Genomic DNA, 55454 nt, shown 5'->3' on the forward strand with positions numbered 1-55454 from the left:
AGCCCGGAGGGGCCTTCCGGAGGGAACGCGTCAGACCCCGGTGGGCACGGACCAGGACGGCGGCGGTCGTGAGGAGGACCACGTCGAGCAGGACGACGGAGGCGAGCGGGGGCAGCCGGACGGCGGCCACCCCCACGACGACGAGCACGGCGGCCCCGGCGAGCCGCTCGGTCCAGGCTCCGCCCGCCGTGGTGCGGAAGTACCAGGCCGTGGTGACGAGGTAGAGCGCGGGGCCGCCGAAGAGGAGCAGGGCGATCGTGGTGGAACCGTGGCCGGTGGGGTGGGCGATGGCGAGTTCGCTGCCGACGGCGAGGGCGACCAGCGCGGCCATCACGAGATAGACGCTGTTCACCCCGAGGCGGAGCGCCCGCACCGGGTCGGGGGTGGTGGCGAGGACCGTACGGACGACGTCCTCGCCGCCGCCGAAGTAGGCGGCCCACAGACAGACCAGGGCCACGAACACGCCCGCGGTCGCGAGCACGCTGGGCGCGTCGACCGGGGCGTCGGACATCGCCCGGCCCGCGGTGAGGACGGTCTCGCCGAGCAGGATGATGAAGAACAGCCGGAGGCGTTCGAGCATGTGGCCGCCGTCGAAGACGAACTCCCGGCTCCTGAGCGTGCGGCCCGGCAGCGGGTGGGCGAGCCAGGTCCCGGTGACGTCCACGAGGGCGGCGGCGGCCCACCAACGGAGCCGGGGCTCCGGGCCGACCGCCGCGCCCACGATCCACAGCGGGGCGGAGCAGGAGATCCAGACCAGGGCGCGGCGGAAGTGCTCGCGCTGGATCCCGGTGCGGGCGGCGGCGGACGTCACGGTGACGGCGAGGAACTGGATCACCAGCAGGGGGACGACGAAGGCCGGGGCGTGGTCGCCGAAGGCGTTCGGGATCTCGGCGTTCATGAAGAGGCCGAGGCCCATCACGACGACGATCATCCACCGGGTGACGATCCGCTCGACGTCGAGGAGGGTGGCCTCGTAGCTGGTGAAGGCCCAGGTGCCGAAAACGGCGGCCAGGAGGACCGCGGTCTCCGCCGCGCCCCGCGCGGTGAGGTTCTCCAGGAGGTGGTGGGAGAGCTGGGAGACCGCGAAGACGAATGCCAGGTCGAAGAAGAGTTCCAGCGGCGACACCTCCCGCCGTGGCGCGGGCGATGCGGGTGCGCTGCTCATGACCGGCTCCTCCTGGGGCGGCGGCGCGGTCCGTCCCGGCTCGCGGCGGGAGGGGTCCACGGCCACACGGGCGGCGGCGGGACCTATGTGTGCCCGGCCCCCGGCCCCTCGTAACCGATCGATCCGCGACCGGAAGGACGGCGGGATCCTCGGCCCGGCGGCCTCGGACCCGGTCCGGTCGGTCCTGGGGCGGCCCGGCGAGCAGCGGGGGAACGCGGTGCGCGGTGAACGCAGGAGAGGAAAAGCACTGGCCTCCGCCCCGGGGGCCGGTCGATCATGACTCCATGGAACCGTTGAAGATCGTCGCGGGCGACGCGACCAACCCCCGGGCGAAGGGGCCGAAGATCATCGCCCATGTCTGCAACGACCTCGGCGGATGGGGCAAGGGATTCGTCCTGGCGATCTCGCGTCACTGGCCCGAACCGGAGCGCGAGTACCGCCGCTGGCACCGCGAGCGCGCGGGTAACGACTTCGCCCTCGGAGCGGTACAGATGGTCCGCGTCCGATCCGACATCTGGGTCGCGAACATGGTCGCGCAGCGCGGGATGAGGACGGGAAGCAGCGGTCCGCCCATCCGTTACGACGCCGTCGAACGCTGCCTCCGAGCCGTCGCCGAACACGCCCTCGCCAACGAGGCCTCAGTCCACATGCCCCGCATCGGCTGCGGCCTCGCGGGCGGAAAGTGGGAACGCGTCGAGCCGATCATCAGCGACACCCTGAGTGCCCGCGACATCGCCGCCACCGTCTACGACTACGCCTGAGACCGCCGCCCCGTCCGGACTCTGTCCTGTCCGGTGAGCTTGTCTTTGGATCTTGTGCTCAGCCGTGGGGTTGCCGAATCGGCTGGGAACACTCGGCGCACGATTCGCTGAGAACGCTCGGCGCACGATTCTCAGTGAATCCGGCTTCGGCGGAACACGCCGTGGGCTGAGAGCCGATCCCGGAGATCCGTCGTGAGGCGCACGGCCCCGATCCGCTGTGCGGCCTCCGCGTACAGAGGGATGCCCGGCGCGGTCAGCACGGCTCCGGCCAGGTGCCCCGCTCAGACAGGTGGAGGACGAGGGCGGCGATGTTCCAGGCGTCGTCCTCGCCACTGTGGTGACGGCCTTCGAGCCGCTGCCCGGCGATCTCCAGGGCCTGCGCCATGCCAGGGCGTTTGCGCAGGCCGTACGCCTCGGCGAAGACCGCCTTGGCGTTGGTGTGGTGCCGACCGAAGGGATAGGGCGTCGGGGTGTGCCGGCACTGCCGGGTGAACTGGTTGCGGTCGTAGTCGCCCCAACTGGCCCACGGACGGGACCCGGCGTGGTGTTCGGCCGCCAGCAGCCGACATGCCTCGGCGAAGCTGACCCCTCCGTCCACCTCGTGTTGCGTGAGACCGGTCAACTCCGTGCAGAACTCGCTGACCGTGGACCGGACAGGACGCACCAGGATCCGATGCCGGGCGAGGCGCTCCGCGGTGGCCAGGTCGACGACGGTCAGCCCGATCTCGATGATCTCGCTGACCGCGCCCGGCGGTTGACCGCGGGCCCAGCAGGTGGCTTCGACATCCACGACGTTCAGGAGCCGCCCGGCTCCGGTGCTGTCCATGACGGGAAGCGTAGGGACGAGTGGCGGCCGGGGCACCTCGATTTTCCTGCCGCGGTGCGGAGGCGGCGGTGCCGCCACCCCCGGGCAGGCGACGGATGCGGGGCGGCGTCGCGATCGGGCGGGTGCCCTGTCGCGGTTCATCTGCCGGACAGCGAGCCGTCGACCTGCTGGGGTGCCGACCGCGACGCGTCCACCGACGCGAACGGCGGCAGGACTCGCTCCGGGACCGCCTCCGGCCCCGGCTCCGCTCCTGACCTCGGTGCGCCCATCCGTACGGCCCCGGTCCCAGTCCCCGGGAACATTTCCCGCCCCTCGTTCGTCATACCCCCCAAGGGTATGCAGTCATACCTCCCGAGGGTATGCAGAGGAGAGTTCATGACCACGAGAAGACTGGCCGCGCTCACCCCCGAGCAGGCGCCGGGCCGGGCCGGGGAGCTGTTGGCCGACATCGTCGGGCGGCACGGCTCCGCCGGGGAGATGGTGTCGACGATGGCCCACTCGCCCGCGCTGCTCGACGGCTATCTGAGCCTGTCGCGGGCGATGAAGCGGGTGAAGATCCCCCGCGCGCTGAGCGAGAAGCTGTCGCTCGCGGTCCAGGAGTGGATCGGTTGCGGCACCTGCCGGGAGGCGCACCGGGCCGCCGGTCTCGCGGCGGGGCTCACCGAGACCGATGTCGAGCTCGCCCGTCAGGGCACGTCGAAGGACCCCCGGGAAGCGGCGCTGATCGCGCTCGCCCTCCGCGTCCTCGCCGAGCCGGGCTCCCTCACCGACGAGGACGTCGCCGAGGTGCGGGCGCACGGCTGGAGCGACCGGGTGATCGCGGAAGTGGTCGGAGTGGTGACGCTGAACCTCCTGACCGGGGCGTTCAACCTGCTGGCGGGCATTCAGCCGGACCGGCGGGCCGAGGACAGCGGGAACGGCGAGGACGGCTGACGCCCCTGACCCGTCGACCCGACCCCGGCGGCCCGACCCCGTCGACCCGACCCCGGCGGGCCGGGCGCGCCGGTCCGTACGGACACCACCGGCAGCCCCGTCCACGACAGCCCCCTCCGTGACGGCCCGGCCCTCGGCAGCCCGGCGCGCGGCCGCTCAGTCCACGGCGGGCGGTCCGAAGGTGACGGCGGCGGCGGCGACGGTGACCTCCGCGTCGCTTCCCAGCGCGTACGCCGCCACCCGTGAGGCGACGGCCGCCGGAACGGCTTCGCAGACCCCCGGTACCGCCGGGACGTCCTGGGTGGCGTGGGCGTCGAACGGCACGACGACCCGGTAGTCCCGCTCCAGCGCCGTGCGGGCCGTCGCCTGGACGCACATCTCGGACATCACTCCGCAGACGGCGACCGACCGGACCCCGGCACCGGAGAGCACCGCGCCGAGCGGGGTCTCCCGGAAGCCGTCGTCGAAGGGCTTGCGGACGACCACCTCCGTGGGGCCCGGCTCGACGGGGTGGTGCAGTTCCCAGCCGGGCGTGTGCGGTTCGTCCTCCGCGCCGGGCGGCCCGTCGTTCTGCAGGTGCACGACGAACGCCCCCTCCTTCCGGGCCCGTGCCAGCAGGTCGGCCGTACGGTCGACGAGCCGGGCGGCGTCCGGTACGGCTCCGGGGCCGGTCACGAAGGCGGACTGGACGTCCACGACGAGCAGGGCGTCCACCGGGGACGGGCGGGCGGCGGGCGGCGGGGACGAAGACGCGGTCATCCCGTCATCATCGGGGCGGCCCTCCCCCGTCGCCACGGGTTTTCGTCCCGCGCCCACCGAGGACCGCCGACCCCTCCCCTACGGGACGGGGCTCGTCACGCCGGGGGCGGCGGTCAGGGCGTCCGGGAGTTCGTCCGGCAGCTCCGTCTGCGGGGCCAGCAGGTCACCCAGAGCGGCCAGGCGGATCAGCCGCAGGATCGACGGCTGGTCGCACACGAGCCGCCAGTGCGCCCCGCTCCGGCGCACGCACCCGGCGCAGTGGGCCAGGAGGCCGAGCCCGGTGGCATCGCAGAAGGTGAGGCCGCGAATGTCGAGCGTCAGGGCGTCGGACTCCCTGACGAGGGCGTCCAGCTCGGGACGCAGGTGCCGGACCAGGACGAGGTCCAGCTCGCCCCGGAGGGCGGCGACGGTGGCGCCGTCGGCCGAACGGACGACGAGGTAAGGGTCATGACGGGGGATCAGGTGCATCGGGCGCTCCACAGGGTGGCTCCATGTGTCGCTCCGAGCGTGGCCGCCCTCCTTGCGGAAGGGACGTTTCGCCTCCCTCGCTATCACCTGAATCGGTGAATGCCCGGACCGTTCTCCCTCGCACGGGTACCCGATGGGCGTATAGGTGCGCGAGGCGCGCGGTTCACACGTCCGCACCCCGTCCGTCAGGGAGTACGCGTGCGTCGCGTACGCGGAGGCCGGGCCGGAAGGACGGAACCGGGCCTCCCGCGCGTGATGGAGCTGCCCCGACGACCCGGAGGCGACACGGGCCGCGCTCGCCGGAACGGCGGGCGGACTCGGATCCGACGCCCGCGCCCTCCAGGGCGTCCAGGAGCGGGCTGCCCCTCGAATCACGGAAGGCCGCCCCCGGGCGGGGAGGGTGGCCCCGGCGCAGTGGAGGTCGCGTCGGCGGTGAGGGCCGTGCCACCACCCGTGCCGATGACGCCTGCGTCGGCGCCGGAGTCGGCACCGCTCACTGCGCAGGACCGGCACTCGCACTGGTGGCCGCGCCCGTACCCGTACCATCGGCCTTGGCCGTACCCGTGGCCGGGGACGGGTCCGCAGCCGTCCCCGGCCCGGTGACCGTGACCGCCTCCGCCCCGACCGTCGTCACCCCACCCGTCTCCGTCCCACCCGTCTCCGCCGCAGCCGCTTCCGCGCCGATGCGGTCGAACTGCGCGCCCATCGCGGCGGCGAGCGCCCGGGCGGCGGAGAGCGGCCGGACCATGACCATGAAGTCGTCGATCCGGCCGTCCTCGTCGAAGTGGAGGAAGTCGCAGCCGTGGATCTCCTTGCCGTCGACCTCGGCGGTGAAGACGAGCGCGTGGTCCCGGCCGTCCGCGCCCGCGATCTCGCGGACGTACCGGAAGTCGGTGAGGACGCGGATCACTCCGCGCAGGATCGCGGCGGTGAGGGCCCTGCCCCGGTACGGGCGGAACGCCACCGGGCTGGTGAAGACGACGTCCTCGGCGAGCATCGCCTCGACGGCGGCGTGGTCGCGCTTCTCGACAGCCTGACGGAACGGGTGCATGACAGAGACTCCATACTCAATTTATTGAATAGGTGCACGCGCAGCTAACCTCATGGCGACGGGCCCCGTCCAGGGCGCGGACACCCCGGCCCGCGACCCGTCCGCCCGGGAACAGCCCTTCCGGACCCGGCCCCGCCGGCCCAGACCCAGACCCAGCCCGCCCCGGTCCCGGCTCCGGTCAGGCCTCCGGCTCCGCCCGGCGTCGCAGCGGCGGCCGGGACAGCGTGGTCCACGCCCGCAGCAGCCATTCGAGCGGGCCGTACCGGTGACCCCGCAGCCACCACCGGGCGGCGACGGCCTGGACGGCGAAGAGCACGAGGGCGACCGCGAGGACCTCGGACGGCGACAGCCGGCCCGTCAGCCCGGCCCCGTACCCTGTGAACAGCAGGGCGCAGACCAGGGACTGGGTGAGGTAACCGGTCAGGGTCATGCCGCCGACCGGCCCGAGGGCGGCCACCACGCCGCGCCCGAACCGCCCCCGGGCGAGCCGGAGCACGGTGACGGCGTACGCGGCGGCGAGCAGCGGCGCGGTCACGACGTCGACGCCGAGCGCGAGGATCTGGTACGCGCCCCCCGGGCGCACCAGGCTCGCGTGGGCGTACACGACGGCGCCGAGGAGCCCGACCGTGAACCCCGCCCACTGGAGCCGGACCAGGGTCCGCCGGTGCCGGTCGAGGTCCGCCAGCACCCGGCCGCGTCCGGCGGCGAGACCGAGGAGGAAGGCGGCGAGGGCGGCCGGGGCCTGGAAGAAGACCAGCAGGTAGAGGACGTCGGGGAGTTGCGACAGATGTTCCCGGACCACCTCGCCGGGGCTGCCGCGCAGCGCCTCCGTCGTCCGCGCGGCCTCGGCGGCGGCGCCGGGGTCGACTCCGCCGGTGTCCGTGAGGTGGACGCCGAGCGCGAGCAGGGCGTAGAGGGCGGCGGTGGTCACCAGGAGGACCACGGCGGTGCGGATCGCGGTGCGGGGCGCGATCCCCCGCAGCGCGAACAGGACCAGGCCGAGGACGGCGTACGTGGTGAGGATGTCGCCCGGGAACAGCAGGACCGCGTGGAGGGCGCCGAGGACGAACAGTCCGGCCAGGCGCCGCAGGAAGCGCGGCCCGAAGCGGGCTCCGCTCCGTGCGGCGGAGTCCAGCTGGAGCGTGAAGGCGTAGCCGAACAGGAACGAGAACAGCAGGAAGAACTTGGCCTCGAAGAACACCGCCACCAGCCATCCGGCCGCGTCGTCGAGGAGCGTGCCGAAGGCGGGGTCCTCGGCTCCCGAGCCGTGGTGGGCGGATGCCAGATAGCCGATGTTGACGACGAGGATGCCGAGCAGGGCGAAGCCGCGCAGGGCGTCGACGTGCGCGAGTCGCCCGCCGGTGGTGGCACCGGCATCGGTGGCCGGGCCGGATTCCGTACCGGTGGCCGCCTTCCGGGCGGTGGCGTCCGGAGGCGCCGCTCCCGGACCTTCGGCCTTCGTGGTCTCCATGACCCTCCCCCTCAAAGCTATCGAATAAAAAACGCTCGTATCGAGAATGAACGTATTACTATCGATAGTGCAAGTCGACGACGAGGAGGAGGGCCATGGACCCGGAGCCGGTGGTGTGCCGAGAAGTCCCCGAGGGGAGCGAGGCGCGGGTCGCCGCGCTGTACTGGGAGGCGTTCGGGCGGAAGCTCGGCGCCGCCCTCGGCCCGCCCGACAAGGCCCGCGCCTTCCTCGCGGAGCATCTCCACCGCGACCGGGGCGTCACCGTGCTCGTGGACGGCGAGGTCGCCGGAGTGGCGGGCTACCGGCTCGGCGGGCGCGGCCTCATGGGCGGCGGCGCCTCGGACGTCCTCGCCGCCTACGGAGTCCTCAGCGGACTGCGCAGGCTGGCCCTCCTGGCGCTCATGGGGCGCCACCCCGCCGCGCGGGAACTGGTGATGGACGGGATCGCCGTCGCCGCCGGGCACCGGGGCGAGGGCCTCGGCGGCCGTCTGCTGCGGGAGGTCGCGGCGGTGGCCGCCGAGGCCGGGTTCCGTCGGATCCGGCTCGACGTCATCGACGTCAACCCCCGGGCGCGCGCCCTGTACGAGCGGCACGGCTTCACCGCCGTCCGCACCGAGCACACCCCGTACCTGCGGGATCTGATGGGCTTCGGCGCGGTCACGACCATGCACCGGCCCGTCGTACCGTCCGACGCCCGCCCGGACGGCCCGAACCACGACTCGCGGGAGCCCCGATGAAGACCACGACCGGGGCAGACGGCTCAGGGGAGCCGGTGAGGACCACCACCACCGCTGACGACTCCGGGAAGCCGACCAGGACGACGGCGGTCGCGGACGACTCCGGGGATCCGGTGAGGAGCACGGCCGCGACGGACGGCCACGGACGGACGGTGCCGCCCCCACCCGCCGCGCCGGAAGACGTCGGCTCCTCAGACGCCATCCCGACCCGCACCCTCGTGCACGCCCTCGTCCGGACGGACGGCACCGTCGACGCCGGGGAGCTGTACGAGGTCGCGGGGCTGCTCTCGATGACCGACCAGCAGGTCAGGCTCTGCGTCAAGCGCCTGGTCACGGAGGGGCTGTTCACCCAGGAGGGGCGCGGTCGGGGGGCCGTCCTGCGGATGGTCGCCGAACCCTCGGGGCCGCTCGCCCCCGACGTCTCCCATGTGCGCCTCGCCTACCGCCAGGACCGGGGGCTCGCCCCGTGGGACGGCGTCTGGCACCTCTTCGCGTTCGCCGTGCCCGAGTCCGCGCGGGCGGCCAGGGACGCGCTCCGCGACACCCTGCTCGGTCTCGGCGCCGCGCCCCTCCAGGGCGGGCTGTACGTCACCGCCCACCCGGTCGAAGCGCTCGTCGAGCACCGGGCGGGACAGCTCGGAGTGCCCTCCCAGGTCGCCTACCTGACCAGCACCGACCTGCGGATCGGCGCCCCCTCGGAACCCCGGGAGCTGGCGGCGGCGCTGTGGCCGCTGGACGGGATCGCCGCCCGGTACGGGGAACTGGCCGCCGCCGCCCGGGGCTGCCTGGACCGGCTCGAAGGACCCGAACCGCCGACGGGGCCGGAACGGCTGACGCTGGCCGTCCGGCTCGCCGCCGTCTTCACCCGCGCCATGCGCCCCGATCCGCTGCTGCCCCCGGAGCTGCTGCCCCGGCCCTGGCCCGGCGCACGAGCGCGGGAACTCTTCGCCACCGCCTGGGCCGCCCTCACGACGGCGGCGGAGCGGGACCCCGGTCCCTCCTCGCCCCGCCTGTTCGCGCTGTACGAGGACCTCACCGGGCGGGCGGCACCGGAAGCCTGACCCGGCGGGCGCCGTACCCGGCAGGGGCCGCCGGGGTCACGGCGACGGGCGACGGGCGACGGCCCACGGATCCGGGAAAGGGACCGGCCCCGCGCACGGGACCGGACTCGGGGGGCGAGTCCGTGCGTCCGTGGGCGGGGCCGGAGACAGAAGCCGGAGACAGAGGCCGGGAGGTCCGGGGCCGTGGCGCCCCGGACGTGGATCAGCCGGCGTGCCGGGCCATCCACTCCTCGACCTCGGCCGAGGAGCGCGGCAGACCCGCCGACAGGTTCTCGTTGCCGTCCTCGGTGACCAGCAGGTCGTCCTCGATGCGGACGCCGATGCCGCGCCACTCCTGCGGCACGGTGAGGTCGTCGGGCTGGAAGTAGAGACCCGGCTCGACGGTGAGGAGCATTCCCGGTTCGAGGACGCCGTCCACGTACTCCTCGTTGCGGGCGTGCGCGCAGTCGTGGACGTCGAGACCGAGCATGTGTCCGGTGCCCGCCATGGTGAAGCGGCGCTGGAGACCCAGCTCGTACGCGCGCTCGGCGGGACCCTCGATGAAGCCCCACTCGACCAGCCGGGCCGCGAGGTGACGCTGCGAGGCCTCGTGGAAGTCGCGGTAGGCGGCGCCGGGCTTGACGGCGGCGATGCCCGCCTCCTGGGCCTCGTACACCGCGTCGTACACCGCGCGCTGCACCTCGGTGAAGGTGCCGCTGATGGGGAGGGTGCGGGTGACGTCGGCGGTGTAGAGCGAGTGGGTCTCCACGCCCGCGTCGAGGAGGAGGAGTTCGCCGGGCCGGACCGGGCCGTCGTTGGAGGTCCAGTGCATGATCGTGGCGTGGTCGCCCGCCGCGCAGATCGAGCCGTAGCCGAGGGCGTTGCCCTCCAGACGGGCGCGGCGGAAGAAGGTGCCCTCGATCCACCGCTCGGAGGTGGCGACGGCGGTGGAGAGGTCGGCGACGCAGTCGGTGAAGCCCCGGACGGTGGAGTCCACCGCCTTGCGCATCTCGCCTATCTCCCAGGCGTCCTTGACGAGCCGCAGGTCGGAGAGCGCCTCCTCCAGGGCGTCGTCGCGGTCCTCGTCGGTGGTGACGGCCGCTTCGAGCCTCGGGTCGTGGCCGCGCACGATGCGGGTGGGGACGCCGGGGGCGGCGGCCAGGTCCTCGGCGGCGGTGCGGACGTCCCGGCAGGGCAGGCCCAGGACGACCTCGGCCTCGCGGAGGGTGCGGCGGCGGCCCATCCACAGTTCGGCGGTGGCGCCGAGCCAGAACTCGTCGTTGTCGCGGCTGTCACGGGGCAGCTGGTAGCAGTAGGCGTCGTGGCCGCCGTCGGCTCGGGGTTCGAGGACGAGGGCGCCGTCGCGGGCCTGGTCGCCGGTGAGGTGGACGTAGCCGGTGTACGGACGGAACGGGTACGTGTCGTCGTTGGAGCGGGTCTTCAGATTGCCGGAGGGGATCACCAGGCGCTCGCCGGGGAAGCGCGCGGAGAGCGCGGCGCGGCGCGCGGCCGCGTACGGGGACTGCTCGGCGGGCTCCAGATCGTGCTGCTCGGTGTCCGCCCACCCCGTCCTCATGAGGCTGGAGAGTTCCTCGGAGACGCCTTCGTAGAGGCCGTTCTTGCGACCCTTCGCCACGTCCTGCACCTTCTTCCGGATGAGTTCCTGGGCCGCCGGACATCGGCGGCATCCCGGAAGGTACTCCGCTCCGGGGCCGCCGGGTGCCCAGGACCGCCAGTGGCACGGATCGGACACGGCGGGTCCGCCCGGGGGCTCCGGCGGGCCGCATAATCGGTCCATGGCGAACGAGAAGCTGAGCGAGGCCCTCCGTCTCCTGGGGATCGGTCCCGGGGCGGTACGGGTCTACCGCAGCCTCCTGGCGGAGGGGCCTGCGCCGCTGAGCGCGGTCGGCGACGCCGCGGGTGTGACGGGCCCGGAGCTGGCGGAGGCCTACCGCGAGCTCGTCGACTCCGGTCTGGCGAGCACCGCCGACGAGGAGCGGGAGGTGGTCGCCCCGGTGCCGCCCGCCGCCGGTCTGGAGATCCTCGGTCGGCGGCGGGCGGCCGAGCTGGACTCCTCCCGGATCACGGTCGGGAGCGCCTTCGACTCGTTCCGGCGGCACCGGCTCGCCGGGTACCACGATCCGCTGGTGGAGGTCGTCACCGGCGAGGCGATCGGGCTGCGGATGCGGCAGGCGTGGGCCAGTGCCCGGGAGCAGATCCGGCAGTTCGACTCGCCGCCGTACTTCCCGCTGGAGGGGGCCACCGACGACGCGCTCGCCACGCTCGCGCGGGGGGTGACGCAGCGGGTGGTGTACTCCCGCGCGTCACTGGAGCACCCGGGACAGCTGGAGAACGCGATCGAGCCGTGCGTCGAGGCGGGCGAGCAGGCCAGGGTGCTGCCGTCGGTGCCGGTCAAGCTGGTCGTCATCGACGACGCGTACGCGCTGGTCGCCCTGTCGATCAAGGAGACGGACGTCTACAACACCATGCTGGTCGTACAGCCGTGCGGGCTGCTGTCGGCGCTCGTGGCGCTGTTCGAGCAGGCGTGGCAGAGCGCGCTGCCCCTGCACGGGCGGACGGCGCGCCCGGCCGCCCTGCTCCCGGCGGACCGGCGGCTGCTGCGGCTGCTCGCGGCCGGGGCGGACGACGAGGTCATCGCCCGGGAGCTGGGGGTCAGCCGCCGCACGCTGTTCCGCCGGGTGCAGGTCCTGATGGCCAGGCTCGGTGCTACGAGCCGTTTCCAGATGGCGCTGCAGGCACAGCGTTCGGGCTGGCTGTGACGCCGGTCCCGGTGAGCCGCTGCCACAGGTAGGTGTGGACGAGCGCGCTGTTGTGCGCGGCCTGTTCGTTGTCGCCCGCCCCGGCGTGGCCACCGCCGGTGTTCTCGTGGAACAGGACGGGGTGGCCGAGTTCACGCAGCCGGGCCGCCGTCTTGCGGGCGTGGCCGGGGTGGACCCGGTCGTCCCTGGTGGAGGTCATCAGGAGGACCGGCGGGTACGGGCGGTCCGCCGCGAGCCCGTGGTACGGCGAGAGGTCCAGGAGGTGCGGGCGGTCGGCCTCGTCGTCCGGGTCCCCGTACTCGGCGATCCAGGACGCGCCCGCGAGGAGCTTGTGGAAGCGGGTCATGTCCAGGAGCGGGACCTCGGCGACGATCGCCCCGAAGAGTTCGGGGTGCCGGGTGAGCATGGCGCCCATGAGGAGGCCGCCGTTGCTGCCGCCCTTGGCGCCCAGCATCGCCGGGGTGGTGATCCCGCGCGCCACGAGGTCCTCGGCGACGGCCGCGAAGTCCTCGAAGGCCCGGGGGCGTTCGGCGCGCAGGGCCGCCTGGTGCCAGCCGGGGCCGTACTCCCCGCCGCCCCGGATGTTGGCGATGACATGGGTGCCGCCGCGCTCCAGCCAGGCGCGGCCGGTCACCGCCCCGTAGTACGGGGTGAGAGAGACCTCGAAGCCGCCGTAGCCGTAGAGCAGGGTGGGGCCGGGTCCCGTGCCGGTGCGGTCGGCGCCGATCACGAAGTACGGGACGCGGGTGCCGTCCCGGGAGGTGGCGAAGTGCTGGGCGACGGTGAGCCCCGAGGTGTCGAAGCGTTCCGGGGCCCGCTTGAGGACCTCGGAACCGGCGCCGATCCGCCCGAGGTGCAGGGTGGACGGCTGGAGGAAGCCGGACACGTCGAGGAAGTACTCGTCGGAGACGTCCGGGTCGGTGCCGAAGACGCTGACGGCGGACAGCTCGGGCACTCCGGCGAGCGGGCGGCGCTCCCAGGGGCCTTCGGCGGTGGGGGTGAGCACGTCGAGGCGGGTGCTGACGTCCCGCATCGTCTCCAGGACGAGGTGGTCGCGGGTCCACAGGTGCCCGGCGAGGGCGGTGCGCGGGTCCGGGACGAACAGGACCTGGTGGGTGCGGTCCCCGGCGAGGAAGTCATCGAAGTCGAAGGCGAGGAGCGAGCCGGTGGGCCGGTCGAGCCACGGGGACTTCAGGGTGACGAGGAGGTGCCGGCGGTGGACGTCGATGTCGGCGTCCTCCGGCACGTCGATCCGGACGAGGGTGCCGTCGGGGCGCAGCAGATGGACCTCGCCGCGGAAGAAGTCCAGGGAGCGTCCGACGAACTCCCGCTCGTAGCCGGGGGTGGTGTCGCGGCTGCCCCAGGCCGACACGTCGCCCTGCTCGGCCTCGAAGACCGTCTCGGCGTCCGCCAGGGGCGTTCCGCGCCGCCAGCGCCGGACGGTGCGGGGGTAGCCGGAGTCGGTCAGGGAGCCGGGGCCGTGGTCGGTGCCGACGAGGACGGCGTCGGCACCGGCCCAGCCGATCCGGTTCTTCGCCTCGGGAAGCTGGAAGCCGTCTTCGACGAACTCCCTCGTACCGAGGTCGAATTCGCGGACCACGGCGGCGTCACCGCCGTCCCGGGAGAGGTGCAGGAGGGCCCGCCCGTAATCGGGGTGCCGGACCTCGGCCCCGTCCCACACCCACTTCTCGCCCTCCGCCTCGGCGAGCGCGTCGAGATCGAGGAGGAGCTCCCACTCGGGCTCGTCCGCGCGGTACCGCTCCAGGGTGGTGCGCCGCCACACGCCCCGCACGTGCTCGGCGTCCTGCCAGAAGTTGTACAGGTGGTCGCCCCACCGTACGGGGTAGGGAATCCGGTCCGAGGCGTCGAGCACCTCGCGCACGCGCTTCTTCAGCGCCTCGAAGCCGGTGTCCCCGGCGACGGCGTCGGCCGTCTCGGCGTTCCGTTCGGCCACCCACGCGAGCGCGGCGTCCCCCGAGATGTCTTCGAGCCACAGATACGGGTCGTCATCGGTCATCCCCGTATTGTGCAGGCCGGACGCGGTCCGGCGGAGGGCAGGTCAGGGGGCGTCCACGCGCCGCAGCCGGGCCGCGAGGTGGTGCCCGAGGGGTTCACCGACGGCTGCCAGGTCGTGGGTGAAGTCCAGGGTGGTGTCGTCGAGGACGTAGCGGCGGCGGGTGGCGTCGACGCGCTTGGCGGTGGGGGTGAGGGCGACACCGTCGGTGACCAGGTCCACCGTGCCGTCCCGCGCCTCGCCGACCATGATCTCCGCGATGCCGGTGGGCTGGGTGATGAGCGCCTCGACGGCTCCTCCGGGGCGCAGCCGCCACCAGCCGCTGTCCCGGGCCGCCGGGCGCAGCGGGGTGCCGTCCGGGTCGATCAGCCAGGCACGGGCCTCGTAGTGGAGGAAGGGCCGCCCGTCGTGGCTGAAGGTCACTTCCTGCGCGTACGCGAAATCGGCGTCGAGGGTGGGGTATCCGCCCTTCCCCTGCCCGGTCCAGGTGCCGAGGAGCCCGAGCACGGGGCCGAGCAGCTCGTGCGGCGCGGGCACCCCGTCGGCCCGGAAGGCGTCGGGGTAGGGGAACTGCCGGTCCTGCGGGGACATGGGTGCGCTCCTGGGGTCGGGATCCGGTTGCCGCAGGGCAGCTTAGGGGCCCCGCCCCCGTACGACCGCCGTACGACTCCCGTGCGACCGCCGCACGACTCCCGTACGACTCCCGCAACGCTCTCGACATGGTGCCGTACGGGTCCCGCCACATGGCGGTGCCGGGGCGGGCGCCCGCCCCGGCATCCGGACCGTGGACCGCTCGTCCGGGCTCCGAGACGGGCGTTGACCCGGTCCGTGCCCGCCGCATACCTTCGCGCCATGCCGCGTACAGCCCTGCTCACCACGCGTGGTCACATCGACCTGCTGCGGGTGGCCTCCGCCGCGTGTCGCCCCGGCCGCTGACGCCCCGCCGCCTCCCGCCCTCCCCCACGCACCGGTCCGCCGTGCGCGCGTGTTCCCGCCGCGCCCCGGCCGCCGGAGCGCACCCGTCTCCCGTTCCCAGGACCCGCCGCCCCGGTCGGCCCGGCGCGCGGCCACGGAAAGGCTCCCGATGAGCGTTCATCTGCACTGGTTCCTGCCCACCGGCGGCGACGGCCGGACCCTGGTCGACCGGCACGCCTACGCGGACGGCGGGATCACCCGCGACCGGGCCGTTCCCGGGGTGCGGGCGCCGGACGTCGGGTACCTGGCCCAGATCGCCAAGGCCGCCGAGCAGTTGGGGTTCGAGGGCGTGCTGACGCCCACCGGAACCTGGTGCGAGGACGCGTGGCTGACGACGGTCGCGCTCGCCCAGCACACCGAACGGCTCAAGTTCCTCGTGGCGTTCCGGCCGGGCGTGCTCTCGCCGGTGCTCGCGGCCCAGATGGCGGCCACGTACCAGCGGATCACCCGGGGCAGGCTGCTGCTCAACGTGGTGACCGGCGGCGACTCGGTGGAGCAGCGCCGGTACGGGGACCGCCTGGACCACGACCGGCGGTACGCGCGGACGGCGGAGTTCCTGTCGGTGGTGCGGGGTGTGTGGGGCGGGCGGCCGTTCGACTTCGCGGGCGAGCACTTCCAGGTCGAGGGCGGGCTGACCGCGCTGCCGCCGGACCCGCTGCCCGAGATCTTCTTCGGGGGTTCCTCGGCGGCCGCCGGTCCGGTCGCGGCGGAACACGCGGACGTCTATCTGACCTGGGGCGAGCCGCCGTGGCAGGTCAAGGAGAAGCTCGACTGGATCAGGGGGCTCGCGGCGCGGCGCGGCCGGACGGTCCGCTTCGGCATCCGGGTGCACACGATCTCCCGCGACTCGGCGCGCGAGGCGTGGACGACGGCCGACCGGCTGCTGTCCGCGCTCGACGAGGAGACGGTCGCCTCGGCGCAGCGGGTGCTGGGCCGCAGCGAGTCGGTCGGCCAGCAGCGGATGGTGGCGCTGCACCGGGGCGGTTCGCTGGAGCGCGACCGGCTGGAGATCTCGCCGAACCTGTGGGCGGGGGTGGGTCTGGTACGGGGCGGGGCGGGCACCGCGCTGGTCGGCAGCCACGCGGAGGTGGCGGACCGCATCGAGGAGTACCACGACCTGGGCGTGGAGCACTTCGTGCTGTCCGGCTACCCGCACCTGGAGGAGGCGTACTGGTTCGGTGAGGGCGTGCGGCCGGTGCTCGCGGCGCGCGGACTGCTGCCGGAGGCCCCGCCGCCCTCGTTCCACGGGGCCCCGGCCGCGCGGTCCTCGTCGCCCGGCGCGCCGGGCCCGCTCGCGCCGGGCGGGCGGACCTGACGAAACGGCCCCAGATCTCACGAAATGGTCCCGGACCTGACGAAACGGCCCCGGGCCGCAGCGGAGAGGCTGCGGCCCGGGGCTCGGTACGTGTGCGGTTCCCGGTCCCACGGACCGGTGCGACCGGGAACGCGCCCCTTCGGGCGGCGCGATCAGGAACGCGGCCCGTCGGAGCGGTGTGACCAGGAGCGGGTGTGACTAGGAGAAGAAGCCGAGGGCCGACTCGCGGCTCCACACGGTCTCGGAGCCGTCGTTCTGGTAGAAGACCGGTCCGACACGGTGGATGACACCGGCGAAGGTCGTGGTGTCGGACCGCTGGCCGCCGTGCTCGCCGTTGTAGGAACCGCCGCCGCCACCGCCGTGGGCCATGGCGCCACCGGCGCCGCCGAGCAGGATGCCGGTGGCGAGGACGGACGCGGCCAGAACAGAGCGCATACGCATGAAAACTCCCGTGGTCTCTTGTGCGACGCGGAGGAAGGAGCCGCGTCGGTCGGTCCAACAGCGCGTGCCGATCACGGGACACGGGCCGTCCCTCCGATGGCCCACCGGGGTCACTCCAGCGGGCTGACCGGGCGGCGGGAAGATCCATGACCCCGGCCCGGTTGGTAGAAACGTGAACGATATTGGGGTGAGAGAGGCATCGGACGGCGGACGGTCCGGGCGGCTGGTGGACGTCGTCGTGATCGGCGCCGGGCAGGCGGGGCTCTCGGCCGCCTTCCATCTGCGCCGGTCCGGACTGGAGCCGGACCGGGACCTCGTGGTCCTGGACCACGCCCCGCGCGCCGGCGGGGCCTGGCAGTTCCGCTGGCCCTCGCTCACGTACGGCAAGGTCCACGGGATGCACGCGCTGCCCGGCATGGAGCTGACCGGCGCCGATCCGGACCGGCCGTCGTCGGAGGTGATCGGCGGGTACTTCGAGGAGTACGAGCGGACCTTCGGGCTGCGGGTCCACCGGCCCGTGGACGTCACCGCCGTCCGGGAGGGCGACGGCGGGCGGCTGCTCGTCGAGACCTCCGAGGGCCCGTACGCCACCCGCGCCCTGGTCAACGCCACCGGCACCTGGGACCGCCCCTTCTGGCCCCGCTACCCGGGCCAGGAGACCTTCCGGGGGCGTCAGCTGCACACCGCCGACTACCCGGGACCGGCGGAGTTCGCGGGACGGCGGGTGCTCGTGGTCGGCGGCGGGGCGTCCGGCACCCAGCACCTCATGGAGATCGCGGACGTCGCCGCCGACACCTTCTGGGTGACCCGGCGCGAACCGGTGTTCCGGGAAGGCCCCTTCGGCGAGAGCGAGGGCCGGGCCGCCGTCGCGCTCGTGGAGGAGCGGGTACGGCGGGGGCTGGCGCCGGGGAGCGTCGTCTCGGTCACCGGACTCCCGCTCAGCGACGCGGTCCGGGCGGCCCGCGCGCGGGGCGTCCTGGACCGGCTGCCGATGTTCGCCCGGATCACCCCGACCGGGGTGGCCTGGGACGACGGCCGGACGGTCGACGTGGACGTGATCCTGTGGGCCACCGGCTTCCGCGCCGCGATCGACCACCTGGCCCCGCTGCGGCTGCGCGAGCCGGGCGGCGGCATCCGGGTCGAGGGGACGCGTGCCGTGCGGGACGGACGCGTCCACCTCGTCGGCTACGGCCCGTCGGCCTCCACCATCGGTGCCAACCGGGCCGGACGGGCGGCGGCGTCCGACCTCCGCCGCCTGCTGACCCGCTCCCCGGCCGAAGCGACCGCCGCCGCCCCGTAGCCTCCCCCGCGCGGGAGCCCGCGACGGGTCGTCCGCCTCTCGTGCCGACCCGGTGCGGGGGCGGTCAGCCGCGTTCCGCGCCCCGGTTGGCGTTGAACTCGGCGACGTTCTCCTGGTGGCGGGCATAGTCGGCGGTGAAGCGGGTGTCGCCGGGGGCCACCGTGACGAAGTAGAGCCAGTCGCCGTCCGTCGGGCGGATCACCGCGTCGAGCGCCTGGTCGCCGGGGTTGCCGATGGGCGTCGGCGGCAGGCCCTTGCGTTCGTAGGTGTTGTACGGGTTGCGGATGCGGGTGTCCTCGTAGCTGGTGTCGACGGTGCTGCGGCCCAGCGCGTAGTTGAGGGTCGAGTCCATCTGGAGGGCCATGCCCCGGGCGAGCCGGTTGTGGACGACCCGGGCGACCTTCGCCATGTCCTCCGGGTTGTCGGCCTCGGCCTGCACGATGCTCGCGGCGATCACGGTCTGGTAGACGCTGAGCCCCTGGGCCTTCGCGCCCGCCACGATCCGGGCGGTGCCGAAGCGCTTGGCGGCGGTGTCCACCATGAACTTCAGCAGGCCCTGCGGGGTGGTGCCGCCGGTCACCGGATAGGTCGCGGGGAACAGATAGCCCTCGGGGTTGCCGCCCGCCGCCCGGGGCAGCGCGAGGGCGGCGGCGGGCGCGGTCGCGGTCTTCCGCGCGGTTCCCTCGGGCAGTCCGAGCGCCCGGTCGACGGCGGTGTAGACCTGACGGGCCCGCCAGCCCTCGGGGACGAGCAGGGTACGGGCGGGTTCGACGGCGGGTTCGTCGCGGATCAGGAGCAGCGGGACGGTGACCCCGGCGGCCACGGCGAGGACGGCGCCGAGGAGCAGTGCCAGCCTGCCGCGCCGGGTGAGCCGGGGACGGCGCGGCGGCCGGGGCAGGGACGGACGGCGGGAGCGGCGCGGGGGTGCGTACGGTGAGGACGGCCGGTACGTCATGGCCGCACGCTAACCCGGCCGGAAGCGGAATCCCGGGAACCGCGCCCGCGGCGGCGCCGCCGGCCCCCGGGGACGGGGGACCGACGGCGCCGGGCACTGCGATCGTCAGACGAGCCATCCCAGGAAGTGGAAGACGCCGGCGAGCAGGTTGGTGATGACGTTCATGGGGTGCTTCTCCTCGTACAGGTACATCAGTGGGACGTGCGCGGTGACGGTCTGCAGCCCTTCGAACGCGCACCGCAATCATCGGACGCCGTACGGGAGTTGGGCAATGGATACCGGAACGATCACACGTTCTGGGGAACAACCGCTCCCACGTTCGCCTGTTCGTCGAGCGTGGTGGCGTCCAGGGCGCCGCGCGCGTCCCGGCGGACCAGGGCCGCGTACCGCCCGTCCCGCGCGAGGAGTTCCTCGTGGGTGCCGCGCTCGGCGATCCGTCCCGCCTCCAGGACGATGATCTGGTCGGCGTCCCTGACGGTGGAGAGGCGGTGGGCGATGGTGATCGTGGTGCGGCCCCGGGACAGGGAGTCGATGGCCTGCTGCACGGCGTGCTCCGTACGGGTGTCCAGGGCACTGGTCGCCTCGTCGAGGATCAGCACCGGCGGGTCGCGCAGGATCGTGCGGGCGATGGCCAGACGCTGCTTCTCGCCGCCCGAGAAGCGGTAGCCGCGCTCGCCGACCAGGGTGTCGTAGCCCTCGGGCAGCGAGGCGATGTGGTCGTGGATCTGGGCGGCGCGGGCCGCCGCCTCGATCTCCGCGCCGGTGGCGTCCGGCTTGGCGAAGCGGAGGTTGTCGGCGACCGAGGCGTGGAAGAGGTACGTCTCCTGGGAGACCACGCCGATCGCCCGGGCGAGCGTGTCGAAGTCCAGGTCGCGCACGTCCACCCCGTCGACCGTGACCCGGCCGCCGGTCACGTCGTACAGCCGGGGCACCAGATAGCTGAGGGTCGACTTGCCGGAGCCGGTGGGGCCGACGACGGCGAGGCTGCCTCCGGCGGGGACCGTGAGGTCGATGCCGTCGAGGGTGGGGCGGCCCTCGCCCTCGGGGTCGTAACGGAACACGGCCTTCTCGAAGCCGACCTCGCCCCGGATCTCGGGGAGCCGGACCGGCTCGGCGGGTTCGCTGATCTCCACGGGCAGGTCGAGGTACTCGAAGATGCGCTGGAAGAGGGCGAGGGAGGTCTGCATCTGCACACCGGTGGAGAGCAGGCTGACGGCGGGCCGGAAGAGGCCCTGCTGGAGCGAGACGAAGGCGACGAGGGTGCCGAGCGAGATGGCCGGACCGCCCGGGGCCATGGCGATGCCCGCGGCCCAGTAGATCAGGGCGGGCATCGCGGCCATGACGATGCCGATGGTGGACATCCGCCACCGGCCGGCCATGGAGGAGCTCACTTCGAGGTCGACGAGCCGCTCGGACTCCTCGGCGAAGGACTTGGTCAGCGAGTCGGCGCGGCCCATGGTCCGGCCGAGCAGGATGCCGCTGACCGAGAGGGACTCGGTGACCGTGGCGGCCATGGCGGCCATCTGCTTCTGGCGCTGGGTGGTGATCCGCTTGCGCTCGCGGCCCACCCGGCGGCTGATCCAGACGAAGACCGGGAGCAGGAGCAGCGAGACGGCGGTGAGACGCCAGTCGAGGGCGAGCATGGCGACCACACTGGCGACGACGGCGGTGAGGTTGGACACCAGGGAGGTCGCCGTGGAGGTCACGGTGGCCTGCATCCCGCCGATGTCGTTGGCGATGCGGGACTGCACCTCGCCGGTGCGGGTGCGGGTGAAGAAGGCCAGCGGCATCCGCTGGAGCTGCTCGTACACCCCGGTGCGCAGGTCGTGCATGACCCGCTGGCCGACGGTGGTGGAGATCAGGGTCTGGAGCACGCCGAAGACACCGGTCAGGACGGCGGTGGCGATCATGCCGAGGGCGAGCAGGCTGAGCAGCCCGGTACGGCCCTGGGGGATCGCGGTGTCCAGGATCTCCTTGAGCAGGAAGGGGGAGGCGACCGTGACGAGCGAGGCGGCGCCGACCAGGAGGCCGACGAGCGCGAGGCGCGCGCGGTAGGGGCGGAAGAGCCGGAGGATGCGCCGCACCTGCGCGGGCTCCCTCGGCTGGGCGGGATCGCGGGGCGGGGGCGTCCATTCGGACCGGTCGTCGGGGCGCATGGGCTCCTTCGGGGGATCGGCGGTGGTCGGTCAGAGCCTAGCTCATTGTTACCTATGTTCACAATGAACCACCTCCTGATATTGTTCCCGTATGAGCACCTCCGCCGTCCCCACCGGAGCCGTCCCCACCGAGCCCGCACCGGCCGGAGCCGTCGCGCACACCGCCGCACCGGAACCGGAACCGGCCCCTCCCGTCGGCGCCGTCCCCGCCCGGACCGGCCGTCCGGGCGGGTCCGACGCCGACGGGCTCCTCGCCGAGCAGCTCCTCCGGCTCACCCGGCGCCTGCACCGCATCCAGAAGCGCCACCTCGAACCGGTCGGCATCACCCCCGCCCAGTCCCGGCTGCTCCGGACCGTCGCGCACTTCGGGGAGCCGCCCCGGATGGCCGACCTCGCGGCCCGGCTCGAAGTCGTCCCGCGCGCGGTGACCAGCCTCGTCGACGGCCTGGAGGCGGGCGGCCGGGTGCGCCGGGTGCCCGACCCGGCCAACCGCCGGGTGATACGGATCGAACTGACCGACGAGGGGCGCGCCACTCTGTGGGAGCTGCGCAACGCGCGCCGGGCCGCCGCAGAGGACATCCTTGCTCCATTGACCGTCGACCAGCGCGAGGTGCTCGGAGGTCTGCTGTCCGCCCTGGTCGATCCGGGCCCGGAGGGCGACTGCTGACCCCCGGCGGGGTCCTGCCCCGGCGGCAGGGGCCCCCGGGGCCGGGGACGCGCCGAAGGGGAGCCGTGACATGCCGCTGCTCGAACCGGACCCGGGGGCCCTGCGCCCCGGCACGGAGCGGAGCCCCGCCCCGGACCGCGTGCCCGAACTCAACGCCCGGGGCACCCCGAGGCGGCTGCGCGAGGAACTGACCGGGCTGCTCGGCCCCGGGAAGGTCCTGTCGAAGATCTCCGACCTGGTCCGCTACGCCTCGGACGCCAGCCCCTACCGCTTCGTCCCGCAGGTCGTCGTGGTCGCCGAGGACATCGACGACATCTCCACGGTCCTGTCCTACGCCCACGGCAACGGCCGCGAGGTCGTCTTCCGGGCCGCTGGGACCAGTCTCAACGGACAGGCGCAGGGCGAGGACATCCTCGTCGACGTGCGCCGCCACTGGGTGGGCGTCGAGGTCCTGGACGGCGGCGCGCGGGCCCGCGTCCGCCCCGGCACCACCGTCGTCCGGGCCAACGCGGCCCTCGCCCCGTACGGCCGGGTCCTCGGCCCCGACCCGGCCAGCGCCATCGCCTGCACCATCGGCGGGGTCGTCGCCAACAACGCCTCCGGCATGACCGCCGGGACCACCCGGAACTCGTACCGGACCGTCTCCTCGCTCACCGTCGTGCTGCCCAGCGGCACCGTGGTGGACACCGGCGCCCCGGACGCCGACGAGGAACTGGCCCGCGCCGAGCCCAGGCTCTGCGCGGAACTGCTCGCCCTGAAGGGCGAGATCGAGGCGGACACCGCGCTGACCGCCCGCATCCGGGCCAAGTACGCCATCAAGAACACCAACGGCTACCGGCTCGACGCCTTCCTCGACGCCGACACCCCGGCGGGCATCCTGCGCGGCCTGATGGTCGGCTCCGAGGGCACCTTCGGCTTCATCTCCGAGGTCGTCCTCGATACCCTGCCGCTGGACCGCGAGGTGACCACGGCGCTGCTCTTCTTCCCCTCGCTGCCCGCCGCGGCCGCCGCCGTGCCGCTGTTCAACGAGGCCGGGGCGTCGGCCGTGGAGCTGATGGACGGCAACACCCTGCGGGCCTCGGTGAGCGTGCCGGGCGTCCCGGCGGACTGGGCCGGGCTGCCCCGGGACACCGCCGCGCTCCTGATCGAGTTCCGGGCGCCGGACGCGGCGGCGCGGGAGGCGTACGAGCGGCGGGCCGAGGAGGTGCTCGCCGGGCTCGACCTGGTGGCCCCGGTGGCGTCCGTGGACAACGCGTTCACCCGCGACCCGGGCAGGATCTCCGGCTACTGGAAGGCCCGCAAGGCCTTCGTGACGGCGGTCGGCGGCTCCCGCCCCTCCGGTACGACCCTGATCACCGAGGACTTCGCGGTGCCCCCGGCCCGGCTCGCCGAGGCCTGCGCGACCCTGCTCGACCTGCAGTCCCGGCACGGCTTCGACGCGGCCGTCGCCGGGCACGCGGCCCACGGCAACCTGCACTTCCTCCTCGCCTTCGACGCGGCCGACCCCGCCGACGTCGGGCGGTACGCGGCCTTCATGGACGAGTTCTGCCGGGTGACCGTGGAACGCTTCGACGGCTCCCTCAAGGCGGAGCACGCCACCGGCCGGAACATCGCGCCCTTCCTGGAGCTGGAATGGGGCCCGAAGGCGACCGAGCTGATGTGGCGGACCAAGGCGGCCCTCGACCCCGACGGGGTGCTCGCCCCGAGGATCGTCCTCGACCGCGACCCCCACGCCCATCTGCGCGGCCTCAAGACCATCCCCGCCGTGGAGCCGGTCGCCGACCCCTGCATCGAATGCGGCTTCTGCGAACCGACCTGCCCCAGCCACGACCTGACGACCACTCCGCGCCAGCGGATCGTGCTGCGCCGGGAGATGATGCGGCAGGCCGACGGCTCCCCCGTCGAGACCCGGCTCCTGGAGGCGTACGGCTACGACGCCGTCGACACCTGCGCGGGCGACTCCACCTGCAAGCTGGCCTGCCCGGTCGGCATCGACACCGGGGCGCTGATGAAGGAGTTCCGGCACGAGCGGCACTCGCCCCGCGAGGAGCGGATCGCCGCCCTCACCGCCGGGAACTTCCGGGCGGTGGAGACCGCCGCGCGGCTCGCGGTCGCCGCCGCCGACCGGATCGGCGACCGGGTCCTGGAACGGGTGATGGGGCTGGCCCGCCGGGCGGTCCGCCCCGACCTCGTACCGGAGTGGCTGCCGGAGATCCCGGGGGCGGCGCCCCGGCGGCTGCCGCGCACCCACCGCCCGGCGGCCGTCGCCGTCTACTACCCGGCCTGTGTGAACCGCATCTTCGGCAACCCCGAGGGCTCGCGCGGCCCCTCGCTGCCGGAGGCCGTCGTCACGGTGTCGGCGCGGGCCGGGCGGCCGGTGTGGATCCCGGACGACGTCACCGGCACGTGCTGCGCGACGATCTGGCACTCCAAGGGGTACGCGCGGGGCAACGAACTGATGGCGAACCGGATCGTCGAGGCGGCCTGGGGCTGGACGGCGGGCGGGAAGCTGCCGCTGGTGGTGGACGCCTCCTCGTGCACGCTCGGCATCGCGCACGAGGTGGTGCCCTACCTGACGGACGACAACCGGGAGCTGCACGCCGAACTGACCGTGCTGGACTCGCTGGTGTGGGCCGCGGACGAACTGCTCCCCCGGCTCGACGTGCGCCGGAGGGTCGGCTCCGCCGTGGTCCATCCCACCTGCTCGATGCGGCACCTGGGCGACGCGGACCGGCTGACGGAGCTGGCCGGGGCCTGCGCGGAGGAGGTCGTCGTGCCCCTCGACGCGGGCTGCTGCGCCTTCGCCGGCGACCGGGGGATGCTGCACCCGGAGCTGACGGACTCGGCCACGGCCCGCGAGGCGGCGGAGGTCACGGCCCGCCCCTTCGACGCGCACCTTTCGGCCAACCGGATGTGCGAGATCGGCATGGACCGGGCGACGGGCCGCCGCTACGGGTCGGTGCTGCTCGCCCTGGAGTACGCCACGCGCCCCTGACTGCACGTCAAAATGCCTGTACAGAGGGCTCCCCACCCCTTGCGGTGAGGAGCCCTTCGTATGTTCGGGTGACGGTGGGTGTTCGCTGCCGCTCGGCGCGTGATCCGGGACAGTAGGGTCCAGCTACCCGTCGTGAGTGTCCCGTCGGCGCCCTTGCGGACCGTCGGCTTCCGGGGCCAGGGTCCTGTGCGGGATTCATGAGACAGCCGTGCACACCGTCCGGGAGGTTCCATGAGCGAGCAGACACCCCACGTCCCCAGCCGCCGCAACGTCCTCAGAGGCACCGCCGCCGCCGGAGCGGGCCTCGGCATCGGCGCCCTCGGCGCCCCGGCCGCCCACGCCACCACCGCCGGCCCCGTCCCCGCCGCGCCGCCGGACGACACCGCCGGGACCGCCGCCGTCCCCGAGCGGCGCGGCGCCACCATGGCCGGAGTGCCCTTCGAACGCCGGTCCGCCGTCCGGATCGGCATCGTCGGCTACGGCAACCGGGGCAGCAGCATGATCGGCCACTTCCTGTCGCTGCCCTGGGTCCAGGTGACCGCGGTCTGCGACCCGGTCCGCGACAAGGCCGAACAGGCCGTCAAGGCGGTCACCGCCTCGGGCCGCCCCGCGCCCGCCGTGTACGCCAACGGCGAGAAGGACTACGAGCGGCTCTGCGCCCGCTCCGACATCGACCTCGTGTACGTCGCCACCCCCTGGGACAGCCACTTCGCCATCGCGCGCGCCGCGATGCTGAACGGCAAGCACGTCGGCGTGGAGTGTCCGGTCGCGATGCGGCTCGACGAGCTGTGGGAGCTGGTGGACCTCTCCGAGCAGACCCGCCGCCACTGCATGCAGCTGGAGAACTGCTGCTACGGCCGGAACGAGATGCGGGTCCTGCGGATGGCGCACGCCGGGAAGTTCGGCAAGCTGCTGCACGGGGCGGGGGCGTACAACCACGACCTGCGCGGTCTGATGTTCTCCCCGACGTACTACGAGGGCCCCTGGCGCCGCCTCTGGCACACCCGGCTGCGCGGCGACCTCTACCCCAACCACGGTTTCGCCCCGGTCGCCAACTACATGGACGTCAACCGGGGCGACCGGGTGGTGAGCATCAGCAGCTTCGGCACCCCGGCGCTCGGTCTGGCGGAGTACCGGGCGGCGAACATGCCGTCCGGCGACCCGAGCTGGAAGGAGTCGTACGTCGGGAGCGACCGGACGATCAGCATGGTGCGGACGGCGCTCGGCCGGGTGATCCGCCTCGAACACGACGTCTCGACCCCGCACCCGTACAGCAGGATCAACAGCCTGGGCGGCACCCGGGGCGTCTTCGAGGACTATCCGGCGCGGATCTATCTGGAGCCGGACCACAAGGACGACGAGTGGGCCGACTTCTCGGCGTACGCGGCCGAGTACGACCACTGGCTGTGGAAGGACCACGCCAACCCGCCGGGCGGCCACGGCGGCATGGACTACATCATGGTCTACCGCCTGATGCAGTGCGTACGGCTGGGCCTGGTGCCCGACTTCGACGTGTACGACGCGGCCACCTGGACGGCCCCGGTGCCGCTCAGCGACGCGTCCGTCAGGGCCAAGGGCGCCCCCCAGGACATCCCCGACTTCACCCGGGGCGAGTGGCGCAAGGCCCGCTCGGGGGTGGACTCGGTGAAACCTACCTGACGCGGCGCGCTCCGGTGCCCCGGCCCCCCGACGGGGCCGGGGCACCCGTGCGTTCAGCAGCGGCGGCGGTCCTCGGTGAGGGTGCCCTGGACGCTCGTCAGGCTCCGGTCCCAGCAGCCCCCGGAGCCGTACAGCCGGTAGCGCTCACGGGTGGTGCCGACGGCGTGCCGCTGGTCGCGCGGGACACCCGTGGTGTACGTGGCGTCCCCGCTCCACGTGTCGTCCAGCCGGGACCAGGAGACACGGCGTCCGTCGCGCAGGACGCGGACGTCGGCGCGGTCCCCGAGGGTGAGGACGGTCCGCAGCCGGTCCCCCGCGCCGATCGTCGTCTCCCCGTCCATGGTGTACGTCCGGTCGGCGCGGGTGACGGTCCGGCCGGTGGTCACCGTCTCCCGGTCGGTCCACCGCCCGGTGAACGCGTCCGGGTTCTCGCCCGCGCCCCAGCGGTGGACGGAGGTGTGGGCCACGCTCCGGTCGACGGTGGTCACCACCCTGCCGTGCGAGGTGTTCAGGTGCCCGGCGACGGTGAGCCGGTGCTCCGCCCCGGTGTCGACCCGGTCGGAGGCGCCCCCGTCCGCCGGGGTGTGGACGGAGGAGCCGCGCGGGACGGTCTCCTCGTGCCGGTCGAGGCCGCCGGTGACGACCCGGCTGCCCTCGTCCTGCCAGAGCAGCACGTTGGCGGGGACGGACCAGCCCGTCGTACCGGCCGGGACCCCGGCGACGGTGACCTCCACCCGGTGCGGGCGCCCGTCGTTGAGGAGGGCGGCGAACGGCGTCAGGTCGTAGACCAGCGGCTGGACGTCGAAGGCGCGCGGACCGGGGGTGACGTACCAGAGGAAGGGGTTCGACCAGCCGCCGGTCCAGACCGTGGGGAACGGGGCGGCGATGCCCGCGAGCCGCCCGTCGACCGAGACGCGGACCTCCCGGTGGGGTCCGTCCGCCGCCCGGCAGGAGTAGGGGGCCGGTTCGGGGACGGTGAGGTACCAGTACTCCTCGCAGCCGCCGCCGGACCCGGTGGCGTACACCTCGGCGAGGACCCGTTCGCTGTTGCGGGGCGTGGTGAGGGTGCCGCCGGTGAGCGGGAGCACCCGGTCGGGGGTGTCCTCGGCGGGCCTCACCCGGCCCTGCGCGGTGTGGAAGACGAGGGTGACGCGGACGTCGAGGACGCCGGTGTAGGTCTCGTTCACGACATTGCCGATGAGCATCTCCACGGGTCCCGGGCGGACGAGGACGTCCCGGTAGCGGGTGACGTCCTTCTCCACGGACCAGGTGATGCCCTCGGGCGAGGGCTGCGGGGTGGAGGTGCGGAGGATCTCCACCCCGCCGACGGAGAGATGGCCGAGGCGGTCGTACTGGCGGCCCGCGACGGCGCCTTCGAGGCGCAGGACGACCTTGTTCCAGCGGGTGCCGCACTTCTTCGGCGGGGTGTAGTTCCCCTGGTAGGGGGTGAAGTCACGGAACCGGGCGGCGGCGAGGACGACCTCGCAGGTGCGGGTGCCCGGAGTGGTGACGGGCGGGGCCGCGGTGACCGGATCGTGCCAGTCGGAGGTGAACTCGGCCGGTGGCGCGGGGCGGTCGGGGCTCTCGGCGGCGGCCGGGGGGACGGTCAGGACGGCTCCGGCGACCAGCACCAGACCGCTGAGCATTCTCATGATCTTGAGTGATCCCATGGGGCGGAAGTGAAGCGCGGTCACCACCGGCCGGTCCAGAGGACGATGAGCGGACATGGCGCGATCTGTGCCACCGTGGGAAAAATCGATTGCCGCCGGGCCGTGGAGAGGCGAACCTTGCACGGTTTCCCCCCGCCGTCGCACACCCCCGGCGCGCGTTCCCCCGAGACGGACCCGGAGACCCCGCGACGCCATGCAGATTCGAGACCTTCCCCATGCCGACCCAGGGGTCCCGGACGTCCGCTCGGGCACCCGGTTCCTCGTCTGGCTGGGCCGCCGACAACTCGCCGGTCAGGTGAGGGCCACCCTGTGGGGGCTGCTCCACCACCTGGGCATCGCCGGACTCCCCTTCGCCATCGGCATCGCCGTGGAGTCCGTGGTGCGCCGCGACGGCGGACGCCTCGCGCTGACCGGCGGACTGCTCCTCGTCCTCGGCGCGGCCATCGCCGTCGGCGACGTGATGCTGCACCGCACCGCCGTCACCAACTGGATCACCGCCTCCGCCCGGGTGCAGCAGCTCCTCTCCCGCAAGACCGCCGCACTCGGCTCCCTCCTGACCCGCCGGGTCGCCGCCGGTGAGGTCGTCGCCGTCTCCACCGGCGACGTCGAGAAGATCGGCTGGTTCGTCGAGGCCCTCTCCCGGTTCGCCGCGGGCGCCGTCACCCTGGTGATCGTCTGCGTCGGACTCCTCTTCTACCAGCCCGCGCTGGGCGTCGTGGTGGCCGTCGGCGTCCCCGTCCTGGCCCTCTCCGCGTTCCCGCTGCTCCCCCGCGCGACCCGCCGGGCCGACGTCCAGCGCGAGAAGGCCGGCCGGGCCACCGAGCTGGCCTCCGACACCGTCGCCGGACTCCGGGTGCTGCGGGGCATCGGCGGTGAGGACCTCTTCCTCAGCCGCTACCGGGCCGCCTCCCAGGAGGTCCGCGAGGCCGCCGTGCACAGTGCCCGCATGTGGGCGCTGATCTCCGCGTCCCAGGTCGTGCTGCCCGGACTCCTGCTCATCGGCGTCGTCGCGTACGGCACCCGGCTGGCGCTCGACGGGCGGATCGGCGTCGGCGAACTGGTCACCGTCTACAGCGCCGTGGCCCTCACCTACCACCCGCTGCGCAACTTCGAGGAGATCGCGATGGCCTTCTCCTTCTCCCGGCCGTCCGCGAAGCGGGCCGCCCGGGTCCTCGCCCTCACCCGTACCGACACGGTCACCGCCGGGGGCGAGGACCGCGAGGCCACCGGCGACCTGTACGACCCGGCGACCGGCCTGCGGGCCCCGGCCGGTCTGTTCACCGCCGTCGTCTGCGGCGACCCCGACCTCGCCGGGCGGCTCGCCGACCGGCTCGGCGGGCACCCCGCCGAACCGGAGGACGGCCACACCTCGGTCCTCCTCGGCGGGGTCCCGCTGGACGAACTGCCGCTGGAGACCGTCCGCACCGCCGTCCTCGTCCAGGACAAGGAACCGGTCCTGCTCTCCGGCACCCTGGGCGAACTCCTCGACGTGCCGTCCTCCGGCACGGTGTCCGCCGAGCGGGCGCTGGCCGCGGCCCGGTGCGAGGACGTCCTCGACTCCCTCGCCCAGGCCGCCGCGGACAACGGCGGCGACCCGATGCGCACCCATGTCACCGAGCGGGGCCGGTCGCTCTCCGGCGGCCAGCGCCAGCGGCTCGCGCTCGCCCGCTCCCTGGTCGCCGACCCCGAGGTGCTCGTCCTCGACGAACCCACCTCGGCGGTCGACGCCCACACCGAGGCCCGGGTCGCCGCGGGCATCGGCGAGCTGCGCCGGGCCAGGACCACCGTGGTCCTCGCCTCCTCACCGCTGCTCCTGGACCGCGCCGACCGGGTCGTCCTGGTCCACGAGGGACAGGCCGTCGCCGTGGGCAGCCACCGCGACCTGCTCGCCCGGGAGCCCCGCTACCGGGCCGTCGTCACCCGCGACCCCGTCGAGGAGCCCGGTCCGACGGCCGGACCCCTCGACGGGATCGAAGCACTGGAAGGGGAATCGGCATGATCGGCCTGGCACCTCCGGAGTACGACCCGGCCGCCCCGACGACCGCGACGACACTGCCCGTCGCCGTCCCCGCGACCGTCCGCGGCTACGTCCGCGAACTGCTGCGCCGCCACCGCCGGGCGTTCGCGCTGCTCATCGGGGTGAACACGGTCGCCGTGACCGCCTCGATGGTCGGCCCGTACCTGCTGGGCTCGGTGGTCGACGCGCTGGCCTCGGGAGCCCGCGAGATCCATCTGGAGCGCACGGTCGCGCTGTTCGCGGGCGCCCTGCTCGTCCAGACCCTCTTCGTACGGCTGGTCCGGCTGCGCGGCGCGATGCTCGGTGAGGAGATGCTCGCCGACCTGCGCGAGGACTTCCTGGTCCGGGCCGTCGGCCTGCCGCCGGGCGTCCTCGAACGGGCCGGGACGGGAGATCTGCTCTCCCGGATCACCACCGATGTGGACCGGCTCTCCAACGCGATGCGGGAGGCCGTGCCCCAACTGGCCATCGGCGTCGTCTGGGCGGGTCTCCTGCTCGGCGGTCTCGCCGTGACGGCGCCGCCGCTGGCGCTCGCCTCGCTGCTCGCCGTGCCCCTGCTGGTCGCGGGCTGCCGCTGGTACTTCAAGCGGGCGGGCGCCGCGTACCGCTCGGAGTCCGCCGGATACGCGGCGGTGGCCGGGGCGCTGGCGGAGACCGTCGACGCGGGCCGCACGATCGAGGCGCACCGCCTCGGCGCCCGCCGGATCGCCCTGTCGGACCGGCGGATCACCGAGTGGGTCGCGTGGGAGCGGTACACGCTCTTCCTGCGGTCGGTGCTCTTCCCCGTGGTCAACCTCACCCATACGACGGTGCTGTGCGCGGTGCTCCTGCTCGGCGGGGTGTTCGTGCTCCAGGGCTGGATCGACGTGGGCCAGCTGACGACCGGCGCCCTGCTCTCGCAGATGCTGGTGGACCCGATCGGGATCGTGCTCCGCTGGTACGACGAACTCCAGGTCGCGCAGGTGTCGCTGGCCCGGCTCGTGGGCGTCCGGGACATCGAGCCGGAGGCGGGCGACGAGCGGGTGCGGCCGGAGGGCCGCGCGGTCCGCGCGGACGAGGTCGGGTTCGGTTACCGCGAGGGCGTCGACGTGCTCCACCAGGTGTCCCTGAAGGTGGCGCCCGGCACCCGGCTGGCCCTGGTCGGCCCGTCGGGCGCGGGCAAGTCCACCCTCGGGCGGCTGCTCGCCGGGATCTACGCGCCCCGGACGGGTTCGGTGACGCTCGGCGCGGCCGAGCTGGCCCGGATGCCCGCCGAGCGGGTCCGTGAGCACGTGGCCCTGGTCAACCAGGAGCACCACGTCTTCGTGGGCAGTCTCCGCGACAACCTGCTGCTGGCCAGGACGGACGCGACGGACACCGAGCTGTGGGCGGCGCTCGCGGCGGTGGACGCCGAGGGGTGGGCGCGGGCCCTGGACGGTGGACTGGACACCGAGGTCGGTTCGGGCGGCCGGACGACGACCCCGGCGCAGGCGCAGCAGATCGCGCTGGCCCGGCTGGTCCTGGCGGACCCTCACACGCTGGTCCTCGACGAGGCGACCTCGCTGCTCGACCCCCGGGCGGCCCGGCACCTGGAGCGTTCACTGGCCCGGGTCCTGGACGGGCGGACGGTCGTGGCCATCGCGCACCGGCTGCACACCGCGCACGACGCCGATCTGATCGCGGTGGTCGAGAACGGCCGGATCACCGAGCTGGGCAGTCACCCGGAGCTGGTCGCGGCGGACGGCGCCTACGCGGCCCTGTGGCGGTCCTGGCACGGCTGACCCGGCCGGGGCGGGGTGTCCGACGGCGTCCGGTGGGCGGCCCCGGGCCCGAGCCCGGGGCCGCCCGGGATCAGGGCCGGTCCGGGTCTTCGAAGCTGGCGTAGTAGGCGGCGGCCATGTCCTCGGCGCCGTGTCCCGCCGCCGAGGCGCGCTCCATGCGGTCCGCGCCCGCGGCGGCGACGTCGAGGCGGACCCCGTGCCGCCGCCCGGCCTCGACGATGAGACGGGCTTCCTTGGCGGCGGTGTCCACGGCGAACTGGGGCGGGGACAGCCGGTCCTCCAGGACCAGCGCGGCCTTGGCCCGCAGATAGGGCATGTCGAGTCCGCCGCCCTCGACCGCGTCGAAGAAGCTCCGCGGGTCGACCCCGAGGGCCCGGGACAGGGCCAGGACCTCACCGGTCGCGTTGGTGACGGCGAGGACCCAGCTGTTGGCGACGAGCTTGAGCCGGGTGGCGCTGCCCGCCGCCCCGTCCTCGCCGGTCCACACCGTGCGGGCGCCGATCGCGTCCAGGACGGGGGCGACGGCCCGGCGGTGCTCGTCCGGCCCCGCCGCCAGGACCGTCAGCCGCCCGGCCTCGGCGGGCTCCCGGGTGCCGAGGACGGGGGCGTCGAAGAAGACGAGACCGTGCGCGCGGGCGATGTCGGCCAGTCCGCCGATCGCGTCGACGCCCACGGTGGTCGACTGGACCCAGAGCGTGCCGGGGCGCAGGGCCCCGGCGGCCCTCGCCATCACGTCGAGGACGGCGGGCCCGTCGTACAGCATGGTCAGGACGGCGTCCGCGTCCCGGACGGCCTCCGCCGGGGTGCCGACGACCTCCACCCCGTCGGCGGCGAGCGGTTCCGCCCTGTCGCGGGTGCGGTTCCAGGCACGGACGGCGTGTCCGGCCCGGACCAGGCTCCGGGCCATCGCGGCGCCCATGATCCCCGTACCGAGGACGGCGACGGCGGGTCCTGCGGTGCGGGTGTTCCGTTCGGTCATGGCGGTGGGTCCTCTCGGGGGTACGGGCACGGGAGTCCCGATCCGTTCCCGTGACGGTTCTGGGACATTCCCCGGCGACGGGCGGGGGAACTCCTTGTACTGACCACGGTTCCGGCCCGGAGCGTCCGCCGGACCGCCGAGCAAGGCAAGGAACGCCCATGCGCAACCACCGCAAGACCGCCGCCGTCGCCCTCGCCGCCCTGCTGCTGGCCGCCGCCCCCTCGGCCGCCCTGGCCGCCCCGGCGGACTCCGGCACCGCTCCGTCCGCCTGCCGTCCGGCCAACCACCTGGCGAAGGTCACCCCGGGGCCCGCGAGCGCCGGGCACCACCACTACCGCGTCACCCTGACGGCCCCGCGCGGTTACGCCTCCTGTGTCCTGGCGGGTTCGCCGGCGGACGTGCGGTTCTCCGGGCACGGCGACCGGACCCGGATCACCCCGGGCGAGTACGGCGACCAGCGCACCGCGGTGACCTTCGGTCCCGGCCGTCCGGTGCACTTCGACATCCAGGTCCCCTCCGACGCCCGCCAGGTCGCGGCGGACGAGGTGTCCTTCACGCTCCGGACCCCGGGCGGACGGATCCCCGGCACGTCGTTCGCCGAGGGCTCGCTGCGCGTCGCCGCCGGAACCCTCGTCGGCCCCGTCCGGCAGGGCTCCTGACCCCATGCGGAGGCGGGCGGGGCGGCCTCCGCGGCCCCGCCCGTCCCACGCTCCGTGCCCGGGTCGGACGGGCTGCGGAATCCGTCGGCGGGGGGCCGCCCTGACGCCCCGGGGCGCGTCGGGAAGACCGGGAGGGGGGAAGGGCCGAAAGGGGGCCGGGAGGCGACTGAAAGGGCTAGAAGAAGCCGAGGGCCGAGGCGCCGCCGACGCCGCCGAGGAGCATGAAGGCGGGCATCAGGACCTTCAGCTCGACCCAGCTCCCGGCCCGGAAGCGCATCCCCTTCGGCGGGCCTATCGGGTACCAGCGCTTCCTGCCGACCGGGATCGGCCAGAGGACCGGGCAGCCGGAGACGGTCAGCGAGTCGCCGATGTCGTGGACGAGGGCGCCGAGCACGATCGGCAGGCCCAGCCACAGGTACTCCTGGCCGGGGCCGGTGAAGAACCAGTCGGAGCCGTTGCCGGGCTTGTCGAGGACGCCCGCGAGTATCCAGGCGCTGGTCGCGCCGAGCAGCCAGACCAGGACGTCGCTGGACATCCGGGCGGCCCGCCACAGCAGGCCCTCCACGGCGAGCACCAGATGGACGAAGAGGATGGCCAGGACCGCCCAGCGCCCGCCGGTGACGGCCGCGAAGGAGGCGCCGCCGCCGATCAGGACCGCCCAGAGCCAGGTGTGGGTGAGGGTGCGGTGGCCGCCGGACCTGCGCGGATCGGCGGAGGAGCGGGTCGCCTTGTAGACGGCGTACGACAGCTTGTCGACGATCTCGCACAGGCCCCGGGAGACGGGCCCGAAGGCGCGCGAGATGGTCGCCGACTTGTGGTCGAGGTCCGGGGCGAGGGCGGCACCCGCGCAGATGAGCGCGCCGACGACGAGAACGGGCCAGGGCATCGGCCGGTCGTAGGCCGCCGCGAGCGCCCCGACCCCCAGCCAGGCCGCCGCTCCGGACAGTGAATGCGCCGGTCCCATCATGGTTGGCCCGCCCCGTCTCTCCCGTGCCGGTGTTCGGTTGACGACCGGTCGACGGAAGATCCTATCGTTCGTGATCTTCGTTTCGGTGGCCGGTTCCCTCATCCGGGCGGAATCCAGGCAAGATGGGGGCGTGACCCTTATCGATCAGCTTCCGCCGACAGCCGACCCCGACGCCCTCTTCGAGGCCTTCTCCTCCTGGGCCGAGGAGCAGGGCATCACGCTCTACCCGGCTCAGGAAGAAGCGCTGATCGAGGTCGTCTCCGGGGCCAACGTGATCCTGTCGACCCCCACCGGATCGGGGAAGTCGCTGGTCGCGGCCGGGGCGCACTTCACGGCTCTGGCGAACGACCAGGTCACCTTCTACACCGCGCCGATCAAGGCCCTGGTGTCGGAGAAGTTCTTCGACCTGTGCAAGCTCTTCGGCACCGAGAACGTCGGGATGCTGACCGGTGACGCCTCCGTGAACGCGGACGCGCCGGTGATCTGCTGCACGGCGGAGGTACTGGCCTCGATCGCGCTGCGGGACGGCAAGTACGCCGACATCGGCCAGGTCGTCATGGACGAGTTCCACTTCTACGCCGAGCAGGACCGCGGCTGGGCGTGGCAGATCCCGCTCCTGGAACTCCCCCAGGCCCAGTTCGTGCTGATGTCGGCGACCCTCGGCGACATGGCGATGTTCGAGAAGGACCTGACCCGGCGCACCGGGCGGCCGACCTCGGTGGTCCGCTCGGCGACCCGCCCGGTGCCGCTGTCGTACGAGTACCGGCTCACCCCGATCACGGACACCCTGACGGAGCTCCTGGAGACCAGGCAGGCGCCCGTCTACATCGTGCACTTCACGCAGGCGCAGGCCGTCGAGCGGGCGCAGTCGCTGATGAGCATCAACATGTGCACGCGCGAGGAGAAGGACAAGATCGCCGAGCTGATCGGCAACTTCCGTTTCACCACCAAGTTCGGCCAGAACCTTTCGCGTTATGTGCGTCACGGCATCGGCGTGCACCACGCTGGGATGCTGCCCAAGTACCGGCGGCTGGTCGAGAAGCTGGCGCAGGCGGGTCTCCTGAAGGTGATCTGCGGGACGGACACCCTGGGCGTCGGGGTGAACGTGCCGATCCGCACGGTGCTCTTCACGGCCCTCACCAAGTACGACGGCAACCGGGTGCGGACGCTGCGCGCCCGGGAGTTCCACCAGATCGCCGGGCGCGCGGGGCGGGCCGGTTTCGACACGGCGGGGTTCGTCGTGGCACAGGCGCCCGAGCACGTCATCGAGAACGAGAAGGCCCTGGCGAAGGCGGGCGACGACCCGAAGAAGCGCCGCAAGGTGGTCCGGAAGAAGGCGCCGGAGGGTTTCGTCGCCTGGAGCGACACCACCTTCGAGCGGCTGATCGCGGCCGAGCCCGAGCCGCTGACCTCACGTTTCAAGGTCACCAACATCATGCTGCTGTCGGTGATCGCACGGCCGGGGAACGCGTTCGAGGCGATGCGCAAGCTCCTGGAGGACAACCACGAGCCGCGCAAGGCGCAGCTGCGGCACATCCGCCGGGCCATCGCGATCTACCGCTCGCTGCTCGACGGCGGTGTGGTGGAGCAGCTGGCCGAGCCGGACGCGGAGGGCCGCACGATCCGGCTCACGGTCGACCTCCAGCAGGACTTCGCGCTCAACCAGCCGCTGTCCACGTTCGCGCTCGCCGCCTTCGACCTGCTGGACCCGGAGTCCCCCTCGTACGCCCTGGACATGGTGTCCGTGGTGGAGTCGACGCTGGACGACCCGCGCCAGATCCTCGCCGCCATGCAGAACAAGGCGCGCGGTGAGGCCGTGGGGCGGATGAAGGCGGACGGCGTCGAGTACGAGGAGCGGATGGAGCGGCTCCAGGAGATCTCGTACCCGAAGCCGCTGGAGGAGCTGCTCTGGCACGCGTACGACGTCTACCGGACGTCGCACCCGTGGGTCGGCGACCATCCCGTGTCGCCGAAGTCGGTCGTCCGCGACATGTACGAACGGGCGCTGACGTTCACCGAGTTCACCTCCTGGTACGAGCTGGCGCGGACCGAGGGCATCGTGCTGCGGTACCTCGCGGGCGCGTTCAAGGCGCTGGACCACACCATCCCGGACGATCTGAAGACCGAGGACCTGGAGGACCTGATCGCCTGGCTGGGCGAGATGGTGCGTCAGGTGGACTCCTCGCTGCTCGACGAGTGGGAGCAGCTGGCCAACCCGGAGGTGCAGACGGCCGAGGAGGCGCAGGAGAAGGCAGACCAGGTCAAGCCGGTCACCGCCAACGCGCGTGCCTTCCGGGTCCTGGTGCGCAACGCGATGTTCCGCCGGGTGGAGCTGGCCGCCCTCGACAACCTGTCGGCGCTCGGCGAGCTGGACGCGGAGTCGGGCTGGGACGCCGACGCGTGGGGCGAGGCGATGGACGCGTACTGGGACGAGTACGACGACCTCGGCACCGGCCCGGACGCGCGCGGGCCGAAGCTGCTGAACATCGAGGAGGACGTGGCGCACGGTCTGTGGCGCGTCCGGCAGACGTTCGCCGATCCGAACGGCGACCACGACTGGGGCATCAGCGCCGAGGTGGACCTCGCCGCTTCCGACGAGGAGGGCCGCGCGGTCCTGCGCGTGACGTCCGTCGGCCAGCTGTAGGCCCGGGAGCACCACCGCCGAGACCGTGCGGAGACGAACGAGACCGTGAGGAGACGAAGGTGACCAATCCCGCCGAGAGGCTCGTCGACCTGCTCGACCTGGAGCGCATCGAGGTCGACATCTTCCGTGGCCGCAGCCCCCAGGAGTCCCTCCAGCGGGTCTTCGGCGGGCAGGTCGCCGGGCAGGCGCTGGTGGCGGCGGGCCGGACCGTGGCGGAGGGACGGCCGGTGCACTCGCTGCACGCGTACTTCCTGCGGCCGGGCCGTCCGGGTGTGCCGATCGTGTACCAGGTGGAGCGGGTCAGGGACGGGCGTTCGTTCACGACCCGCCGGGTCACGGCCGTGCAGGAGGGCCGGACGATCTTCAATCTGACGGCCTCCTTCCACGCGCCGGAGGAGGCGGGCTTCGAGCACCAGCTGCCGCCCCGGCACGTGCCGGACCCGGAGACGCTCCCGACGGTCGCGGACGAGATCCGCGACCACCTCGGGGCGCTCCCGGAGGCCCTGGAGCGGATGGCCCGGCGGCAGCCCTTCGACATCCGGTACGTGGACCGGCTGCGCTGGACGCGGGAGGAGGCCGAGGGCGCGGACCCGCGTTCGGCGGTGTGGATGCGGGCCGTGGGGCCGCTGGGCGACGACCCGCTGGTGCACACCTGCGCGCTGACGTACGCCTCGGACATGACGCTCCTGGACGCGGTCCGCATCCCGGTCGAGCCCTTGTGGGGTCCGCGCGGTTTCGACATGGCGTCGCTGGACCACGCGATGTGGTTCCACCGGCCGTTCCGGGCCGACGAGTGGTTCCTGTACGACCAGGAGTCGCCGATCGCCACGGGCGGCCGGGGGCTCGCCCGTGGCCGGATCTACGACCGCGCGGGACACCTTCTGGTCTCCGTGGTCCAGGAGGGCCTGTTCCGCAAGCTGTGACTTCGGTACGGGGTCCGGCGCGAGCGGAGGCCCCGGGCGGGGCCACCGCTCGCGGGAGGTCCGGGGCGGTGCCCCGCCCTGCGCAGGCCCCGGGCGGGGTCACTCGTACTCGGTGCCGCCCTTGCGGGTGAGGTAGGCCGGGCTGACCGCCTTGGCGACCGCCCGGCCGCCGACGACCGGGCTGTGGCGCTCGGTGGCGGCGCGGACGACGACGCCCTCCCGCAGGTGCGTCCCGCGCCCCGAGACCGTCTCACGGCCGCTCGCGTGGGCGAGGACCGTGTCCAGGTCGTACGGCCCCTCGTACAGGCGCGGGACCAGCGGCACCTCGCCCGGTTCCAGGACCTCCGCCGGGTCCAGCCAGCGGACCTCTCCGCCGATCTCGGCCGCCACGTCGAAGAGGGCGTAACCGATGGTGTCCGTCCGGGCGTCGGCACCGTAGGCGAGGTCCTGCACCCCGGAGCCGTACACCTCGCCGAAGAACCCGACGCGGCGGGCGCCGAGCCGGGCCGCGAGGCGCCGCGCGACGGCGGGCAGGCCGTGGGCGCGGACGGCCCGCCAGTACAGGTTGCGCGGGTCCTCCCGGAGGGCCAGGCCCCTGGCCCCGAAGCCCTTGGAGGACACCTGGACGCGCCCGTCCTCCGCGTGGAGGGTCAGCAGGCACGCGGTGCCGTGCAGCTTCTCCGTCAGGACCACGGGCTCGCCGGGCTCGAAGACGTCGGGGTGCCGCTGGAGGTTCTCGATGTCCACCCAGGGCAGCAGGTCGGGCGCGCTCTCCACCTCACCGCTCATCGTCGGCGGCACCGGCGGCGACCACTTGACGATGCCGAGGCGCCCGGCGAAGTCCGTTCCCCCGGCCACCGCCCCGGCCAGGTCGACGTCCGCGAGGGCGGCGGGCCTGCAGACGAGCCCCTGGGACAGTTCGCCGCGCAGCCGTACCGCCTTGACCCGGTTCGCCCCGCTCCCGGCGAGCCGTCCGGTCAGCCCGAGTTCCTCGATCAGCGCGGCGGGCAGCACCGCCTGCTCGGGTATGTAGACGGCGATGTCACCGGACACGTACGCCCCCTTGGCGACGACGGCCCGGTAGAGGCCGACCTGGGCCAGTTCCAGGGCGTCGGCGTCGGGGTGGGGGTGGACGGTCAGCACTTCGGCGGTGACGCGCAGCGTCGACATCTCAGGACTCCGGTGGTTCGTCGGCCGGTCTCGTTCCGGCCCACCCTGCCGGGCCGGAATCGACTGGGCGATCGAATTGCCGGGTGGTAGCGTCACCGGCCCTCGCCGGGGTCGCCCTCCGGTTCGGTGCCGGGCAGCGGGTCCTGGGCCACCTCGTGGCGGCGGGTGCGGATGCCGGGGGCCGGGGGATGGAGTTTGGCGTCGCAGGTCGGGCCGAGGCCGGTGCGGCGGGAGCCCGCGCCGGTCAGCGGGCGGCCGCACAGCCTGCAGAGCACCCGGCGCGGGGAGCGCCCGGTGCCGTCCGTCGAGTCGGCGGAGCCGACGGTGCCGCCCGTACCGGAGTCGGCCGGGTCGAGCGTGATTGCCAGTGGTTCGTCACCCATGCTGAGATCAAACCCCATTCCTACGAGGAGCAGTCCATGAGCCTGTACGACATTCCGCTGAAGACCCTCACCGGCGAACCGGTCTCGCTCGCCGACCACCTCGGCCGCGCGGTGCTGGTCGTGAACGTCGCCTCCCGGTGCGGTCTGACCCCGCAGTACGCCGGTCTCGAACGGCTGCAGAAGGAGTACGGCGAGCGCGGGCTCACCGTGCTCGGGGTGCCCTGCAACCAGTTCGGCGGCCAGGAACCCGGCACCGCCGAGGAGATCGGCGCCTTCTGTTCGGCGACGTACGGGGTGTCCTTCCCGCTCCTGGAGAAGACCGACGTCAACGGCGCGGACCGCCACCCGCTCTACGCGGAGCTGACCCGGACCGCCGACGCCGACGGCGAGGCCGGTGACGTCCAGTGGAACTTCGAGAAGTTCCTCGTCGGTCGGGACGGCCGGGTCACCCGCTTCCGCCCGCGCACCGAGCCCGACGCCCCCGAGCTGGTGGCGGCCGTCGAGGCGGCGCTCGCGGACTGAGTCCGCCGCCCCGCGGGCGGCCCGGGATGATCGTTCCCGGGCCGCGCGGGGTAGGATGGGCGGGTTCGGCACGGACGACCGAGGAGGTGGGACCCATCAGCACCACGCAGGCGGGAAGCTCCCCCACGGCGGCCGTTCCACCGGCCCGGTCGTAGCGGCCGCGGGAGCCTCCCTTTCGGCTCCCCGGAAGGTCTCATGTCGCTCGACCCCTCGCTCTCCCTCCGTCCCACCACCGTCTCCCGGCTCCGCGCGGCGGGCTGTGTGTTCGCCGAGGACGAGGCGGACGTCCTGCTCTCCACGGCGCGGGACGCCGACGAACTCGACGCCCTCGTCACCCGCCGCACCGCCGGAATCCCGCTCGAACACGTCGTCGGCTGGGCCGACTTCGCCGGACTGCGCGTCGGCGTGGACCCCGGTGTCTTCGTGCCCCGGCGACGGACCGAGTTCCTCGTCGAACGGGCCGTGGCGCTCGCCGCGCCCGGCGCCCTCTGCGTCGACCTGTGCTGCGGCTCCGGCGCTGCGGGCGCGGTCCTGCTCTCCGCCGTGCCCGGCGCGCGGGTGCACGCCTCCGACATCGACCCCGCAGCGGTGCGCTGCGCCCGCCGGAACATCGAGCCGCGCGGCGGACGGGTCCACGAGGGCGACCTCTTCGCCCCGCTCCCCGCCGCGTTGCGGGGCCGGGTCGACATCCTCGTCGCCAACGTCCCGTACGTACCGACCGGAGAGGTCGGCCTGCTGCCGCCGGAGGCCCGGGAGTACGAACCGCTGGTCGCGCTGGACGGCGGCCCCGACGGGCTGGACGTGCTGCGCCGGGTCGCCGCCGAGGCGCCCCGGTGGCTGGCGCCCGGCGGACGGCTGCTGGTCGAGACCGGCGAACGGCAGGCCGCCCGCGCGACGGAGGCGGTGGCCGCGCACGGCCTGGAGCCCCGGATCATCGGCTGCGAGGAGCGGTACGCGACCGTGCTCGTGGCGACCCGGAAGGACTGACGGGGCCCGGAGCGCCCGGACGACCCGGGAAGGGCGGTCGGGGCGACCTGGACCGACGGGCGGCAGGCGGGAGCGGCGGGCGGGAGTGGCGGGCGGCGGGCTCCTCGGAACGACCGGGACCGGCGGGCCGGAGGGGCGGCTCGGGCCGTCGGTTCAGCGGCCGAAGGTGTCGATGCCCCCGACCAGCCAGCGTCCGTCGGCGCGCACCATGTCCACGGCGAACATGGCGCCCGCGTACACCCCCTGGTCCCGGGCCTTCGACTCCTTCGCGCCGCCCTTGGCACCCCGCGTCCCCGCCGTGCCGACACTGCTCTGGTCGGCGTAGACCAGGACCCGGGCGCGGTCGCCGTCGATCCGCTCGACCGCGCTGTCGGTGACCACGGTGGTGATCACCGACTTCTGCTCGGCCGCCTTCACCAGCACCGCGTCGAACAGCGCCCGGTGCTGCTCGACGGCCTTCCCGGTGAGGAGGGTCTTGCGGGCCCGCTCGAAGGGGGCCGGGCCGGCGTGGTCGTAGGAGAAGAGCGCGGCGACCGCCGCCGCGGTCTGCCCCTTGATCTCGCTGGTGCGCGCCAGGTCGGAGAGGGCCGTGTTGGCGCGCGCCGGGTCGTCGCGCAGGGCGCCCGCCCTGCTGTGCGCCAGGCCCGCGAAGCCGCCGAGGAGCAGGGTCAGGACGCACAGGACGACGAGCGGCACGAGGGAGCGGGGCGGTGTCCCGGCGGCCCGGTCTCCGCGCTCCCCCGCGCCGTCCCCGGCCCCGGGCCTCCCGGCCGTCCGCTCCGGCTCCCCGGCCCGTACGGGCGTCGCCGCCGGGCGTGGCCGGGTGCGCGGGGCGGGCTCGGTGAGCAGGCCCGTGGACGTACGGGACCCGGCCCCCTCCGGAGCGGCGGGCGCGGGGGCCGACTGCTCGGCGAGGGCCTGGCGGCGGCGCTGGCGGTTGAGGTGGTGACGGGGCGTCGGCATCGTGCGGTGTCCTTTCGGGTGCGGGTGGCTCCTGGGGGTACGGCCCCGGTCAGCCGGTCGACGTACCGCCCACGGGGGCCTGCCCCAGGCCGCTGAGCTTCCACTGGCCGTCGGCGCGGGTGAGCTCGCCCAGCATGCGGCTGTCCTTGTCGGTGCTCTTGGAGTCGGGGGTGGTGACCGTGACCCGCAGGGCGACGAGCACCCGGGCGCGCCCGGCCCGGTCGTCCAGCTCGGTGACCGCGCCGGAGAGCACCCGGGCGGTGGTCACCGTCTTCGCGGTCTTCACCTGGTCGGTGAACTCCGCTCGCCCTTCGACGAGTTGCTTGTGCAGTTCGCCGGTCGTGGAGGACTCCCAGAGGTCGATCCCCCGGTCGACCTGGCGGTGGTCGAGCGTGTTGAGGTTCTGCACGGCCTGCTCGCCCGCCGCGAGGGCGCGGTCGCGCTGCTCGGAGTACGCGGCGGACCCGTCGTGGGCGGCGGCGTACCAGTCCCGGCCCGCCCAGGCCGCGAAGGCGCCCGCGACGAGGGTGAGCACGAGGGCCACGGCCAGGGCGGGGCGGATGCCCGCCGGGGTGCGGACCGCGCGTGTCATGGGGTGCTCCCGTCTCCCGCTGGTGGTCAGCGGGTCTTGATGTCGACGATCTGCCACCGGTCTCCCCCGAACCTGGCGGTGACGGTGAGCTGGGCCGCGGCGGAGGTGGCCGCGCCCTTGTCCCGCCGCGAGGTCTGGTCGAGGAACACGAGGAGACGCGCGCTGTCCCCGTCGAGTTCGATCACTCCGGTGCGGACGGCCTGGGTGCTGAGGGTGATGCGCTGCTCCACCAGGCTCGCCCGGACCTGGGCGAACAGCTCGTCGTACTGGCGGGCCGCGCGTCCGGCCAGCAGGTGGCCGGCGGAGCGTTCGGCGGCGTCGGTGCGGTCGGGGGTGTACGAGAAGACCCGGGCGAGGCCCTCGCCGACGTCGCCGCCGACCCGGGCGGTGGCCCCGGCGTCGGTGAGCGCGAGGTTCCGCGCGGAGGGGGTGGACCGGAGCTGGTCGGCGGCGTGGAAGAACCAGCCGCCGCCGAGGAGCAGCGCGGTGACGGCGACGGCGACGAGGGCGCCGGACCGTCCGATGCGGCGGGGGCCTTCGCGGCCGGGGCGCTCTTCGTCCCTGTCGTCGGCCGGGGTCTCGTCGGTGCTCTCGGGCGCTGCCCCGGGCTTCGCCTCGGCGGTGGTGTCGGGCGCGGCTTCGTCCGTGGCCTGCCGTACGGCTCCGGGCGTGGCCCCGGCGGTGGTCTCGGGCGCGGGCTCGTCCGTGGTTTGCGGCGCGGCTCCGGGCGTGGCCGCGTCCGTGGTGCCGGGCGCGGGCTCGTCCGTGGGTGCCGTTCCGGTTCCGGTCGTGGTGGTCCCGGTCGTGGTGTCCTTCAGCAGTCGCGTCACCGCTCCCCGCCCTCCTCGGACCCGGCGACCGGCACCGCGCTCAGTGCCGCGACCTTCCAGGTGTTCTCGCCCGTGCGGGTCAGTACGGCTTCGAGCCGCTTGCGGTCGCTGGTCGGCTTGCTGGTCCCGCGAGGTGTGACCTCCACCTGTACGGTCGCGATGAGCTTCGCCGTACCGGCCCTGGTGTCGAGCGCGGTGAGTGCCGCCTCGGTCACCGTGGCGCGCGCCGAGGCGCCCACCGCCGCCCGTGTGGCGCCCAGTTCGGTGCGGAGCGGCCCGGTGGACGCCTCGCGCCAGGCCCGGATGCCGGCCGCCGCGTGCTCGCGGGTCGAGGCGTCCAGGGTGTTCAGGACGGTGAGGCGGTCGCGGCCCTCGGCGAGGGCGGTGTCCCGTTCGCGGCCGAAGGCGAGTTCCTGGTCGCCCCGGGCCTGGGCGTAGGTCCAGGCGCCGGTTCCGCAGAAGCCCAGGGCGACGACGAGGGCGCAGGCGCCGAGGACGCGTGCCCGCCTCATCGGGCGCTCCCGGTGCCGAGGCCGAGGAGACCGGCCATGCCGGTGGGGGCGGAGGACTGGCCGGGCAGGGCGAGCGCGCCGGGGAGCGCCGCCCCCTGGCCCGCCGTGCCGCCGCGCGCGGTGCCCGAGGGCAGCGAGCCGGGCTTGGCCGGGGTGGGTACGGGGCCGCCCCTGGGTGCCTGGCCCGAGCCCCGTACGTTGACGCCGGACGCCGCGGGGCCCGTGCAGGAGGCGCGGGTGTTGAGGGCGGGCGCGGTGCCGAGGTCGAGTCCGTTGCGGTAGCGCGTACCGCCGTATCCCGAGGTGCAGGGCAGTGGCTTGAAGAAGGTGACGGCCATGCCGACGTGGAGGCGTCCGTTGTCGACGGCGGTGGCTCCGGCCGAGACGGCGGCGGGGAACTTCACGAGCAGTTCCTCCATGCCGCGCTGCCGGGTGACGGTGAGTTCCGAGGTGGTGAGGAGGTTGGCGAGGACGACGCTCAGGCTGGGGTCGAGGTCGCGCAGGAGTCCGCTGACCTGGCCCGCGGCGTCGGGGGTGACGGCGAGGAGGCGGCGCAGGTCGGCGTCGGAGCCCTTGAGGGTGACGGCGAGGTCGCGGGCGCCGGTGGCGAAGTCGCGGATGGCGCGGCTCTCCTCGGCCTGGGTGCGCAGGACGACCTCGCCGTCGTCGATGAGCCGGATGCTGGACGGCAGGGACTTGTCGGCGGCCTCGACGAAGGCGCTGCCGTTGTCCAGGAGGACCTGGAGGTCGTCGCCGTGGCCCTCGAAGGCCTTGCCGAACTCGTCGACGACCGTGCGCAGGGAGTCCAGCGGGACGGAGCCCGCGAGGTCGTTCATGCTGGCGAGGACGTCGGTGACGGGGGCCGGTACTTCGGTGTCGGACTGCTCGATGCGGGCGCCGTCGGCGAGGTAGGGGGCGCCGTCGCTCTCGGGCCGCAGGTCGATGTACTGCTCGCCGACGGCGGAGAGTCCGGCGACGACGGCCCGTGCGTCGGAGGGGATGCGGGGGGCGGACTTCTTGATGCGCAGTTCGGCCACGACGCCGTCGGCGGTGAGGTCGATGGCGCCGACGCGGCCCACGGAGACGCCCCGGTAGGTGACGTCGGAGTGGGTGAACAGGCCGCCGGTGCGGGCGAGGTGGACGCGGACGGTGTAGTGGTCGGCGACGCCCGCGTACCGGCCGAGGTCGGCGTAGCGGACGCCGACGAAGCCGAGTACGAGGACGGCGATGACCAGGAAGGCGAGGTTCTTCAGGCGTACGGTGCGGGTGATCACCGGTGGTCTCCTCCGTCCTGGGGTGCGCTGGTGCGGCCGGACGGGGCCGTGGTCACCGGCGGCAGCGGCAGGTCCGGGTCGCGGTGCCGGGCCGCGCCCCCGGCGCCCGGATCGGGTTCGGGCTCCGGTTCGGGCTCCGGTTCCGTCGGGGCCGGTGTCGGGGGCTTCGGGGCGTCGTCCCGGGGGATCAGCGGGGGGATGATCTCGGTGCCGGGGGTGGCCGCGAGGTGCAGATAGGTGTTGAGGTAGTCGCCCTTGACGCCCTTCAGCACCTCGTCGGTGAAGGGGTAGGTGAGGAGTGCCTGGAGTGATTCGGGCAGGTCGGCACCGGCGTCCGCGAGGGCCTTCAGGGTGGGCGCGAGGGCCTTGAGGTCGGCGACCATGTCCTTCTTGCTCGCGTCGATGGTGCTGACGGCGACCCCGGACAGGGTGTCGAGGGCGCGCAGCATGGTCAGCAGGGAGCCCCGCTGGTTCTCCAGGGTCTTCAGACCGGGCGAGAGGCCGGTGAGGACGGTGTCGACGTCCTTCTTGCGTCCGGCGAGGGTGGCGGAGAGCCGGTTGAGGCCGTCGAGGGCGCGGGTGATGTCGCCCCGGTTGGCGTCCAGGGTGGTGACGAGCGTGTTCACCCTGTCGAGCAGGGAGCGCATCTCGGGCTCGCGTCCGCCGAGCGCCGCGTTGAGTTCGCGGGTGATGGTCTTGAGCTGGTTGACGCCGCCGCCGTTGAGGAGCAGGGACAGCGCGCCGAAGACCTCTTCGACCTCCGTGTTGCGGCTGGTGCGGGCGAGGGGGATGACGCTGCCGTCGGTGAGGCGGGTGCCGTCGTCCTTCGGCGGGGCGACGAGCTGGACGTACTTCTCGCCGAGGAGGCTGGACTGTTCCAGGCGGACGCCCGCGCCCGAGGGCAGCCGGACGTCGCCGTTGATCTTCAGGGTGACGCGGGCGGTCCAGGTGCCGGAGGCGGAGCCGTTGCCGAGCTCGATGGCGGTGACGCGTCCGACGGCGACGTCGTTGACCTTGACCGCGGACTGCGGGACGAGGCTGAGGACGTCGTCGAGTTCGGCGGTGACGGTGTACGGGTGGGAGCCGAGGTCGGCGCCGCCGGGCAGCGGGAGGTCCTCGATGCCGTCGAAGCGGACGGGGTTCGCGGGGACCGCTCCGACCAGGACGGCGAGGCCGAGGCCGAGGGCGACGACGGCGACGGCTCCCGCGCCGAGGGCCTTCCCCGAGGGTGTGCTGGGGCCTTTCACCGGTCCCCCCTTCCGCTGCTGTCCGAGGAGGCTCCGGAGACCGGCAGAGGGAGGAGCGGTCCGCCCGAGCTGATCTCGTTGAGGTTGGCGCGGCCGTCCAGGGTGCGGGTGTCCTCGTCGTAGGCGTTGATGAGGTTGCCCGCCGCGAGGGGGGCGACGTCGAGGGCCTCGGCGAGGGAAGCGCGCTGGTCGACGAGGGTCTGGGTGAGCGGCACGAGCCGGTCGACGTTCTTCTTGAGTTCGCCCCGGTTGTCCTTGATGAACTGTTTGACCTGGGCGAGGGCCTTGCCGAGTTCCTTGAGGGCGGCGGCGAGGTCGTCCTTGTTCTCGGCGAAGTAGCCGACGACCTCGTCCAGGCGTTCCTGCGCGGTGCGGACGTCGCCGTCCTTCTCCTTGAGCATGGTGGTGAAGGTCTGGAGCTGGCCGAGGGTGGTGAACAGCTGCTCGCTGCTGCCGTCGAGGGTCTTGGCCGCCTTGCCGAACTCCTCGATGGAGGTGCCGATGGCGGCGCCGTTGCCCTTGAGGTTGCGGGCGCCGGTGTCGAGGAGTCCGGAGAGGGCGCCGGTGGAGTTGGCGCCGTCGGGGCCGAGGGCCTTGCCGAGTTCGGTGATGGAGGCGTACAGCTGGTCGATCTCTACGGGGGTGCGGTTGCGGGAGGCGGGCAGTTCGGCGCCGTCGGCGAGGGAGGGGCCGCTGCTCCAGGCGGGGGTGAGCTGGACGTAGCGGTCGGCGACGATGCTGGGGGCGACGACGAGGGCGCGGGCGTCCGCGGCGACGCGGATGCCCTCGTCGAGACGGAGTCCGACGCGGACGCGGGTGCCCTGCGGTTCGACGGACTCGACCTCGCCGACCCGTACGCCGAGGACCCGGAGGTCCGATCCGGCGTAGATGCCGACGGCGCGGTCGAACCAGGCGGTGACGCGGGTGCCGTCGGACTCCAGGACACGGACGGCGACGAGGCCGCAGGCGGCGAGGACGGCGAGGGCGAGACCGGCGACGAGGGGCTTTCTGGCTGTGGTCATCGTGCGGCACTCCCCTGGGCCGTCGTCTTCGGTTTCGGCGGCAGGCATCCGGTCGCGGGCTGGGAGGTCTCGGGCAGGTAGTTGCGGGGCACCACACCGCACAGGTAGCTGTCGAACCAGCGTCCGTTGCCGAGGGTGTTGCCGACGAGCCGGTAGTAGGGGCCGATGAGGGCGAGCGTCTTGTCGAGCTGGCCGCTGTTCTTCTCCAGGACGCCGGTGACGCGGCTGAGGGCCTTCAGGGTGGGGCCGAGCTGCCGGTCGTTGTCGCTGACGAGTCCGCCGAGTTCGGTGCCCAGCGCTCTGCTGCCCTTGAGGAGGGCGCGGATGGCGTCCCGGCGCTTCTGGAGTTCGCCGAGGAGCGAGCTGCCGTCCTCGATGAGCGTCTCGAAGCTGGACTTCTTGTCCTGGAGGGTCTTGGTGAACCGCTTGCTGTTCTCCAGGAGCCGGGCGAGTTCGGTGTCGCGCTTGGAGACGGACTTCGACAGTTCGGAGAGGCCGGTGGCGGCGTTGCGGACGTGCGGCGGGGAGTTCTTGAAGGTGTCGGAGATGGTCTCGAAGCTCTCGGCGAGCTTCTTGGTGTCGATGGCGTCGACGGTGCCGCTGAGGTCCTGGAACGCCTGCGTCACGTCGTACGGGGAGGTGGTGCGGGACTGCGGGATGCGGGTGCCGGGGTCCTGCCGGGCGGAGCCCAGCGGGTCCACGGCCAGGTACTTCTCGCCGAGGAGGGTCTTGATGGCGATGGCGGCGGTCGACTTGTCGCCGATCCAGGCGTCGCCGACCTCGAAGGTGACCTTGACCTTGGCGCCGTCGAGGGCGATCCCGGTGATCTTGCCGACCTTGACCCCGGCGATCCGGACCTCGTCGCCGGTGTCGAGTCCGGCGGCTTCGGTGAAGTCGGCGCTGTAGGCGGTGTCGCCGCCGACGAGGGGCAGTTTCCCGACGTTGTACGCGAGGGCGGCGAGGAGCGCGAGGAGGACGAGCCCGACGACGGCGACGGCGACGGGGCTGCGTTCCCTGGCCGGCTTGAACCGGGGGGCGGGACTCATCGGCCGCACCTCGCCTCGGTGACGGTGATGCCGGTCGGCGGCTTGGAGCCGTCGGAGGTGCCCACGCCGCTCACGCGTGCCTCGCAGAGGTAGAGGTTGAACCACGATCCGTACGAGGACAGGCGGGCGAGGGCCGTCATCTTGGCGGGGGTGTTGGCGAGGAACGCCTCCAGCCTGGCCGAGTGGTCGCCGAGGGTGCCGGAGAGGCGGCCCAGTTCGCGGATGTCCTTCTTCAGGGGGGCGCGGCTCTCCTGGAAGAGTCCGGCGGTCGTGGTGGTGAGGTCGCCGATGGCCCGCACCGCCTGGCCGAGGGGCTTGCGGTCGGTGTTGAAGCCGGTGACGAGCTTCTGGAGGGTGACGACGAGGTCCCCGAAGGCGTCCTCGCGGCTGTTGAGGGTGGTGAGGACGGTGTTGAGGTGGGTGACGACCTCTCCGATGACCTTGTCCTTGGCGGCGACGGTCTTGGAGAGGGAGCCGATGTGCTTGAGGAGGCTGTCGACGGTGCCGCTCTCGCCCTGGAGGACCTGGACGAGGGAGCCCGCGAGGTCGTTGACGTCGGCGGGCGAGAGCCCTTCGAACAGTGGCTTGAAGCCGTTGAACAGCAGGGTCAGGTCGAGGGCGGGGGTGGTGCGGTCGAGCGGGATGGTCTCTCCGGCGGCGAGGGTGCCGCCGAGGTCGCCGCTGCCCTGGCCGAGGGACACGTACCGCTGGCCGACCATGTTGAGGTACTTGACGGCGGCGGTGGCCGAGCGAGGCAGGGTGCGGTCCTCGCGGACCGTGAAGGTGACCTGGGCGGTGCGGCGTTCGACGACGCGGACGTCGCTGACCTCGCCGACCTTGACCCCGGCGATGCGCACGGAGTCGCCCTTGACGAGGCCGGTGACGTCGGTGAACAGCGCCTTGTACGAGCGGGTGGCGGAGCCGACCCCGGTGTTGGCGATGCTGAAGCCGAGGACGGTGGTGGCCAGGGCGGTGACCAGGACGAACGCGAGGGACTTGAGGACGGTCCCGGTGAGGCCGCGCCGCCGGGTGTGGGAGGGCGGGGTCGTCATCGCAGCGTCACCTCCGCGCCGCGGAACGCGGGTCCGGCCAGCAGGCTGCTCCAGTCGGGGAGTTCACCGGGCTGCTTCTTCGCGGCGGGCGCGAGGAGTTCGTTGACGAGGTCGTTCTCCTGCGCGGAGTTGGCGGGTCCCAGGTTCTGGTCGGCCGCCGCGGAGGCCCGGGCGGCGGGGGCGGCGGGGACTCCGAGGTAGGGCACGGGGTAGCAGGCGGGGCCGCCGCCGGAGGTGTAGGACGGCTTGTCGCGGCCGGGGACGTACGCGCCGCGCGAGGGCACGGTGGTGACCTCGACGTGCAGTCCGGGCCGGTCGGTGCCCTTGCCGAGCGCCTTGTCCATGGCGGGGACGAACTGGGCCAGGGTGCGCAGGGTGCAGGGGAACGCCGGCGAGTACTCGGCGAGCAGCTCCAGGGTGGGCCTGCTGGTGGCGCTGAGCCGGATGATGTTGTTCTTGTTCTGCCGGAGGAAGGCCGTGAGGTCCTCGGAGGTCCGGGTGGTGGCGCCGAGGGTGCCGGCGAGGGCGGCCTCCTGTTCGGCGAGGGTGCCGCTGGTGGTGGTGAAGTCGGTGAGCGCCGTGACGATGTCGGGGGCGGCGTCCGCGTAGATGTGGCTGACCTTCACGAGTTCTTTCAGGTCGCGGGTGAGGGCGGGCAGATGGGGGTTGAAGCGGGTCAGGTGGGCGTCGAGCCGGTCGAGGGTCTCGCCGAGCTTGTCGCCGCGTCCTTCGAGGGCCTGGGAGACGGCCGACAGGGTCGCGGAGAGCTTCTGCGGCTGGACGGCGGTCAGCAGGGGCAGCACGTTGTCGAGGACCTGCTGGAGTTCGACGGCGTTGCTGGAGCGGTCCTCGGGGATGACGGCTCCGGGGTCCAGGGTCCCCGCCGAGGTGTCGCCGGGCGGGACGAGGGCGACGAAGCGTTCGCCGAAGAGGGTGGTGGGGAGCATCTGGGCGCGGACGTCGGAGGGGACGTGGCTCAGGGTCCCGGGCTTCATGGCGAGGGTGAGCCGCGCTCCGCCGTCGATGGCGTCGATGGCGCGGACCTCGCCGATGACGACGCCGCGGAGCTTGACCTCGGCGCCGAGGTGCATCTCGTTGCCGATGCTGCCGGTCTCGACGGTGATCGGGTCGGAGTCGGTGAACTTCTTGTCGTAGACGGCGACCGCGAGCCAGGCGAGGAGGGCGGGCACCAGGAGGAAGACGACGCCCGCGGAGCGGCGGCGCAGGGTCTCGGCACGTGAGTCGCTCATGTCACCCCGCCACCTTCACGGTCGTGGTCGCGCCCCAGAGGGCCAGCGAGAGGAAGAAGTCGGTGACGCTGATCAGCACGATGGCGTTGCGCACGGAGCGGCCGACGGCGATGCCGACTCCGGCGGGTCCGCCGGAGGCGCGGAAGCCGTAGTAGCAGTGGGCGATGATCACCATCACGCTGAAGATCAGCACTTTCAGCACCGAGAGCAGGACGTCCGTCGGTGACAGGAAGAGGTTGAAGTAGTGGTCGTACGTGCCCTGGGACTGGCCGTTGAAGAGGACGGTGATGTAGCGGGAGGCCAGGTAGGAGGAGAGCAGCCCGATCGCGTAGAGGGGGACGATGGCGACGACGCCCGCGATGATGCGGGTGGTGACCAGGTAGGGCATGGAGCGGATGCCCATGCCCTCCAGGGCGTCGACCTCCTCGTTGATGCGCATGGCGCCGAGCTGGGCGGTGAATCCGGCGCCGACGGTCGCGGACAGGGCGAGTCCGGCGACGAGGGGGGCGATCTCCCGGGTGTTGAAGTAGGCGGAGACGAAGCCGGTGAAGGCTGCGGTGCCGATCTGTTCCAGGGCCGCGTAGCCCTGGAGTCCGACGACGGTTCCGGTGAAGAGCGTCATCGCGATCATGACGCCGATGGTGCCGCCGATGACGCCGAGGCCGCCGGAGCCGAACGCGACCTCGGCGAGCAGCCGTTGCACCTCCTTGAGGTACCGGCGCAGGGTCCTGGGTATCCAGAGCAGGGCCCGGACGTAGAAGAGGAGCTGGTCTCCGGAGCGGTCGAGCCAGACGAAGGGGGAGGCCATCGCGCTCAGCCTCCCTTCGGCGGGACGATCTGCAGGTAGATGCCGGTCAGCACCATGTTCACGAAGAACAGCAGCATGAAGGTGATGACGACGGACTGGTTGACGGCGTCGCCGACGCCCTTGGGGCCGCCCCGGGGGTTGAGGCCCCGGTAGGCGGCGACGATCCCGGCGATGAACCCGAAGATGAGGGCCTTCAGTTCGCTGATGTAGAGGTCGGGGAGCTGGGCGAGGGCGGAGAAGCTGGAGAGGTACGCGCCGGGGGTGCCACCCTGGAGGATGATGTTGAAGAAGTAGCCGCCGAGGGTGCCGACGACGGAGACCATGCCGTTGAGGAGGACGGCCACCGCCATGGTGGCCAGGACCCGGGGCACGACCAGGCGCTGGACCGGCGAGACGCCCATGACCTCCATCGCGTCCAGCTCTTCGCGGATCTTGCGGGAGCCGAGGTCGGCGCAGATGGCGGAGCCGCCCGCACCGGCGATGAGGAGGGCCACGATGAGGGGGCTGGCCTGCTGGATGACGGCGAGGACGCTGGCGCCGCCGGTGAACGACTGGGCGCCCAGCTGCTGGGTGAGCGAACCGACCTGAAGGGCGATCACCGCGCCGAACGGGATGGAGACGAGGGCAGCCGGCAGGATGGTGACGCTGGCGACGAACCAGAACTGCTCGATGAACTCGCGGAACTGGAAGGGGCGCCGGAAGACGGCCCGGCTCACTTCGAGGGCGAGGGCGAAGAGACGGCCGGTCTGCCGCAGCGCGCCGGTGATCACGAGCCGCTCCCCTGGGCCGGGAGCGTGAGCGTGGGGGCCCTGCCGTCCTGGGCGTAGGTGTCGCGGATGGCGGCCTGGGCGGCGGGCGGCAGCCGGTCGAGCATCCCGAGGACGCGTTCCCTGCGGCGGGCGACGGCCGCGCGCGGGGGCAGTCCGGGGGACGGCTCCAGCTGCGGGACGATGCCGGGAGGGGTGCTCGGGACGGCGGCGGGATTGACCGCCTCGGCGGCGAGCAGGGCGGCGTCCTTCTCCTCGGACATGCCGATGGGGCCTTCGCGGCGGCCGGCGAGGAACTGGGTGACGACCGGTTCGTCGCTGGTGAGGAGGACCTCGCGGGGGCCGAAGGTGACCAGGTTGCGCCGGAAGAACATCCCCATGTTGTCGGGGACGGTGGCGGCGATGTCGAGGTTGTGGGTCACGATCAGCATCGTCGCGTCGATGCGGGCGTTGAGGTCGATCAGGAGCTGGGACAGATAGGCGGTGCGGACGGGGTCGAGACCGGAGTCCGGTTCGTCGCACAGCACGATCTGCGGGTCGAGCACGAGCGCGCGGGCCAGCCCGGCGCGCTTGCGCATCCCGCCGCTGATCTCGCCCGGCAGTTTGCCCTCCGCGCCGAGCAGTCCGACGAGGTCGATCCGCTCCATCACGATGCGCCGGATCTCGGACTCCCGCTTGCGGGTGTGCTCGCGCAGCGGGAAGGCGATGTTGTCGAAGAGGGTCATGGAGCCGAAGAGGGCTCCGTCCTGGAACATGAGCCCGAAGAGCTTGCGGGTCTCGTAGATGTCCCGTTCGGGGCTGCTGACCATGTCGACCCCGTTGATGAGGACACGGCCCTCTTGGGGTTTCAGCAGTCCGATGAGCGATTTCAGGAAGACGGTCTTGCCCGTTCCGGAAGGGCCGAGCATGACGCTCACCTCTCCGGCCGGCAATGTCAGCGTCACGTCCTGCCAGATGTTCTGCTTGCCAAAGGACATGGTCAGACCCTCAACGACTACTTCGATTCCCATCCCACCTCCAGCAAGCGTGCGTGGTGCGTGCGCCGCGGGCGCACGGTAAGTCGGAGCGGATCACCCGGACAATAGGGCTGGCGCAGAAACCTTGATCCGCTTCCGTTTTTGTCACCGGGGAGACAAGGTCGGGAGCGACTTTTGTCTCCGGGGAGACAGGGCGGTGTTCGTCGCCCGGAAGGCCGGGCGGACGGTCCCCGCCTGCGGTGACCTGCCCCCGCGAGGGGGGCCGGGCCGGCTGCGGTCCGCCGCAGGAGCGGTCCGCGGATCCGCGCCGACCTGCGACGGGGCGTCGGCAACGCGAACGCTACGACCCGGTAACCTCTTCCGGCAATACCGGATTCCGAGTTTTAGCGAAACAGGGCCTCGGGGCAGGGCATTTATCAGCCGGGCGATAATTTTCGGCCGCTTCTTGTCACCACAGAGAGCGGTTTCTGCCCGGAATCCACGACTCCATGGGTGACAGGCCGAGACTCACCGTCCCGACCTCGCATGATCGATCATAATTGTCGACATTGCGCACCGGGGAACCAAGAGCATTCCCGTCACCGCTCACCCACTTGACAGGCAAAGCCACCTCTTCAAAGAATCATGGACTACAGCATTGTTCAGCTAAGTTTCCCGCAAGTAACGTCTGGTTTCGCGGCCGACGAAATCGAGCCGTCCCGGCCGCTCGTCCGCCATCGCGGCCACCCTCTGCCGGTCAATCCCCAAGGAGAGTCCCAGAGCCATGAAGAAGCCCATCAGAAACCTCGCCGTCGTCGCCGGTGGCGCCTCCGCCGCCTTCGCCCTCGCGATCTCGCCCGCCTCGGCCGTGCCCTCGACGGTCTGGACCGTCAGCCCGTCCCCGGCCAGCATCACCGCGGTCAACAGCGGGAACATCGTGCTCAGCGTCAACGGCGTGGCCATGACGTGTACGAAGTCGAACGGCTCGGGCACGGGGTCCAGCGCCACCGGCAACCCCGCGACGATCGGCAGCATCAGCGCCATCGCCTTCGGTGCCACCGGCGCGCCCTGCACCAGCGTGCTGGGCAACGTGACGACCGCCCCGGTCACCCCCTGGTCGATCGTGGCGCAGGACTACACCGCCGCGACCGGCGTGACCAAGGGCTACATCGGCAACGTGGACGCCACGGTGACCGTCGGCGCCTGTGTCTTCCGCGTCACGGGCAAGGCGTCCACCACGTACACCAACTCGACGGGCGCCCTCGCCGTCAACAGCACCGCGGGCGAGCTGACCGTCGTCTCCTCGGCCGGCTGCGGCGTGGCCGTCCCGGTCGGCGCCAAGCCGACCTTCAAGGGCACGTACCTCTTCAAGTCGGGCAGCTCCATCCCGACGATCGTCGGCTCCAACCCGTAAGCGACCAGCACCCGCGTCCGCCCGGCCGGAGCCACCGGCCGGGCGGACGCGGGCCGTTCGCACCGCCGTCCGCCCGCCCGCCCCGAGGAGGCTCCCGCGCCATGAAGAAGCCGGTCGCACCACTCGCCCTCTCCGCCTGGGCGGCCACGGCCGCACTGCTCCTCACCGCGGCCCCGGCCTCTGCGGCGCCCGCGACGGTCTGGACGGTCACCCCGTCGCCGGTCGCCGTCTCCGCGACGAACGTCGGCAACGTCGGCATGAACCTCAACGGGCTCCCCATGAACTGCCCGAAGTCCACCGCCTCGATGCTCCTGCTGAGCACCACGGGCAACCCGGCGGTCCTCGGCAGCATCAGCACACCCACCTTCGGCGCTCCCGGGGCCCCGTGCAGCAGCCAGGTGCCCCTCGTGGTGACACCGACCGGGCCCTGGAAGTTCGTGGCCCGGGACTACGACGCCACGACCGGCGTCACCAGCGGATACGTCGAGGACATCGACATCGGGCTGAACGTCGCCTACCTCGTCCTGCGCGTCCGGGGCAAGTCGTCCGCCACCTTCTCCAACGCGACGGGC

The 55454-nt window shown here is 73.2% G+C and carries 50 protein-coding genes and 1 pseudogene (3 of these 51 only partly in view); 20 read left to right on the forward strand and 31 right to left on the reverse strand.

Going from position 1 to position 55454, the window contains the following annotated elements:
- A protein-coding gene (locus tag ACIRQY_RS16960; RefSeq protein WP_403926185.1) for an AraC family transcriptional regulator crosses the window boundary here: on the forward strand, window positions 1–72 show its 3' end. It extends 804 nt beyond the left edge of the window; the window shows 72 of its 876 coding nt (coding positions 805–876); its start codon lies beyond the left edge, outside the window; its stop codon occupies window positions 70–72.
- On the opposite strand, the gene ACIRQY_RS16965 is transcribed toward ACIRQY_RS16960, so the two are convergent.
- Window positions 1–1165: the 5' portion of a low temperature requirement protein A gene (locus tag ACIRQY_RS16965; RefSeq protein ID WP_403926188.1), read on the reverse strand. It extends 2 nt beyond the left edge of the window; 1165 of the gene's 1167 nt are visible here — the first part of the coding sequence; it begins with the start codon at window positions 1163–1165; its stop codon straddles the left edge of the window (only 1 of its three bases is visible, at window position 1). The two genes, ACIRQY_RS16960 and ACIRQY_RS16965, sit on opposite strands and share 74 nt — an antisense overlap.
- 284 nt (window positions 1166–1449) lie before the next feature.
- Between ACIRQY_RS16965 and ACIRQY_RS16970 the strand changes: the two genes are divergently transcribed.
- On the forward strand, window positions 1450–1926 hold the full coding sequence (locus tag ACIRQY_RS16970) for a macro domain-containing protein (RefSeq protein WP_351783798.1): 477 nt from the start codon (window positions 1450–1452) through the stop codon (window positions 1924–1926).
- A gap of 253 nt (window positions 1927–2179) precedes the next feature.
- Here the strand turns inward: ACIRQY_RS16970 and ACIRQY_RS16975 are convergent, their stop codons facing one another.
- Complete coding sequence (locus tag ACIRQY_RS16975) at window positions 2180–2752, reverse strand: exonuclease domain-containing protein (RefSeq protein WP_403926192.1); 573 nt, start codon at window positions 2750–2752, stop codon at window positions 2180–2182.
- Window positions 2753–3127: 375 nt separating this feature from the next.
- Between ACIRQY_RS16975 and ACIRQY_RS16980 the strand changes: the two genes are divergently transcribed.
- Entirely contained in the window at window positions 3128–3685 is a 558-nt protein-coding gene (locus ACIRQY_RS16980) for a carboxymuconolactone decarboxylase family protein (protein WP_403926195.1), read from the forward strand.
- A gap of 156 nt (window positions 3686–3841) precedes the next feature.
- Here ACIRQY_RS16980 and ACIRQY_RS16985 read toward each other — a convergent pair whose 3' ends face one another.
- The 4 genes and pseudogenes from ACIRQY_RS16985 to ACIRQY_RS17000 form a co-directional block, all read right to left on the reverse strand.
- Window positions 3842–4444 carry an isochorismatase family protein gene (locus ACIRQY_RS16985; RefSeq protein WP_403926197.1) on the reverse strand — a complete coding sequence of 201 codons (603 nt, stop codon included), beginning with the start codon at window positions 4442–4444 and terminating at the stop codon, window positions 3842–3844.
- A 78-nt stretch (window positions 4445–4522) separates the two neighbouring features.
- Window positions 4523–4912 carry an STAS domain-containing protein gene (locus tag ACIRQY_RS16990; RefSeq protein WP_351783790.1) on the reverse strand — a complete coding sequence of 130 codons (390 nt, stop codon included), beginning with the start codon at window positions 4910–4912 and terminating at the stop codon, window positions 4523–4525.
- Window positions 4913–5576: 664 nt separating this feature from the next.
- Window positions 5577–5963: pseudogene (locus tag ACIRQY_RS16995) on the reverse strand (nuclear transport factor 2 family protein); the annotation flags it as partial.
- Between the two features lie 178 nt (window positions 5964–6141).
- Window positions 6142–7434 (reverse strand): DUF418 domain-containing protein, encoded by a 1293-nt coding sequence (locus ACIRQY_RS17000; RefSeq protein WP_403926201.1) that lies wholly within the window; start codon window positions 7432–7434, stop codon window positions 6142–6144.
- 95 nt (window positions 7435–7529) lie between these two features.
- On the opposite strand from ACIRQY_RS17000, the gene ACIRQY_RS17005 reads away from it, so the two are divergent.
- On the forward strand, window positions 7530–8171 hold the full coding sequence (locus tag ACIRQY_RS17005; protein WP_403926204.1) for a GNAT family N-acetyltransferase: 642 nt from the start codon (window positions 7530–7532) through the stop codon (window positions 8169–8171).
- Window positions 8168–9232 (forward strand): PaaX family transcriptional regulator C-terminal domain-containing protein, encoded by a 1065-nt coding sequence (locus tag ACIRQY_RS17010; RefSeq protein WP_403926206.1) that lies wholly within the window; start codon window positions 8168–8170, stop codon window positions 9230–9232. Before ACIRQY_RS17005 ends, ACIRQY_RS17010 begins: the two co-directional genes overlap by 4 nt.
- A gap of 202 nt (window positions 9233–9434) precedes the next feature.
- On the opposite strand, the gene ACIRQY_RS17015 is transcribed toward ACIRQY_RS17010, so the two are convergent.
- On the reverse strand, window positions 9435–10847 hold the full coding sequence (locus tag ACIRQY_RS17015; RefSeq protein ID WP_403926209.1) for an aminopeptidase P family protein: 1413 nt from the start codon (window positions 10845–10847) through the stop codon (window positions 9435–9437).
- Window positions 10848–11007: 160 nt separating this feature from the next.
- On the opposite strand from ACIRQY_RS17015, the gene ACIRQY_RS17020 reads away from it, so the two are divergent.
- Window positions 11008–11991 carry a LuxR family transcriptional regulator gene (locus ACIRQY_RS17020; RefSeq protein ID WP_403926212.1) on the forward strand — a complete coding sequence of 328 codons (984 nt, stop codon included), beginning with the start codon at window positions 11008–11010 and terminating at the stop codon, window positions 11989–11991.
- Here the strand turns inward: ACIRQY_RS17020 and ACIRQY_RS17025 are convergent.
- Window positions 11939–14008: a prolyl oligopeptidase family serine peptidase gene (locus ACIRQY_RS17025; protein ID WP_351783780.1), complete on the reverse strand. Its 2070-nt coding sequence runs from the start codon at window positions 14006–14008 to the stop codon at window positions 11939–11941. The two genes, ACIRQY_RS17020 and ACIRQY_RS17025, sit on opposite strands and share 53 nt — an antisense overlap.
- Before the next feature lie 42 nt (window positions 14009–14050).
- Complete coding sequence (locus ACIRQY_RS17030; RefSeq protein ID WP_403926215.1) at window positions 14051–14596, reverse strand: FABP family protein; 546 nt, start codon at window positions 14594–14596, stop codon at window positions 14051–14053.
- Between the two features lie 493 nt (window positions 14597–15089).
- Here ACIRQY_RS17030 and ACIRQY_RS17035 point away from each other — a divergent pair, with 493 nt between their 5' ends.
- Window positions 15090–16295, forward strand: coding sequence for an LLM class flavin-dependent oxidoreductase (locus ACIRQY_RS17035; protein ID WP_403926218.1), 1206 nt, complete (start codon window positions 15090–15092; stop codon window positions 16293–16295).
- A 198-nt stretch (window positions 16296–16493) separates the two neighbouring features.
- On the opposite strand, the gene ACIRQY_RS17040 is transcribed toward ACIRQY_RS17035, so the two are convergent.
- Window positions 16494–16730 carry a hypothetical protein gene (locus ACIRQY_RS17040; protein WP_351783774.1) on the reverse strand — a complete coding sequence of 79 codons (237 nt, stop codon included), beginning with the start codon at window positions 16728–16730 and terminating at the stop codon, window positions 16494–16496.
- 193 nt (window positions 16731–16923) lie between these two features.
- Here ACIRQY_RS17040 and ACIRQY_RS17045 point away from each other — a divergent pair, with 193 nt between their 5' ends.
- On the forward strand, window positions 16924–18036 hold the full coding sequence (locus ACIRQY_RS17045; RefSeq protein ID WP_403926221.1) for an NAD(P)-binding domain-containing protein: 1113 nt from the start codon (window positions 16924–16926) through the stop codon (window positions 18034–18036).
- A 64-nt stretch (window positions 18037–18100) separates the two neighbouring features.
- Here ACIRQY_RS17045 and mltG read toward each other — a convergent pair whose 3' ends face one another.
- The 3 genes from mltG to ACIRQY_RS17060 form a co-directional block, all read right to left on the reverse strand.
- On the reverse strand, window positions 18101–18991 hold the full coding sequence (mltG, locus tag ACIRQY_RS17050) for an endolytic transglycosylase MltG (RefSeq protein WP_403926224.1): 891 nt from the start codon (window positions 18989–18991) through the stop codon (window positions 18101–18103).
- Window positions 18992–19096: 105 nt separating this feature from the next.
- Window positions 19097–19234 carry a hypothetical protein gene (locus ACIRQY_RS17055; protein ID WP_351783768.1) on the reverse strand — a complete coding sequence of 46 codons (138 nt, stop codon included), beginning with the start codon at window positions 19232–19234 and terminating at the stop codon, window positions 19097–19099.
- A 44-nt stretch (window positions 19235–19278) separates the two neighbouring features.
- Window positions 19279–21147 carry an ABC transporter ATP-binding protein gene (locus ACIRQY_RS17060; protein ID WP_403926227.1) on the reverse strand — a complete coding sequence of 623 codons (1869 nt, stop codon included), beginning with the start codon at window positions 21145–21147 and terminating at the stop codon, window positions 19279–19281.
- A 283-nt stretch (window positions 21148–21430) separates the two neighbouring features.
- On the opposite strand from ACIRQY_RS17060, the gene ACIRQY_RS17065 reads away from it, so the two are divergent.
- From ACIRQY_RS17065 to ACIRQY_RS17075, 3 genes are all read left to right on the forward strand, one after another.
- Window positions 21431–21814 (forward strand): MarR family transcriptional regulator, encoded by a 384-nt coding sequence (locus ACIRQY_RS17065; protein ID WP_351784006.1) that lies wholly within the window; start codon window positions 21431–21433, stop codon window positions 21812–21814.
- A gap of 70 nt (window positions 21815–21884) precedes the next feature.
- A complete protein-coding gene (locus ACIRQY_RS17070) occupies window positions 21885–24809 on the forward strand; it encodes an FAD-binding and (Fe-S)-binding domain-containing protein (RefSeq protein WP_403926230.1) in 2925 nt (974 codons plus the stop codon).
- A 231-nt stretch (window positions 24810–25040) separates the two neighbouring features.
- Window positions 25041–26468 (forward strand): Gfo/Idh/MocA family protein, encoded by a 1428-nt coding sequence (locus tag ACIRQY_RS17075; protein ID WP_403926233.1) that lies wholly within the window; start codon window positions 25041–25043, stop codon window positions 26466–26468.
- 53 nt (window positions 26469–26521) lie between these two features.
- Here ACIRQY_RS17075 and ACIRQY_RS17080 read toward each other — a convergent pair whose 3' ends face one another.
- A complete protein-coding gene (locus ACIRQY_RS17080) occupies window positions 26522–28138 on the reverse strand; it encodes a peptide-N4-asparagine amidase (RefSeq protein WP_403926235.1) in 1617 nt (538 codons plus the stop codon).
- A 193-nt stretch (window positions 28139–28331) separates the two neighbouring features.
- Between ACIRQY_RS17080 and ACIRQY_RS17085 the strand changes: the two genes are divergently transcribed.
- Complete coding sequence (locus ACIRQY_RS17085; RefSeq protein ID WP_403926238.1) at window positions 28332–30137, forward strand: ABC transporter transmembrane domain-containing protein; 1806 nt, start codon at window positions 28332–28334, stop codon at window positions 30135–30137.
- On the forward strand, window positions 30134–31915 hold the full coding sequence (locus ACIRQY_RS17090; RefSeq protein WP_403926241.1) for an ABC transporter ATP-binding protein: 1782 nt from the start codon (window positions 30134–30136) through the stop codon (window positions 31913–31915). Before ACIRQY_RS17085 ends, ACIRQY_RS17090 begins: the two co-directional genes overlap by 4 nt.
- A gap of 70 nt (window positions 31916–31985) precedes the next feature.
- Here ACIRQY_RS17090 and ACIRQY_RS17095 read toward each other — a convergent pair whose 3' ends face one another.
- Window positions 31986–32894 carry an NAD(P)-dependent oxidoreductase gene (locus tag ACIRQY_RS17095; RefSeq protein ID WP_403926244.1) on the reverse strand — a complete coding sequence of 303 codons (909 nt, stop codon included), beginning with the start codon at window positions 32892–32894 and terminating at the stop codon, window positions 31986–31988.
- Between the two features lie 158 nt (window positions 32895–33052).
- On the opposite strand from ACIRQY_RS17095, the gene ACIRQY_RS17100 reads away from it, so the two are divergent.
- The gene (locus tag ACIRQY_RS17100) at window positions 33053–33553 is read left to right on the forward strand and encodes a DUF4232 domain-containing protein (RefSeq protein ID WP_403926247.1); all 501 of its coding nucleotides are present in this window, start codon (window positions 33053–33055) and stop codon (window positions 33551–33553) included.
- Window positions 33554–33728: 175 nt separating this feature from the next.
- Here ACIRQY_RS17100 and ACIRQY_RS17105 read toward each other — a convergent pair whose 3' ends face one another.
- Window positions 33729–34520 (reverse strand): metal-dependent hydrolase, encoded by a 792-nt coding sequence (locus ACIRQY_RS17105; RefSeq protein WP_351783750.1) that lies wholly within the window; start codon window positions 34518–34520, stop codon window positions 33729–33731.
- Between the two features lie 70 nt (window positions 34521–34590).
- Here ACIRQY_RS17105 and ACIRQY_RS17110 point away from each other — a divergent pair, with 70 nt between their 5' ends.
- Complete coding sequence (locus tag ACIRQY_RS17110) at window positions 34591–37164, forward strand: DUF3516 domain-containing protein (RefSeq protein ID WP_351783748.1); 2574 nt, start codon at window positions 34591–34593, stop codon at window positions 37162–37164.
- Between the two features lie 59 nt (window positions 37165–37223).
- Window positions 37224–38087 carry an acyl-CoA thioesterase II gene (locus tag ACIRQY_RS17115; protein ID WP_351783746.1) on the forward strand — a complete coding sequence of 288 codons (864 nt, stop codon included), beginning with the start codon at window positions 37224–37226 and terminating at the stop codon, window positions 38085–38087.
- Between the two features lie 99 nt (window positions 38088–38186).
- Here ACIRQY_RS17115 and ACIRQY_RS17120 read toward each other — a convergent pair whose 3' ends face one another.
- Window positions 38187–39257, reverse strand: a complete 1071-nt coding sequence (locus ACIRQY_RS17120) for an RNA ligase (ATP) (RefSeq protein WP_403926251.1) — start codon at window positions 39255–39257, stop codon at window positions 38187–38189.
- 92 nt (window positions 39258–39349) lie between these two features.
- Complete coding sequence (locus ACIRQY_RS17125; RefSeq protein ID WP_403926253.1) at window positions 39350–39640, reverse strand: DUF6011 domain-containing protein; 291 nt, start codon at window positions 39638–39640, stop codon at window positions 39350–39352.
- A 36-nt stretch (window positions 39641–39676) separates the two neighbouring features.
- On the opposite strand from ACIRQY_RS17125, the gene ACIRQY_RS17130 reads away from it, so the two are divergent.
- Together ACIRQY_RS17130 and ACIRQY_RS17135 are read left to right on the forward strand one after the other, a co-directional pair.
- The gene (locus tag ACIRQY_RS17130) at window positions 39677–40162 is read left to right on the forward strand and encodes a glutathione peroxidase (protein ID WP_351783739.1); all 486 of its coding nucleotides are present in this window, start codon (window positions 39677–39679) and stop codon (window positions 40160–40162) included.
- Window positions 40163–40357: 195 nt separating this feature from the next.
- Window positions 40358–41149, forward strand: coding sequence for a putative protein N(5)-glutamine methyltransferase (locus ACIRQY_RS17135; protein WP_403926256.1), 792 nt, complete (start codon window positions 40358–40360; stop codon window positions 41147–41149).
- A gap of 153 nt (window positions 41150–41302) precedes the next feature.
- Here ACIRQY_RS17135 and ACIRQY_RS17140 read toward each other — a convergent pair whose 3' ends face one another.
- Genes ACIRQY_RS17140 through ACIRQY_RS17200 form a run of 13 tightly spaced genes read right to left on the reverse strand, consistent with a single transcriptional unit; the run spans window position 41303 to window position 53522 of the window.
- Window positions 41303–42112 (reverse strand): hypothetical protein, encoded by an 810-nt coding sequence (locus ACIRQY_RS17140; protein WP_403926258.1) that lies wholly within the window; start codon window positions 42110–42112, stop codon window positions 41303–41305.
- Window positions 42113–42161: 49 nt separating this feature from the next.
- Window positions 42162–42704, reverse strand: coding sequence for a nuclear transport factor 2 family protein (locus ACIRQY_RS17145; RefSeq protein WP_351783733.1), 543 nt, complete (start codon window positions 42702–42704; stop codon window positions 42162–42164).
- A gap of 26 nt (window positions 42705–42730) precedes the next feature.
- The gene (locus ACIRQY_RS17150; RefSeq protein WP_403926261.1) at window positions 42731–43534 is read right to left on the reverse strand and encodes a hypothetical protein; all 804 of its coding nucleotides are present in this window, start codon (window positions 43532–43534) and stop codon (window positions 42731–42733) included.
- The gene (locus tag ACIRQY_RS17155) at window positions 43531–44046 is read right to left on the reverse strand and encodes a hypothetical protein (RefSeq protein WP_403926264.1); all 516 of its coding nucleotides are present in this window, start codon (window positions 44044–44046) and stop codon (window positions 43531–43533) included. The genes ACIRQY_RS17150 and ACIRQY_RS17155 overlap by 4 nt, the downstream gene beginning before the upstream one ends.
- Window positions 44043–45320 (reverse strand): MlaD family protein, encoded by a 1278-nt coding sequence (locus tag ACIRQY_RS17160; RefSeq protein WP_351783727.1) that lies wholly within the window; start codon window positions 45318–45320, stop codon window positions 44043–44045. The genes ACIRQY_RS17155 and ACIRQY_RS17160 overlap by 4 nt, the downstream gene beginning before the upstream one ends.
- Complete coding sequence (locus ACIRQY_RS17165) at window positions 45317–46567, reverse strand: MCE family protein (protein WP_403926267.1); 1251 nt, start codon at window positions 46565–46567, stop codon at window positions 45317–45319. Before ACIRQY_RS17165 ends, ACIRQY_RS17160 begins: the two co-directional genes overlap by 4 nt.
- On the reverse strand, window positions 46564–47589 hold the full coding sequence (locus tag ACIRQY_RS17170; protein WP_351783723.1) for an MCE family protein: 1026 nt from the start codon (window positions 47587–47589) through the stop codon (window positions 46564–46566). The genes ACIRQY_RS17165 and ACIRQY_RS17170 overlap by 4 nt, the downstream gene beginning before the upstream one ends.
- Window positions 47586–48635 carry an MCE family protein gene (locus ACIRQY_RS17175; protein ID WP_351783721.1) on the reverse strand — a complete coding sequence of 350 codons (1050 nt, stop codon included), beginning with the start codon at window positions 48633–48635 and terminating at the stop codon, window positions 47586–47588. The genes ACIRQY_RS17170 and ACIRQY_RS17175 overlap by 4 nt, the downstream gene beginning before the upstream one ends.
- Complete coding sequence (locus ACIRQY_RS17180; RefSeq protein ID WP_351783719.1) at window positions 48632–49687, reverse strand: MlaD family protein; 1056 nt, start codon at window positions 49685–49687, stop codon at window positions 48632–48634. The genes ACIRQY_RS17175 and ACIRQY_RS17180 overlap by 4 nt, the downstream gene beginning before the upstream one ends.
- Window positions 49684–50937 (reverse strand): MCE family protein, encoded by a 1254-nt coding sequence (locus tag ACIRQY_RS17185; RefSeq protein ID WP_351783717.1) that lies wholly within the window; start codon window positions 50935–50937, stop codon window positions 49684–49686. The genes ACIRQY_RS17180 and ACIRQY_RS17185 overlap by 4 nt, the downstream gene beginning before the upstream one ends.
- 1 nt (window position 50938) lies before the next feature.
- Window positions 50939–51745: an ABC transporter permease gene (locus ACIRQY_RS17190; protein ID WP_351783715.1), complete on the reverse strand. Its 807-nt coding sequence runs from the start codon at window positions 51743–51745 to the stop codon at window positions 50939–50941.
- Window positions 51746–51750: 5 nt separating this feature from the next.
- Window positions 51751–52515 carry an ABC transporter permease gene (locus ACIRQY_RS17195; protein ID WP_351783713.1) on the reverse strand — a complete coding sequence of 255 codons (765 nt, stop codon included), beginning with the start codon at window positions 52513–52515 and terminating at the stop codon, window positions 51751–51753.
- Entirely contained in the window at window positions 52512–53522 is a 1011-nt protein-coding gene (locus ACIRQY_RS17200) for an ATP-binding cassette domain-containing protein (protein ID WP_351783711.1), read from the reverse strand. Before ACIRQY_RS17200 ends, ACIRQY_RS17195 begins: the two co-directional genes overlap by 4 nt.
- Window positions 53523–54252: 730 nt before the next feature.
- On the opposite strand from ACIRQY_RS17200, the gene ACIRQY_RS17205 reads away from it, so the two are divergent.
- Together ACIRQY_RS17205 and ACIRQY_RS17210 are read left to right on the forward strand one after the other, a co-directional pair.
- Entirely contained in the window at window positions 54253–54882 is a 630-nt protein-coding gene (locus ACIRQY_RS17205; RefSeq protein WP_403926272.1) for a hypothetical protein, read from the forward strand.
- A gap of 101 nt (window positions 54883–54983) precedes the next feature.
- On the forward strand, window positions 54984–55454 hold the 5' portion of the coding sequence (locus ACIRQY_RS17210) for a hypothetical protein (protein WP_403926275.1). It continues 159 nt past the right edge of the window; the window shows 471 of its 630 coding nt (coding positions 1–471); its start codon is at window positions 54984–54986; its stop codon lies beyond the right edge, outside the window.

It is taken from the genome of Streptomyces sp. NPDC101490 (assembly GCF_044767145.1).
In the GTDB taxonomy this organism is placed as follows: domain Bacteria; phylum Actinomycetota; class Actinomycetes; order Streptomycetales; family Streptomycetaceae; genus Streptomyces.

Coding starts and splice junctions, on each gene's coding strand:
- ACIRQY_RS17135 (WP_403926256.1), top strand. CDS start 40,358: ATGTCGCTCGACCCCTCGCTCTCCCTCCGTCCCACCACCGTCTCCCGG.
- mltG (WP_403926224.1), bottom strand. CDS start 18,991: ATGACGTACCGGCCGTCCTCACCGTACGCACCCCCGCGCCGCTCCCGC.
- ACIRQY_RS16985 (WP_403926197.1), bottom strand. CDS start 4,444: ATGACCGCGTCTTCGTCCCCGCCGCCCGCCGCCCGCCCGTCCCCGGTG.
- ACIRQY_RS17130 (WP_351783739.1), top strand. CDS start 39,677: ATGAGCCTGTACGACATTCCGCTGAAGACCCTCACCGGCGAACCGGTC.
- ACIRQY_RS17145 (WP_351783733.1), bottom strand. CDS start 42,704: ATGACACGCGCGGTCCGCACCCCGGCGGGCATCCGCCCCGCCCTGGCC.
- ACIRQY_RS17155 (WP_403926264.1), bottom strand. CDS start 44,046: ATGAGGCGGGCACGCGTCCTCGGCGCCTGCGCCCTCGTCGTCGCCCTG.
- ACIRQY_RS17030 (WP_403926215.1), bottom strand. CDS start 14,596: ATGTCCCCGCAGGACCGGCAGTTCCCCTACCCCGACGCCTTCCGGGCC.
- ACIRQY_RS17060 (WP_403926227.1), bottom strand. CDS start 21,147: ATGCGCCCCGACGACCGGTCCGAATGGACGCCCCCGCCCCGCGATCCC.
- ACIRQY_RS17000 (WP_403926201.1), bottom strand. CDS start 7,434: ATGGAGACCACGAAGGCCGAAGGTCCGGGAGCGGCGCCTCCGGACGCC.
- ACIRQY_RS17070 (WP_403926230.1), top strand. CDS start 21,885: ATGCCGCTGCTCGAACCGGACCCGGGGGCCCTGCGCCCCGGCACGGAG.
- ACIRQY_RS17175 (WP_351783721.1), bottom strand. CDS start 48,635: ATGAGTCCCGCCCCCCGGTTCAAGCCGGCCAGGGAACGCAGCCCCGTC.
- ACIRQY_RS17120 (WP_403926251.1), bottom strand. CDS start 39,257: ATGTCGACGCTGCGCGTCACCGCCGAAGTGCTGACCGTCCACCCCCAC.
- ACIRQY_RS17005 (WP_403926204.1), top strand. CDS start 7,530: ATGGACCCGGAGCCGGTGGTGTGCCGAGAAGTCCCCGAGGGGAGCGAG.
- ACIRQY_RS17205 (WP_403926272.1), top strand. CDS start 54,253: ATGAAGAAGCCCATCAGAAACCTCGCCGTCGTCGCCGGTGGCGCCTCC.
- ACIRQY_RS16970 (WP_351783798.1), top strand. CDS start 1,450: ATGGAACCGTTGAAGATCGTCGCGGGCGACGCGACCAACCCCCGGGCG.
- ACIRQY_RS17125 (WP_403926253.1), bottom strand. CDS start 39,640: ATGGGTGACGAACCACTGGCAATCACGCTCGACCCGGCCGACTCCGGT.
- ACIRQY_RS17085 (WP_403926238.1), top strand. CDS start 28,332: ATGCAGATTCGAGACCTTCCCCATGCCGACCCAGGGGTCCCGGACGTC.
- ACIRQY_RS17025 (WP_351783780.1), bottom strand. CDS start 14,008: ATGACCGATGACGACCCGTATCTGTGGCTCGAAGACATCTCGGGGGAC.
- ACIRQY_RS17040 (WP_351783774.1), bottom strand. CDS start 16,730: ATGCGCTCTGTTCTGGCCGCGTCCGTCCTCGCCACCGGCATCCTGCTC.
- ACIRQY_RS17035 (WP_403926218.1), top strand. CDS start 15,090: ATGAGCGTTCATCTGCACTGGTTCCTGCCCACCGGCGGCGACGGCCGG.
- ACIRQY_RS17105 (WP_351783750.1), bottom strand. CDS start 34,520: ATGATGGGACCGGCGCATTCACTGTCCGGAGCGGCGGCCTGGCTGGGG.
- ACIRQY_RS17095 (WP_403926244.1), bottom strand. CDS start 32,894: ATGACCGAACGGAACACCCGCACCGCAGGACCCGCCGTCGCCGTCCTC.
- ACIRQY_RS17170 (WP_351783723.1), bottom strand. CDS start 47,589: ATGACCACAGCCAGAAAGCCCCTCGTCGCCGGTCTCGCCCTCGCCGTC.
- ACIRQY_RS16975 (WP_403926192.1), bottom strand. CDS start 2,752: ATGGACAGCACCGGAGCCGGGCGGCTCCTGAACGTCGTGGATGTCGAA.
- ACIRQY_RS17075 (WP_403926233.1), top strand. CDS start 25,041: ATGAGCGAGCAGACACCCCACGTCCCCAGCCGCCGCAACGTCCTCAGA.
- ACIRQY_RS17140 (WP_403926258.1), bottom strand. CDS start 42,112: ATGCCGACGCCCCGTCACCACCTCAACCGCCAGCGCCGCCGCCAGGCC.
- ACIRQY_RS17180 (WP_351783719.1), bottom strand. CDS start 49,687: ATGACGACCCCGCCCTCCCACACCCGGCGGCGCGGCCTCACCGGGACC.
- ACIRQY_RS17100 (WP_403926247.1), top strand. CDS start 33,053: ATGCGCAACCACCGCAAGACCGCCGCCGTCGCCCTCGCCGCCCTGCTG.
- ACIRQY_RS17010 (WP_403926206.1), top strand. CDS start 8,168: ATGAAGACCACGACCGGGGCAGACGGCTCAGGGGAGCCGGTGAGGACC.
- ACIRQY_RS17185 (WP_351783717.1), bottom strand. CDS start 50,937: ATGAGCGACTCACGTGCCGAGACCCTGCGCCGCCGCTCCGCGGGCGTC.
- ACIRQY_RS16980 (WP_403926195.1), top strand. CDS start 3,128: ATGACCACGAGAAGACTGGCCGCGCTCACCCCCGAGCAGGCGCCGGGC.
- ACIRQY_RS17080 (WP_403926235.1), bottom strand. CDS start 28,138: ATGGGATCACTCAAGATCATGAGAATGCTCAGCGGTCTGGTGCTGGTC.
- ACIRQY_RS16990 (WP_351783790.1), bottom strand. CDS start 4,912: ATGCACCTGATCCCCCGTCATGACCCTTACCTCGTCGTCCGTTCGGCC.
- ACIRQY_RS17020 (WP_403926212.1), top strand. CDS start 11,008: ATGGCGAACGAGAAGCTGAGCGAGGCCCTCCGTCTCCTGGGGATCGGT.
- ACIRQY_RS17090 (WP_403926241.1), top strand. CDS start 30,134: ATGATCGGCCTGGCACCTCCGGAGTACGACCCGGCCGCCCCGACGACC.
- ACIRQY_RS17200 (WP_351783711.1), bottom strand. CDS start 53,522: ATGGGAATCGAAGTAGTCGTTGAGGGTCTGACCATGTCCTTTGGCAAG.
- ACIRQY_RS17190 (WP_351783715.1), bottom strand. CDS start 51,745: ATGGCCTCCCCCTTCGTCTGGCTCGACCGCTCCGGAGACCAGCTCCTC.